The following is a 57671-nucleotide window of genomic DNA, read 5'->3' as shown; positions in this document are numbered from 1 at the left end:
GCAAGGTGAAATGTGGCTGTCCAGGCAACTCTCTCAGGACTATATCCTACATTTTCGCAGCAATATCCCTGTGCTCTCCAGCCGAATGCTAGGCGCCGTGCTGACCAAACGTGAGCATGAGGTCGTTAAATTATTAGTGAAAGGACAAACGAACCCTGAAATCGCTGAGCATTTTGGCGTAAGTCTGAATACCGTAAAATCCCATCTGCATAATCTATTCAAAAAAATCAACGCAAAGAATAGGGTTCAGGCCGTCATTTGGGCAAAAGAGAGTTTAGGGCTGGATGTCCCCTTCGATGACAGGATAACTTGAAACATCGAACGCCCTTTCACAGCGTCAAGAATAGGTTTTAAGTGGCTTGTACACTATAAAAACGCATCGTTAGGCCTTGATATTGTAAAGGAATTCAATGAGGTCTGATTGAGTCACCATGCCTTTAAGTCGGTTTCTATTATCGACAATAGGTATATGGTGATACCCTGATGTTAGAAGAGGAATCATTCGCGCGATATGGGTATCCGTGCGCATAAACACTGGCGCTGCATTCATAAATTGGCTTACCTCTTTCTTGGCTTTTTTCTTTGCGTGCAGGTAAAGCGCGATAAATGAGTCAAACTTTCTATTCTCAACACTTCTTAGAAAGTCAACCAAGGAAAATATCCCCACAAGCTCATGCTCATCATCAACCACAGGTAAAGCCGTAAATTGATTCTGCTGAAGTAGTTCCAATGCTTTATGGATAGTGTCATTCGGCTTCAATGTTATCAACCGGCTCGTCATTACATGCTCACAAGTCAATTTTTGATGCCGATGTTCCAGCGCAAGTAAATGAGTCTGTTTGAAAATATCGTCTAGCGTTCTCTCATCGATATCGAGCCACTCATTTCTCGCTGCAATGGTTTCATGTAACTCACTAAAAAAGATAGAGCTTTTATTGTGAGCGAGTGTTGATGTTGAGCCTGATGACTCTTTTTTAGATGCCCTGTGGTTGAGGTACCAACGGTAAAAATAGCCACAAATGATAAGCGGGATAATATTGAATAATACCGGATCTAGAAGAAATGAGAGTCCCATTGCTGGCTGCGTACTTTGGCTTATTGCTGGCACCAGTGCTGTGGCCACACCAGGCGGATGAACGCACTTAAAAATAACCATCGTAATAATGCTCAGCGTTATCGTCGTTAAGCAAAGTATTGTCGCATCGTCTATCAAAGATGTAAGACATACACCAACTAATGCCGGCAGCAGATGGCCTGCCAAAACAGGCCAAGTTCTCCCCATAGGACTACTTGGCACAACGAATACAATTGTAATGGAAGCGCCTATCGAAGCGATCATCAATGGCGTTGTGGGCAGGTGGTGCATTAGGGTCGCAAGGTATGAAACGATAGATGCCGTTAATAAAACTGGCAGAATCAATGATAGAACTTGTCTGATTTCGTTTTTTATGATCATAAAATACTGATTATCTTAGTAAACTTAGCGCATCATATAATTGTGATTTAAGAAAGTTTACAGATTTGTTGAGCAATAAGGGGTCCGCTTAGAAAACGGAAATTATCCCACGCTAAGACTATATTTTGTACAGCAGTGGAGAAGGATGAGAGACCAGCAGTTCATTAACAGGGACTCCTTTTTGCTTAAGCGGCTCAATGGTTCTTTCTATATAAACCGTATTCCAGAGTGTTATCGCCGCCGTATGTAGTGTCAGCGCCGGTGGCGTGGTAACGCTGATCCTCCCACCCCCAGATCCCTGATTTCATTCAGCCGGTGCATGAAGGATGCTCGCCCAAGGGCCTCACCCTTATTCAGCCCCGCCTGTATGCATCGGCCTAAGCCTTTATCGCAAAATCAGTCCAGCATAAACAGCGTCCGATCTCTGCAGAAAATCGCCCTCTGCGCTACGAGTTTGAACGCATTTACTCTGTTTATAGGTAACATTCGCTCCACGATATAATGATATCGGCAACGTATTCAGCATCCTGAGCATGAGTCAGAAGGTGATCCGCCTTACCCAACGAAATGAAACTCTTGGGATGCTTTGCTGCTTTGAATATTTTTTCGGCCTGCTCAATTAACACAGTATCATCTTCAGTCGCATGAAAAATAAGCAGAGGCTTGTTCATGGCGAACACCTTATGAGCGATTTTGTGTTCCTGAATATTGTCCAGCATCTGTTTCTTTAAGGTAAATACCCGCCCGGCCAGCTCAACGGGATAGGCTCCATGCTGGTTAATGTTTTCAACATCATCCTTAAAAAGACGTTTTACGTGTGTCAGTTCTCCGGGTGATCCTATGGTGACAACGGCCTTTGCCTCAGGAACTTCGCCGGCAATAGACAGAATGGCCGATCCCCCCAGGCTATGGCCGATGAGCAAAGAAGGCGCTTCGTACTGTCGGCGGAGATAATCTACCGCGCAAAGCAGGTCCGAAATATTGGATGAGAAGTTGGTGTTGGAAAAATCCCCTTCGCTGTTTCCCAGACCAGTAAAATCAAACCGGAGAACGGCGATAGCATTCTCTGTCAGTTTCCGCGCAATACGCGCCGCGCCTTTGAGGTCTTTGCCACACGTAAAACAATGAGCTAACAGCGCAAACGCTTTAGGATTTTCAGGAAGTTCAAGCAATCCGGCCAGTTCTTCACCAGCCGCATTTTTGAACGTAAATTTTAGTTTTTTCATAGGATATTCCAGGTCTTAAACTGATTTCATATGTTTGATCGCAGGGAAAAATAATCTTCTGCTCTGCATCTGGCATTACGCGTTTTCCTTCCTCTACTGGGGATGTGAAACAGAATTCATTCCGAATGCCTGTCCTCACCTTCCAGTTTGAAAGCTGATTATTGCTTCCTGTTCGGTGATCACTTATGCTATGCTACCAACTAGATGGTAGTTTACAAGAGTTTTATGAGGTCTCACTGAATGGCCAATTGCGCGCTCATTCTTAAAATATCCCTGGCAATGCTGGCGTTTGCTGCAAACTCTATTCTGTGCCGTCTGGCCCTGCAGGGAGGCCACATTGATACCCTTTCATTCAGCAGCCTCAGGCTGGCCAGTGGTGCACTCGTCCTGTCACCTTTCTTGTTTTATCACGCAAAAACTACATTATCGCTGTGGCGTCCGCTGAGCGGATTTTACCTCATGGTGTACGCAGTGCTCTTCTCTGTCGCCTATATCCATCTCGATACCGGGGCAGGTGCGCTGTTACTTTTTGGTGCCGTACAGTTTGCGATGGTGATCCACGGATTATTTAAAGGGGAATCACTCTCCGTTATGCGGGCTTGCGGTTTAGTTATTGCTCTGGCAGGAATTGCTGCCCTGCTGTTACCCGGGGCGAAGGCACCGCCGCTTTACAGTGCACTTATGATGATCGTTGCCGGATTAGCCTGGGCCGCCTATTCCGTCAGGGGGAGGGCGGGCCAGGCGGCCGGGGCTTCAACGGCGGCAAATTTTGTACTCGCCACGCCGATGGCTCTCGCTCTTTCGTTGCTGTTTATGAAGCAGGGTCACTATGATGCTGCGGGCATTGCTTTGTCATTGCTGTCCGGTGCATATGTATTGTGGTATACCCTTTTACCCTCTCTCGGCTCTATCACCGCCAGTACCCTTCAGCTCAGCGTTCCCTGTCTGGCAATGCTAGGGGGTGTGGTATTCCTGGATGAATCACTGACGGTCAGAACGATATTTTCTGCCCTGGCGGTGCTGACTGGCATTGTGATGGTGACACGCGAGAAATCCCCCCGTCAGTCGATGACAAAGGCGAGATAACCTTAATAACGCAATTAATTCATGCAGTTGTGATGATTCTCTTATGTTAATCACACGAGCCAGTTTTCCCGCTCCGGCATCAGACTGACAGTAATACTGAGGTCGACGTTTCTGACTACACCTAAGGCAGGTTTATGAAATGAAATATGATTTTGATGAGTACGTAAGCAGAGAGAAAACAGACAGTCTCACCGTGGACGGCTGGCGGGAATACCTGTTTTCGGGACAGTCCGAATTTGCAATGCGGTATCCGGCAGAAGGGCTAATCAACCTCTGGGTTGCTGACATGGCTTTTGCCACACCAGAGCCGATTCTTCAGGCCATCAGAGACCGTCTGGATAGAAAATACTCGGCTACACTAAAATCTACGACGAAGAATACTATGAGATCTTTGGCAGCTGGTGTGAGCGACAATATGGTCACCGTTTCAAAACGGAAGACATTGTGCTGTCTCCGGGCATTATTCCCGCGCTGAACCGTCTCGTCCCGCTTCTGACCGACATGGATGACAGTATTCTTATTATGACGCCTTCATATGGCCCGTTTAAAAAGGCGGGTGAATACAGTCAGCGTCGCGTGGTGTACTCGGCGTTAAAAAATCAGCAGGCGGCTGGGAACCTGACTGGGAAGACTTTGCACGCAAAGCCAGTCAGGCCGATTTACGTGTGAAAATTCTTTTCCTGTGTAATCCGCATAACCCGACCGGACGAGTCTGGCGGCCTGATGAACTTAAGCGGATTATTGAAATTTGCCTGGCCAATGACATCTGGGTGATATCTGACGAAATTCACTGCGACCTGTCCCGAAGCGGTATCGGTCATACACCGGCCGCCTCTCTTTTCCCTGATTCTACACGCATTATTACCTGCATGTCCTCGAGTAAAACATTCAATCTGGCCGGGAATTTGTTGGCAAATATCATTATTCCGGATCCCGGTGTCAGAAGCGAGTGGCGTCTCAGACACGACGAGTTCATCTCTCCACTGAGCCTGGCAGCAAACAAAGCGGCGTGGAGTGAATGTGATGACTGGCTTGTCCATCTGAGGGAATATATTGACGGCAATTTCCAGTACCTGCACGACTATCTCAAAAGCTATTTACCCGAAACCAGGTTCTCGATCCCCGAAGGGACATATCTGGCCTGGATAGATATTAGCCGCTACCTGCCCGACACCGCAGGTGAGGATTTATCGCTGTATTTTGCCCGGGAGTCAGGGGTCCTTCTTGAAGGGGGCTTGCTGTTTGTCGACAATGGAGACGGATATATCCGGTTAAATCTGGCCTGCCCACGGAGTATGCTGACAGCAGGGATGAAAAGAATTTCACAGGTACTGCGGATACCGGCTCCTCATCGTGTATAACCCCTTTCTCTCTGGCCGTTTTGTCCTGTCAGGATGTCGTCAGAACCCGGCATAACACCCTGTGCCGGGAACACAAAAGGCACGGATGAACAGGTCGTGAATATTCTTAGTGAAGCCTGCTGATGACATGTCTGGCGACAAAAAAATGCCGCCCTTAAGGGGCGGCTTATGCCAGCGTCACGGGGTTATCGTCTGACCGCCATGATGCCCGCATCGACATCCCAGATAGCGCCCGTCACCCATGAGGTTTTGTCAGACAACAGGAAGAGAATAGTGTTTGCCACATCTTCGGCAGTTCCGACGCGTCCCAGCGGGTGGAAATCGTTCAGCGACTTCATAGCATCTGCGATATCCGCTTTGTCCATGAAGCCTTCGTATATCGGCGTATGAACAATCCCGGGAGACACCGCGTTGACACGAATACCCGCGCTGGCCAGCTCAATCGCCAGATTACGCGTCAGGGCATGCAGACCCGCTTTTGCCATTGAATAGGCCGAGGCCGGCGAGTCACCCAGTGCAGCCTGAGCACCAATCGAACCGACGTTGACGATAGACCCTTCGAGCTTCGCGGCGAGCATGTTCTTCACGACATCCTGTGTAATAAAGAACGTGGCTCGGTTCAGCGAAAGATACATGTCATAATCGGCAAAGCTGTGCTCGGTAAATCCTTTGGGCATGAAGATACCGGCGGCATTCACCATCAGGCTGATATCGCGATGGTGAGCATTAATTTCCTGACGGATAGTTTCCATACCTTCTTCGGTCATCAGGTTCGCCGCGATGACCGCAACCGGTCCCAGAGGGCTCAGTTCTTTTTGCACCGCTTCGGCTTTGTCTTTTTTATTCCCGGTCAGCACGACACTGCCGCCCGCTTCCAGTACCATGCGTGCCACGGCCAGGCCCATGCCGCTGGTACCGCCGACGACGAGCAGTTTTTTACCTTTGAAAAAAGTGTTCATTTTATGACTCCATTACTGGTGGGTAAGACGTTGCCGGCAGCGTGAAACTGCCGGCGGTTGACGGATTAAATACTGCAGCCATCCGTTCCGCAGGTCTGACCCGCAGTGGCTGAAAATTCGGTTTGCTGTTCATCCCAGACCTGACGCAGGGCATTCAAAAAGTTATCTGCTGCCTGAGCCCCGCTGATGGCATATTTTTCGTTCATCACAAAAACCGGAACGCCGCTGAGGCCAATAGACTGTGCGTGGGCTTCATCGTCGGAAACGGTGGCGCGAAAATCGTCATTTTCCAGGGCGGCTTCAGCGTCAGCTTTCGGCATACCGGCTTCTACGGCCATGGCAACGAGCTGCTGACGGTCAAAGAGAGAGCGACCTTCGGTGATACTGCCATGATAAAAACGTTCTTCCACCGCGTCCGCAATTCCGGCCTTACGCGCGGCAACCAGCAGGGTGTGTGCATCTTCTGTATCACCAAACATCATGCCGTCGAAGTTGTAGATCAGACCTTCAGATTTACCGGCGGTGCCCACCTGATTCATCATCAGCTCCGCTGAATGCTGACTGCCCAGCTTTTTAACGATGGCATCCTTAAAAGGCATCGCGGGAGTACCACCGGCCAGACGGTAGCTGTGATGGCGGATCACCACCTGGTCGCGAAATTCAAAGCGATTCAGACCCTGTTCAAATCTTTTTTTAGCAATCCAGCACCACGGGCAGACCAAATCTGACCAGATATCGATGGTAAGGGTGGGTTTCAGCGTTTGCATAATGATTCCTCAAAGACGTTGGGCGGTCGGATCTCACTTATCAGAGAACCGCGACCGTATGGGATTTATTGCGCCTGCCAGACCGGGTAATCGGTATAGCCTTTTTCCGGGGAACCACTGACGCCGTAGTAGGTGGCGCGGTCACTTTCTGCCAGTGGCCAGCCGTTTTGCATTCTTTCAACCAGATCCGGGTTAGCGATGTAGGGCACACCAAATGCCACCAGATCCAGCTCATCATCTTCCAGAGCCTGCTCTGCGATATCACGGGTAAAACCGCCGGCAGCGATGATGGTGCCTTTAAACGTGTTGCGAAAACGGCGGCGGAAGCCTTCCGGAAGTGGCGCTTTGGTGTACACCGGCTGATAGTAAAGGTGTACGTAGGCCAGTTCCCGCTGACCGAGCGCGTCGGTGATGGCTGACCAGGTTTGCTCTTCACCTTCATACGGCGCGAGGTCATAAATGCGGCCGAACGGTGACAGGCGCACGGCAACGTGGCTGTTACCCACGGCTTCCGCCACGGCGTCAATGGTCTCCAGCAGGAAACGCTGACGATTTTCCACCGAGCCGCCGTATTCGTCGGTGCGGGTGTTCAGTTCGCTACTGAGGAACTGGTCAAAGATGAATCCGTTTGCCGCCATGATTTCCACGCCGTCAAAGCCGGCTTCCATCGCCAGGCGTGCGGAGTGCACGAAGTCTGCAGTGATGCGTTTAACTTCATGCGTTTCCAGCGCGCGTGGCTGGCTTGGTACAACCGGGCCCGGTTCTCCGGATTCGGTCAGCGCAAAAACGGTGGTATTGACCGCCTGAACGGTGCCCGCTGAAACCGGCGCTATGTGGCCTGGCTGAAGAGAGACGTGAGACATACGGCCGACGTGCCAGAGCTGCGCGAAAATACGGCCACCTTTGGCGTGAACCGCTTGTGTCACCTTACGCCAGCCCTGGACGTGTTCGTCGTTGTAGATACCAGGGGTATAAAGGTAACCCCGGCCTTCTTCTGAAACCGGCATCCCTTCGGTGATGAGCAGGCCAGCAGAAGCACGCTGTGCATAGTACAAAGCCACGACCTCATCCGGCACGTCATTCATGGTGCGGGTGCGGGTCATCGGTGCCATGACTACACGGTTTTTTAACGCCAGGTCAGACAGATTGTAGGGGGTGAAAAGCTTATTCATCGTATACCTCACAAAAAACAAAAAGGAGTATCCCGGCAGGGATTTGCACAGCCCGGCAGTATCATCGACTGGACGTCGCGCACTGGAGTTGCATAAACATCTGATGGGTGGCAATATACCAACCATCTAGTAGGTAGGTCAATGGGTGTGTCGTATTTTTTTGTCATAACGCAGCCATTTCTGAATTGTCACTCATTTTGCGAGGTCATCACCATGCGTACATTAACAGCTTATAACGAAGATAATTTCCGCCAGATAGAGCAGTACAAAGGAATATCGGTGGTACGTTTCTCTGCACCCTGGTGTCCGCCCTGTCAGGCCAGCGAAGAAATGTTCAGTCAGTTTGCAGACCGGCTCGATAGAGATATTCAGGTGGGGAAAGTCAATGTAGATCAGGCGCCGGTGCTGACAACCAAATACGAGATCTGGGGGCTGCCGTCTGTGCTGATATTTCATGAAGGGCAATTAGTTAAACGCATACCGGGTGTGAAACCTGCATCGGTATATGCTCAGGCTATTGCGGACATAAAAAAAGGGCAGTAATGCCCTTTTAACGTGGAATTTATTAATGCTTAACTGCGTGCCTGACCGACGGCATCCAGAGTGCGGGCTGAATAAATGACCGCCGCGCCAGCGTTGAGGTTAATCGCCACGCCCAGCGCTTCAGCAATTTCAGCGTCGGTTGCACCGGCTTTCACAGCTGCGTCGGCGTGAAAAGCAATACAGCCGTCGCAGCGGGTTGTGACTGCGCACGCCAGGGCAATGAGTTCACGCACTTTTGCGCCCAAAAGGTCAGTTTTGTTACCTGCGTTGCCCAGGGCAACCACGCCTTTCATGGTCTCGGGGGTCAGTTTGCCCAACTCGCCTAAACGTTGCATTAACTCTGAGCGATAGTTGTTCCAGTCTAGCATAGTGTCATTCTCCTGAATGAGGGGTATTAAGAAGCAGTTTTATATACTTAAGGCTGTTGGCGAAGACTTCGGGTCTGGCCGTTGCATGCGCCACTACGCTTGAGCCTTCACAGACATTAATGATCATCAAAGCAATATCTGATGGTTCGGCATGGGATGAAAACTCACCTGACTCCATGCCCGCCCTGACGACTTTTGTGAGCCACTCGATTTGCATATCGAAATAAAGTGATGTCTGTACAGTAATTGCCTGAGGCAGATTGGCGGTCTCTGCTGACAACGCACAACACAGTGGCAGTAGCGAAGCTTTATGGCTTTGCGCGAAGATATCGATGTAAGCCGCAATTCTTCTCTCCGCGCTTTTCTCAGTCGCCTCTATCTGCTCAAATACGCGTTGTGTATCAGAGAACGCCTGTATTACCACCTGCTCACCCAGAATATCTTTGGTCGGGAAATGGTGATGAATACTGGCCTTGGTGATACCCACTATTTTTGATAAATCAGCATAGCTGAATGCTGAATACCCTTTTTCGCGCATCAGGTGTTCTGCTTCGCTGAGCAGCCGTTCCCGTGTCATGGTTGTCATAATTACTCCATATAATCTACTAGTTGATAGATTATATTGTTGCTATTTTTCCATAGCAAGTTGTATCACTGACTCAGTATCGTGCAGAGCTGAACGTCAATGCCATCCTGCATTCTGAATGGCAGCATTACATCTCTGATATCACGCCAGGCGTGTAATCATTTCAACCGGATTAGCCAGAGTATCGTGGATTGGCGAATTCTTTTGCATTTCGCTGACCAGCGCTTCTAACTCCTCGCGACTGGCGGTCTTGCTCGTAAGGTGAACATCGACGCGAATAGATTTCGCACCTTTACGCACGTTGCTGTCCAGCCCAAGGAAGCCGTTGAGGTTGATATCGAAATTAAGATCCAGCTCGATACCGTCCAGGTCGATCCCTTTTTCAGCAGCCATCATGGTAAGGGTGGCGGTATAACAGCCAGCCAGCGCCTGCATGATGTATTCAGTCGGGCTCATGCCGGTATCGGTGCCGAGTAAACCTGCGGGTTCATCACCGATATTAGAAAATTTCCCCACACGGCTGGTATCGATAACGCCGTTCTGGATTGTAGCGCCGGTCTCTGTGCGAACGGTTAATCCGCCGCTGGAACGGGCTTTCATCTGGAAAGTCAGGTTACCCAGGCCAGGCTGGCTGCGAACTGCTTCACGGGTATTGTGGATCGCAGCTGCGTCTGCAGAAGGTTTAACGGTAGTAGACATAATGGCTCCTGTAATTTCTTGATAAAAGGTATAGCTGGTGTAATCAATACCAACCATCTAGTTGGTAGATTAATATCGCGAACCTCTTTTGTCTACTCTTTTATAAAAAATAGGGGGAAAAGAACCCAGCAGGCTGTTTTATTTCATAATAACCATTTGATTTTTTTTATAATCTTCCCAGCCGCTCACTCTTGCAGCAATCCAGCCTTTACCCGAAGGATAGTCTGGCGGGTGGTATTAAATTCCCGGGCAATAGCACTGATACTGATGCCAGCATTTAGGCGCTCTGTCACTGTTTGCTTTTGTTCCTCGCTCAGGATGGGGGGGCGACCGAAGCGTTTTCCAGCCGCTTTTGCCCTCGCAATACCTGAATACGTTCGCTCAAGCAGCAAATCCCGCTCAAACTCCGCTACAGCAGAAATTACCTGCATAGTCATTTTTCCGGCCGGACTGGTCAAATCAACGCCTCCGAGTGCGAGACAATGAACGCGAATATCTAAAGCCGCCAGTTGCTCTACTGTTTTTCGGATATCCATCGCATTACGACCCAGACGGTCAAGTTTGGTGACAATCAGTACATCCCCATTTTCCATGCGATCTAGCAACCGGATAAATCCGGGGCGTTCGCTGGCAGCAACCGAGCCACTGATATGCTCCTCAATAAGTCGTTGGGATCTGATGGCAAAACCCGCCGCTTCAATTTCACGACGCTGGTTTTCTGTGGTCTGTTCCAGAGTTGAGACCCTGCAGTAGGCAAAAACACGTGACATGGGAAACTTTCCGTACGAAATGGATGTCCGAATTATAACGTGTGTCCGAAATTAATTTCACTAAGTTTCGGACATGTGCTGTAAGTGGTGTACGAAACCGACCGGTTTCGGTCACAGCGAACAAATAACAGATGAAAACTATACGCGAGGGAGGCATTTATGCCACGGCGACAGATACTGAGCAGCGAAGAGCAGGAACGCTTACTGGTTATACCAGATGATGAAATTATTCTGACCCGAATGTGTTTTCTGAACGAACCGGATATTGCGCTCATTAATAAGCACCGAAGGCCAGCGAATCGCCTGGGCTTTGCTGTATTACTCTGTTATCTGCGTGGACCTGGATTTATTCCGGACAAAAGCAGTGCTCCTCACAATGGCGTTGTATCCAGGGTCGCTTCCCGACTGAAACTTCAGCCTGATTTATGGCCGGAATATGCATCCAGAGAGCAAACCCGCTGGGAACATCTGACCGAACTTTATCGCTACCTGGAACTATCCCCGTTCAGCCGGTCAATGCAAAAAGACTGTATCCGTCATCTGCACCCCTATGCCATGCGAACTGACAAAGGATTTATGCTGGCGGAAGAAATGCTCAGCTGGCTACATAACAATAATGTTATTTTCCCTTCTGTTGAAGTGATCGAACGGACGCTTGCCGAAGTCGTCACGCTCGCTAACAGATCGGTATTTTCGACACTTACCGCGCAACTGGAAAAGCAGCATAAATCAGCACTCGACAGCATGCTCATATCAGAGGGTGAACAACCTTCCCGTCTGGCATGGCTGCTACAGCCTCCGGGTAAAATAAACGGTAAAAATGTGCTGCAACATATCGACCGGCTTAATTCCATCGCTGCGCTGGGGTTGCCTGATGGTATTGCACTTTCCGTTCACCAGAACAGGTTGCTTAAACTGGCGCGTGAGGGCCGGAAAATGAGCAGCAGGGACCTGGCAAAATTCACCGATGTCAGACGTTACGCTACGCTGGTTTGTATAATAACAGAGGCCAGGGCCACCCTGACTGACGAAGTGATTGATCTGCACGAGCGTATCCTGGGTAGTCTGTTCAGCAGGGCAAAACGCACGCAGGCCGAACGGCTCCAGCAAACGGGAAAGCTTATTCAGAGCAAGCTGAAGCAGTACGTTACCGTCGGGCAGGCGTTACTTAACGCCAGAGAATCCGGGGAAGATCCCTGGACTGCAATAGAAGATGTCCTTCCCTGGCAGGAATTCATCAACAGCGTGGAAGAAACGCGGTTTCTTTCCCGTAAGGGCAATTTCGACGCGCTTCATCTGATCACCGAAAAATACAGTACGTTGCGTAAATATGCCCCGCGTATGCTGTCAGCATTGCAGTTCATGGCGACACCTGCGGCGCAGGCGCTCAGCGATGCGCTGGACACCATAACGGAAATGTACCGTAAACAACTTCGTAAAGTGCCGCCATCAGCGCCAACAGGGTTTATCCCTGAAAGCTGGCGAAAACTGGTGCTCACGCCTTCAGGCATCGACCGCAAGTACTACGAGTTTTGCGTACTGAATGAACTCAAGGGTGCATTACGTTCCGGTGATATCTGGGTAAAAGGATCGCGCCGCTACAAAAATTTTGATGATTATCTCATCCCGATTGCTGAGTTTGAGAAATCCCGACATAATGACCAGTTACAGTTGGCCGTTCAGACCGATAGCCAGGCATACCTTCAGGCCCGTATGACTCTTCTTGCATCTCGGCTGGAAGAAGTTAACGCGATGGCGCTTGCCGGTGATTTGCCCGATGTAGATATCTCAGATAAAGGCGTAAAAATCACTCCACTGGAGAACAGCGTTCCTTCAGGTGTTTCGCCCTTTGCAGATTTGGTCTATGGCATGCTTCCCCATCCGAAAATTACGGAGATACTGGAAGAAGTTGATAGCTGGACGGGATTTACGCGTCACTTCGCGCACCTCAAAAATAATAACGTCAGACCAAAAGACGGAAGACTGTTGCTGACCACCATTCTGGCTGACGGCATCAACCTTGGGCTGACAAAAATGGCGGAATCCTGCCCTGGGGCCACAAGATCGTCACTCGAAGGTATTCAGGCATGGTACATCAGGGATGAAACTTATTCAGCGGCACTGGCCGAGCTGGTCAACGCACAGAAAGAGCGGCCTCTGGCCGCATTCTGGGGCGACGGGACAACATCGTCGTCAGACGGGCAGAACTTTCGGGTAGGCAGTCACGGACGTTATGCCGGTCAGGTCAATCTTAAATATGGTCAGGAGCCGGGCGTGCAGATTTATACGCATATCTCAGACCAATACAGCCCGTTCTACGCCAAAGTGATCAGCCGGGTGCGCGACTCAACCCACGTGCTTGATGGCCTGCTGTACCATGAAAGCGATCTGGAAATTAGCGAGCATTACACCGATACCGCAGGCTTCACTGAACATGTTTTCGCCCTGATGCACCTGCTGGGATTCGCTTTTTCGCCAAGGATCCGTGATCTTCATGACAAGCGGCTGTTTATTCATGGAAAGGCCGAGCGCTATCCGGGGCTTCAGTCTGTCATATCAACAATCTGCCTGAATATCAAAGACATTGAGTCGCACTGGGATGAGGTATTGCGCCTGGCAACCTCGATTAAGCAGGGGACAGTCACCGCATCACTGATGATGAAAAAGTTAGCCAGTTACCCAAAACAGAATGGACTTGCCAAAGCGCTGAGAGAGATTGGCCGCATCGAACGGACACTATTTATGCTGGACTGGTTCCGTGATCCCGGTCTGCGCCGACGCGTGCAGGCGGGGCTGAATAAGGGTGAGGCCCGTAATGCCCTTGCGCGAGCGGTCTTTTTGCACCGTCTGGGTGAAATAAGGGATCGTGGGCTGGAGAATCAGAGTTATCGCGCCAGCGGGCTGACATTACTGACAGCGGCGATCACGTTGTGGAACACGGTATATATAGAAAGAGCTATTGAGTCACTAAAACGAAAGGGTATCCCGATAAATGAGCAACTGGTCTCTCATCTTTCTCCCCTGGGCTGGGAACATATCAATCTGAGTGGAGATTACGTCTGGCGTAATAATCTTAAGCTGGGATCCGGAAAATACCGCTCATTACGTACAGTCGATACCGCTTTGTACAAAAAACAGTCTTAGCGTGGGATAATTTCCGTTTTCCAAGCGGACCCCAATAAGTTGGGCATTCTATGAGATGTGTAAATAGAAGTGAAGTTAACCCGGAGGCACGCAAGCTGCCACGTATCGAGCAGGTTGCTTTTGGAGATCTCTGAATTACATGCATATCAAATTTAGTATTTAATGGATTACAGGGCGTATTGAAAATAGCTCTAACCTAGTGAGCATGTTCACTATGCTACAACATGTAGTGGTCAACTAAAATTGGCCACGGTTTTAGAGTTTTCCCAATACAGTCGTTCAGACTCATTGGGTGTTAGACCACCATTATATTGATGTGGCCTGAGTTGGCTGTAGTAGCTCGTGATGTATCGAGTTATATGTTCTCTCGCTTCGCTAAAACTCCGATAACCCGACACGGGTATCCATTCTGTCTTTAAGCTTCTGAAGAACCGTTCCATCGGACTGTTGTCCCAGCAATTACCTCGCCTCGATAAGCTTTGCTTGATTTGATAACGCCACAGCAGTTGCCGATAAGAACGACTGGTGTAATGACTTCCTTGGTCGCTGTGGAACATCACGCCTTTGGGCTTACCTCGTGATTCAAACGCCATAGAGAGTGCCTTTCCTGTCAACTTGCTATCAGGCGATACTGACATCGCCCAACCAATTGGCTTTCTCGCGAACAGATCGATGACAACAGCAAGATACATCCAGCGCTGTCCCGTCCAGACATACGTCACATCACCTACCCAGATTTGGTTTGGAGAGGTAACAGCAAATTGTCGAGATAGATGGTTGGGGATCTCTACGTGTTCTTGTGATGCCTTTCGATAACGATGATTCTGTGTTTGACCGCTTACCAGCCCTAATAATTTCATTATCTTAGAAGCTCGATAACGTGTCAGTTTTATACCTTGAGCTGTCACCATGTCGGCAATGCTTCTCGCACCAGCAGAGCCGTTGCTTGCCGTATGAACTTCTTTAATAAGACTTTTTAGCTTCACCAACTCTGGAGAAACACGCTTAGGGCGACAACGCCAGTATTTGTAACTGCTGCGGTGGACACTGAACACATGACACAGGGTTGTTACGTTAAAGCTCTGCCTGAGTTTCTCGATTATCGAGAGTTGTTCAGTGAGTCCGACATCAAGAGAGCTGTTGCCTTTTTTAATATTTCATTGTGCTCTTCAAGGCGTGCAAGTTTCTTCTTCAGCTCTCGTATCTCAATTCGCTCTGGTGTCATTGGTGAGGCTTGAGGTGCTACTCCCATTCTTTCTTGCTTGAGCTGCCTTACCCACTTATCCATTGTCGATTTACCCACACCCATGGCTTTTGCGGCTTCAACAACGGTGTAGTTTTGGTCGAGAATAAGTTGCGCTGCTTCGAGTTTGAATTCCGCACTGAAAGTGCGTCTGGTACGCTTGGTCATAGTTTCACCTGTCATGCTATGAGGTGTATCTTAACACCTCTAATCAGGTGGCCAAATTCACCGTACCACTACAAAATGCAACTTTCTCCAGACTCTACGCTTCCCGTCAGTACCATGCTTCTTGACCTTCCATTCACCTTCGCCATAAACCTTGAGACCTGTTGCATCAATGGCTAGATGCTGTATTGCACCTCCAGTCTTTGGTTTAAATGAAACCTCGACTTGCTTAGCTCTTCGACTGATACAACTGTAATGTGGGCAGACTATAGGGACGTTAGCCAATGAAAAAACAGAATCGATAAACCCTTGCAATGCTCTCAACGGCATTGAGAAAACTCGTTTCACCATAAGCGCAGTAGTAATGGCTAAGTCGCTGAACTGGCGAGGCCTACCTCGTTTATCTTGTTTGCTCTGCTTCCACTGGCGAATGGCTTCTTCATCAATCCAGAAAGTGAGTGAACCACGGTTGATTAAGGCTTTGTTGTACTGTTTCCAGTTCGTTGTTTTGTAGCGAGGTTTCGGCATGAGACTAGGATAATTAACTTACTTAGCCGATCAGATCGCAACCTTCTGATTTAGTTCCCTCGAATTACGCAACAAAGCCCTGTTGAAGTTGGAGTTGAATAGCGGATAGTTCCAATTTTAATTGCTGCTTAATTTTAACCTTGCGCCGCCACTCTTTCATGATCGTGTAAACATGCGTTGCAATAACACCAATAAAGGCGCTAGAAATCGCGAGAGAAATTTTATCCATTTTACTCCAAACCATTGTGCTTATAACATTTTATAGTTCGCATGCGCGTTTCCCAAACCTATTATCTAACCCATAGGCTTTATAATCACATGATTTTAATCATATTTATTTGTATTGGAATGTAAAGACGCGCACGAAGTTGAGATAAAAATCGCCATGATTTCAATATGACTGTATGCCCGTCCAGCTTTTAGGTATTTCAAAGAAGGACAACATTTGAGTGAAATGGATGAAAATTTGTAGGCGAAAAAGTCTGCGTTTGACTGCGCCACAGACAACGAGTTAACTCGTTTTGGGGCATTTCTTGTTTAGGGGACTAAAGCCCATAAGGAACAGAAACGTTAAGCTTCTTATCCCAATGAACGCTCACTTGCTAACTTCTTAGCCACCCGGATTACCGTTCTAGTGGACACATTCGTCAATTTAGCGGTATCACTGATACTTAACCCATTGATAACTCTTAACTGATAGATTTTTTCATGAAGCTGGAGATCTGCTTGTCTTCCTCGATATTTTCCCTCTTCTCGAGCCTTCATGATCCCTTCAGCTTGCCGCCGCCGTCGATCTTGGTAATCTTTTCGTGCAATTGCAGCGAGCATATCCATCATCATCCCATTAATAGCCCTGATCATCGAACGAGTGAACTCGTCGGGAATGTGTGGCGCAAAAGCGATATGGCTAGTTGGTAAATCGATACTGATTACCTTAAGTTCCTTTTGGTTCAGCATTTCTTTTAATTTGAACCAACTTTCTTCATCAAGTCGAGAAAGACGATCAATTTGCTCTATTATGATCGCATCACCAATTGCAGCATCATCAAGTAATCGGAGTAATTCAGGTCTTTGTAATGAGGCTCCCGATTCATTCTCAATATACCAACCTGCTATTCGAAAGCCCTTTTGCTGTGCAAACTCCTGTAAAGCACCTTGAGCACGTTTTGCATTCTGATCAGAGGTTGATGCTCTTAAGTATCCAAAGATGTACATAAGCCCCTCAAAGTGACATTTAGATTATGATCTAAACAAGTGTGACAAATAGGTTATGACAAATCTACTTTTCGTGTCAATTTTTACGTGTGACTTATAAGTATACTTCATTATCATACGAAGATCGTGATTTGATTTTGAATTTTAGTTGACCTATTATTGGTGTGTTAATTATTCACACATGTAGGTGGAAATATGTCACGCACAACTAGTGTTACGATTGGGTCTCAGCTAGATGAGTTTGTCGGCCAACTCATAGCGACTGGTCGCTATGGCTCAACAAGCGAAGTAGTTCGTTCTGCATTGCGGCTACTCGAAAGGCAAGAGAAACAAACCACGGCTCTAAAAATGGCGATTGAAGCCGGAGAGCAGAGTGGTCAATGCTCATTATCACTTCATGACATTGCGACTAAAGTAAAGCAGAGACACAATGTATAAACTTTCCAACCTCGCCGCAGAAGACTTTGAGCATATCTTTGAATACACCCTATTGAACTTTGGCATAGAGCAAGCGGATGCTTATACAGACAGTATGCATGACGTTTTGCTAACGCTTGCAGAACAACCTTTGATGGGTTACGAGTGCCCCGAAATTGCCGAAGGGCTTCGCCGCCACGATCACCATAAACATGCTATTTTTTATCGCCCACAACCTCATAGTATTTACATAATCCGTATTCTTCATCAGCAAATGGAACCATTGCGGCATTTCCATCCAGATATTTATTAAAATTCCTCATGGCTTACATGCCGGAAATGGGAAAACAATACGTCACTGATTTGAGTTTGTGTAACCAATAAGAGGTTTTGGCTATGCCCGTAGATTTTTTTAACCACTGAATAAAAAAATAGTTACGGGCAATTTAATGGGGAGCCGAATGATGTTCAATTGGCGCGGTACTTCCATTTGGACGAGGCTGACTTAGCTTTTATTACACAAAGACGTGGTGAACACAATCGATTTGGAGTTGCGCTGCAATTAGGTTGTGTTCGCTTTCTTGGTACTTTCTTGATCGATTTAAATCAAATCCCAACGAATACCCAATGGTTTGTCGCAAGGCAACTGAATATAACCAATATTGGTATTTTGTCTGACTATTCTCAGCGCGAAACCACACGCCGCGAGCATACCGCTCTGATCCGCAATCAGTATGGTTATCGTGAGTTTGTTTGGCCGTGGTCATTCCTGTTATCCCGCCTTCTCTATAGCCGGAGTTGGATCAGTAATGAACGCCCGAGTTTACTGTTTGATTTAGCGACCGGATGGCTGATCCAACATAAAATCCTTTTACCAGGCGCATCAACTTTAACCCGTTTAATTTCACAAATCAGAGACCGAGCAGAAAACCGATTGTGGCAGCAACTATCCAGTCTCCCAAATTCGGATCAGCAAGCTAGGTTGGATTCCTTACTACAAATTCCTGAAGCAGCCAGAACAACACACTTCGACCGTTTTCGTAAGGGGCCGGTCAATGTCAGTGGCCCTGCATTTAATGAGGCTATTGAACGTTACAAAGCACTTCAAACCTATGGAATAACTGAACTGGATTTTACTGGTATTCCTCCCGTCCGGTTTAAACATATTGCCCGTCATGCTGGAATGATCTCGGCATACAAAATAGGCCGTATGCCGGAGACTAAGCGTACTGCGATACTCGTGGCTTTTGTGAAAGCCTATGAAATTATTGCATTAGATGAAGCGTTGGATGTACTGGATCTTTTGATTACAAATATCGCTGGCGAAGCGAAGAAATTAGGACAGAAAAAGCGTCTTCGTACTCTAAAAGATTTGGATAAATCTGCACTGGCTTTAGCTAAAGTTTGTACTCTGCTGCTAGACGACAACTTAGATGATGAGTCGCTACGTCCGTCAATCTTTGCTAAATTTTCACGGGAAAAGCTAGCGCAATCTATTTCTACCGTACACGAGTTAGCCCGACCTTATGATGACAATTTTCATGAAGAGATGGTTGAACAGTACGAGCGAGTTCGGCGTTTTCTACCAAAACTGCTCCGTGATATCGAATTTTCCGCCGCTCCTGCGGGAGACAAAACGCTTGAAGTTCACCAGTACTTAGCGCAACTACTCGACTCAAAAAAACAAATTCTTGATGATGCGCCAGTGGATATCGTATCTAATCCATGGAAGCGATTGGTATTAGATAAAGGTGGTCGGGTGACTAAACGAGGCTACACACTGTGTTTTTTGGATAAATTACAGGATAGCTTGCGCCGACGAGATATCTATGTCGAAAACAGCGATCGCTGGGGCGATCCGAGAGCCAAACTTTTGCAGGGGCAAGAGTGGCAGTCCAACCGAATTCAGGTCTGTCGATCACTGGGACATCCGCTAAACGCAAAAGAAGCCATCGATGCGTTAGTCAGGCAACTGGATACAACCTATCATCAGGTTGCCGCAAATTTTGACGATAATGGTTCGGTGGATATTGATATCTCGGGGAAACGACCAGCTCTGACCATCACAAATATTGATAGACTAGATAACCCTCCGAGCTTACAGGGATTATCCAAACAAGTTGAGGCGTTACTTCCTGCCGTAGACCTCACAGAACTACTACTTGAAGTCAATGCTCATACTGGCTTTGCCGATGAATTCACTCATATTAGCGAATCTAACGCACGTGCCAATGATTTAACGGTAAGTATCTGCGCCGTGTTACTGTCCGAAGCTTGCAATATCGGCCTTGAGCCACTGATAAAGTCTCATATCCCTGCTTTAACCAGACACCGACTCAGTTGGGTTAAACAAAATTATTTACGTGCTGAAACGTTAGTAAAAGCCAACGCGAAACTGGTCGATTTTCAGTCTACTCTTGCACTAGCTAAGCATTGGGGCGGAGGTGAAGTTGCCTCTGCTGATGGGATGCGATTTATCACACCAATAAGAACCGTCAATTCAGGTGCAAACCGAAAATACTTTGGCTCCAGCCGTGGTATCACATGGTATAACTTCGTCTCCGATCAGTTTTCTGGATTTCACGGAATAGTTATACCAGGAACACTACGAGATTCCATATTCGTACTCGAAGGGTTATTGGAACAGCAAACCGGATTAAACCCTACTGAAATCATGACAGATACAGCAGGAGCCAGTGACATGGTCTTCGGCTTATTCTGGTTATTGGGATATCAGTTCTCGCCAAGGTTAGCCGATGCAGGCGAATCGGTATTTTGGCGCGTAGATAAAGAAGCGGATTACGGTGTACTCGATGAGCTAGCACGAAACTGCGTAAATCCACAAAAAATAGAGCTTCACTGGGATGACATGATGCGTATAGCAGGCTCTCTTAAACTGGGAAAAGTGCAGGCATCAGAACTGATTCGGTCGTTGCTCAAAAGTGACCGACCATCGAGTCTTGCTCAGGCCATTATCGAAGCTGGTCGTATCAATAAGACATTATATTTACTGAATTACATCGATGATGAAGACTATCGACGCAGAATACTAACCCAATTAAACCGAGGCGAAAGTCGTCATGCCGTTGCCAGAGCCATTTGTCACGGTCAACGCGGTGAAATCCGCAAACGTTACCGAGAAGGGCAAGAAGATCAATTGGGTTCGCTTGGCTTAGTCACTAATGCCGTTGTGCTGTGGAATACCATCTATATGCAAGCTGCATTAGAGCACGTAGAACGACAAGGTGAAACACTAAACGATGAAGACATTGCAAGACTATCACCACTCAGCCATAAACATGTGAATATGTTGGGGCATTACTCATTTACATTGACCGAACAGGTTTTAAATGGTGAGTTAAGACCGCTTAAACAGCCGTCAGAACAGGAAGATTTTGCTTAGCGTACGTTTTCGTCCCATTGGGCTTCAGACCCCATAAATGATTTCAAGAGAACAAATCGGGGGTTTGGTCATTACCCCCATATTTGCTTGGATTGGCTCGAAGATGAGTGTATTGAGCCCAATGAGGAACTTGGACGCCCCCCTAAAATCGAGGCTCGCAAGAAATAGCGCATACATCCCCGGTGCGACTTACATTAATTAGTATTAAATTTGTGCAAAAACTAATAGCAGTTCACACCACTCCCTTATTTTTTGATACACACATCAAAAAATAAGGGATATACTGTTTCTAATTCCTATAAGGAGGCAGAAATGGATTCCCAGCAGACCACCACAATATTTCAGTCACTTAAGCAAGGTGCAGATGCCTACATCAAACGACGTAACTTACGTTTGCTTGCTAATCACCGTAAAGAACTGCGTAATTTCACTCGCGCAGAGGCTTCAGCCTATCTGGGCATTGATGCCAAAACCTTAGATAAGTACGTAACAGCTGCAGAGATTGACCCTCGTCGTCATGAAGACTCGCAATGGTCTATTGATATCGAAGAAATGTATCGCGTACGTGATTTATTACCTGAGACTTTACGTAAAGAGCCAAAATTCAGTCGTAGTGAAAAGCAGTCAGCTCAAGTCATAGTGATCCAGAACCAGAAAGGTGGTGTTGGTAAGACCGTATCTGCCGCAACTGTTGCATCAGGTTTGGCAACCGAGTTCCATCAGGAATATCGTGTTGGTTTAATTGATATGGATGGTCAGGCAACATTATCCATGTACTACGCACCAGAAGCCGATCAGGAAGGAAGCCTTTCTGTTGGTGACCTTATTATGCGTAATTTTGATTTGGATGAAGGCGAGACATTTGAACAGGCGGTATCCGAGGCATTCCTTGAAACCACTATTCCAAATTTGCGTATCCTGCCTGCGGCACAGAGTGACCGGGCGATCGAAGGGTGGTTTCATGAACAAGTGTTCAGCCACAAACTGCCCTCCCCTTACTCTATTCTGGACGATATCATTGATGCCGTGAAAGAGGAGTTCGACATCATCATCATCGATACGCCACCTTCTTTAGGTTACGCAACGTACAACGCGTACTTTGCAGCAACCAGTGTGGTGTTCCCGTTATCAATTACTGAAAACGATATCGATGCAACATGCTCATATTTTAGTTACATTCCTCAGGTCTGGGCGTTGCTGGCCAATGCGAATCACGAAGGTTATGACTTCATGAAAATATTGCTGACTAACCATCGTGATAGCTCAACAACTACCGAGCTGATGAACAGCCTTTATGATCACTTTGGTCCGTATCTGTATTCGAAAGAATTCAAACACAGCGAAGCGATTAGACAAGCCTCCTCCCTGCTCTCGACCGTTTTCGATATGTCAAAGAGTGAATACCCTAAGAGCAAATCAACTTTCCAGACCGCGCAGCAAAATGGTTATGAAGTCATAAGCCAAATTCAGCGTGACATCCTTAATATCTGGCGTGAACAGGAGCAAGCATAATGGCCAAAAAACGTGGTGGCAGCCCTTTGGGTAATGCTCCTGGATCTGCAGAAGCACAACAATCGGCAGCAAAAGCAAACCTGACTAATTTAACTCAGCAACTGACTACTGAAATAGAGAAAGCCGGTGAAAACGCGGCGGCATTCCTTAAAGAGCAATTTGGTATCGATTCAGTTGGCCAGAGCATGGTCTGGCAGCTTTCATCTGGCAATACGGCAACCTTTAATGAAGTGACATTGTCACATGAACAGGTTCGTGATGAAACCGTCGTTACTTTTGATGTAAACGGCCGGGACCAGTCATTATTGACGCCAGAGTCACTTTCAGATTTAAATTCACTCGAGTTTCAACAGTTCTACCCGGCAGTTGGCCGCGAAGTCGATGGTAAAATTGATGTGCTGGATGGCTCTCGTCGTCGCGCCTGGTTCCTGCTGCAGGAAGGTCGCGTAGAGTCGTTCCGTATTCTGGTTACTCAGGATGATATTTCGGTTGCCGATGCAAAAGCATTAGCCAAACAATTGCAGACAGCCAAAGAGCACAACCTTCGGGAAATAGGCAAACAATGTTTAGCAATCAAAGCTTCGAATGAAGAACTCACTCAGGCTGAAATTGCAAAACAAGTTGGTCTTAGCCAGGCCGGTGTAAGTAAAGCAATCAAGGCGGCCAGCGTTGATGAAAAGCTCGTCCAGTTATTCCCAGTTGCAAACGCCCTTTCCCATCCTGACTATACCTTACTTGATAAGGTGATGAAGGTTTGCCAGGACAACAGGCAGCTTTCAGGCTTCGTAAATAAAATCGAAAAGCATATTGTCAATATTCAGGCTGAATACGACCTTCAGGATCAGAAAGACGCTATTGTTTCTGCCATCAAAGCTGAGCTCAAGATAGAAGAAGAAAAGCAAGATAAGGACAAAGCCGAAGTGACTCCCCTGGCCCATTTCGACAGCAAAGGTATGTTTGCCCGTAAGCGGGTAAAAGGCCGTAACTTTTCTTACGAGTTCGGACGATTGTCGAAAGAGGTTCAGGATGAGTTGGATAAAGCTATTCATTCGGTACTGAATAAGCAATAAGCAATAAGCAGCAGAAGTTAAGCCGGGGTTCCCGGCTTATTCACAAAATTTAACCAGCATCAATGGAGCTTGATTTCTGAGCTAATTTAAGAGGCGTTAACACGGAAAGTAAATTTTCCAAGTTATCTTTCAAGTCATGGTTTTCCTCGGCCCAAGTTAATGGCAATGTCAGAAACAATCCTTTATCGACAACTTCAAACCGTGACGATTCAGGTAAATATTTCTGAATAGACAACATATTATGAGCCAGCTGTCCTTTGAATTTATCCATGCCCTTAGGGCCATTAGCATCAATAATCGGCTTTGTTGCGTAATTCAGACGAGAAACCAAACCTCCTAAAGTTGAGCGACTTTTATACAATATACTGAGTTTCAGGCATACCAAGCCCTGTAAGTTTGTTCAGTGCTTTGATCATGGCGTAAGTCTCGCCAATCTGAGCGTTGTAGTTCCTCAGGCTTAATTTCCCACCTAGCAGCTGTTTTACTCGGTACATTGCGGTCTCTGATAGAGAGCGCTTATGATAGCCATACCGCTTTTTCCACTTCTTGTTGGAGCCATAGAGCTTCTGGCAACCTACCGCTAAGTTACGAGGATGCCCTTGTTCCCAGAAGGCTGCTCCTTCTCTTGGCGGGATGAGCGGAACAGCTCGCTTGATCCGTATGGCATCATGGCAATTCCTTGTGTCATAAGCGCCATCGCCTGATATCTCAATGATTTTACGACGTGTTTGCTTGAGTAAGTTGGGGAGCACTTCGGCATCAGTTACGTTAGATAAGCTCAGCTCTGCTGCGACTATTTCGTGGGTGCTTGTATCTACCGCGATATGCAGCTTACGCCAGACTCTTCGCTTCCCATCAGTTCCATGCTTCTTGACCTTCCATTCACCTTCGCCATAAACCTTGAGGCCAGTGGCATCAATGGCCAGATGTTGTATTGCTCCTCTGGTTTTGGTTTTAAATGAAACTTCAACTTCCTTAGCTCAGCGGCTTATACAGGTGTAGTGCGGGCAAACAAGCGGGATGTTAGCCAGCTTAAATACGGAGTCTAGAAAACCTTGCAGCGCTCTCAAGGGCATAGAGAAAACGCGTTTCACCATCAGTGCGGTAGTAATGGCTAAGTCGCTGAATCGGCGAGGTCTACCACGCTTGCCTTGTTTGTTTTGCTTCCACTCAGCTATCGCTTCCTCATCAATCCAAAAGGCCAGAGAACCACGGTTGATTAAGGATTTATTGTACTGCTTCCAGTTAGTTGTTTTGTAACGAGGTTTAGGCATGAGGCTACGACGATTGATGGGCGTAGCCGCTCAGATCATAGTTTCTTGATTTAGTTCCATCGAATTACGCAACAAAGCCGTACAAACTTTATTATTCCAAAATTGATTTAGTGTACAAACTTTATTGTTCCTAAACATCAGCGCAACCACAAACAAAAAAAGCCTGAAGAACCAAGTAATAACACGGCTTCAGACGTTTTTCATTCGTGAAAATTTTACTCAGTAAGACAGGCCTGATACCCGCTTATCGTGATTTTCTTTGACAGGCTCATCGCGTTGCTGCTTTTTCGATATGCCGCTTCATTGATGAACAACGGATAAGCAGTATAATCGCCTTCCCAGTAAATTAGTTGGCCATCGAAGGTCTCCATGATCGCCTGCCCCGGTTCAACCGGAGAGAAGTCACGCTGATCAATCGATTTCAGCACCATTCCGTTTCGTTCACCGTTTTCGGTCATCGGCAGCTTCAGGTCTCCGCAGTACTGGAAGGCCTCATAACCGTCCGGCAGGTCCAGTTCAGAGCCCTGATTATACTGCTCACAAAAGTTCAGGATGTGCGCGGTCATGGTTTCCATCAGCTCCAGCGTTTTATGCTGCAACACTGAATTTGGCTGTGCGCCGACTTCGACCGTCACCCCCTGCTCTGCGATGGTGATCAGAAAGCTGCGTTTGTTCTCCGGGATATTGTCCTGGAAGTAGATGTTCGATTCCGGCATGCGGCTTTTAACATACGCGCCCAGCTTTAAGTTGAAATCATCTTTTTTCAACAGCATCAGACACGCTCCCATGTTAGAGGTGGTGTTGTGCAGATCGATAATGAAATCAAACGGTGACGCACCTTTTGGCCCCAGTTCAGCGTTAAGCTTTTTTGCCAGCAACTGCTCGTAACCGACCTTACTGTTATCGTCCAGATCAGCCTGACAGAATTCCCGGTTCAGATCCGATTCCATATAACGCACACTGTTCTCACAGGCTCTCGGATTTGAAATTTTGGTAGTGATGCTGAGCTCAGGCCACTGCGTCAGTGTCCGGTTCTGCTGCCACTTTTTCACCAGATAAATCCCGGATAACTCATTACCGTGGGTGCCGCCGATCAACGCGATATTTTTCACTGTATTCACTTACATCTCCATACAGCAGCGCGGTGCCAGCCACGCTGCGGTCTCTTGTTTATGACCAGTTGGTGTACTGGGCTATTACCAGACATACCCAGCTTAAGACATATGCCATGACAATGACCGGGAAGATGGTTTTCACCCAATTGGAAAAACTCACCTTGGCCAGAGCCAGCATGGCCAGCGTACCGCCTGAGGTCGGGATGATCAGGTTAGTGATGCCGTCACCGACCTGAAACGCCAAAATCATCACCTGATGGCTGATACCAATCAGGTCTGCCAGCGGGATCAGAATAGGCATGGTCACCAGAGCCTGTCCTGAACCACTCGGAATAAACAGGTTAATGAACCCCTGAATCACACTAATAGTGACCGCTGTCAGCGCGTCCGGTACGTAGCCAATCAGCAGGTTAAAGGTGTGCACTATGGTATAAATGATTTGGCCGTCTTCCAGCACCACTTTAATCGAAGCTGCCAGACCGATAACCAGAGCTCCTCCAGTCACGCCGGATGCCCCTTCAATCATGTATTTCACGTATTGATTGGCACCGATACGGCAGGTAGCGGCAATCGCAATAGAGATCAGCAGGAATACCGCCGTGATTTCTTTAATGTACCAGCTGCGGCCCAGCGCGCCAGTACCCGCCAGATAGGAACATCCGGCAATAACCACAATACCGGCCAGAAAAATCAGAATGACGGCTTTGTCCTGCATGCTCATGCTGTAGCTGCTGAGTTCAGAAGATAACCCGTCCTGTCCGGTATCTTCGCTGCGCGCTTTGGGAGCGACAACCGCAGTGATGTACCAGGCAAGCATCGACAGACAGACAAAGGTTAAAATACAACGGACCAGAGCGCCTGAGAAAATCGGCAGCCCGGCAATATTCTGCGCCACACCGACGGTGTAAGGGTTAATCGGTGACAGAGCGAAACCAATTCCAATCCCCCCGATCGCAATGCAGGCCCCAACCAGGTTCTTATAACCCAGGGCACTCGAAACCAGCAGCGCGACCGGTACCAGCGCAATGTTGTTTTCAAAACCCACTGCAATCCCGAATACACCATAAAGGTAAGTGGATAACCAGATCAGCAGATTACCGCGTTCCAGACCGATACGCTTAACAGAAGAACCGACGAAGTTTTCCAGTGCGTGGGTGCGGTAAAGAATGTTAAACAGTCCTCCGGCAATGAACACAATAAACAGGTATTGCGCCGACTGAACCAGCCCCTGCGGGATGGCGACAAAAATATCGAACAGCTTATTGATGACGCTAAACACACCGGCCGGTGCGTCACTCTCAGTTAAGTAATGAAAGGAACCGGCGATAACCCGCTGGCGTCCGTCGACGCTTTCGGTATCGTAGGCACCTTTAGGTACCAGCCAGGTCAGCGCACTGGCAACCAGCAGAATATAAAAAATCAGTACCATAGGATCAGGGAAGCGCTGATACCAACGGCTCGGCATCTCAGTTTCCCGGGAGCGGCTCTGCTCCTGGCTCATCGTACTCATGACAGTTCTCCGTTTCTGTATGTCCAAGTAAATCCGTTTTGCTTTCCGGGAAATAATTCATCCGGTGTACGGGCAATGTTCCACACATACCTTATTTATTCAATGGCCATTTTTGTATAGTATTATTTGAAAATGCTATAGGTATTACTCATGCAATATAAACAGCTTCAGGCTTTTCTCTCGGTCATTCAGACCGGGTCATTTTCCCGGGCAGCCGAAGAGCTGCGTATTTCCCAGCCTTCTGTCAGCCGGCTCATCAAGGATTTGCAGGAAGGCGTCGAGTTTGAATTATTCCGTAAGGAAAAGGGCCGGATGCACCCGACTGCGGAAGCGATGGCGTTTTACGATGAGGTGAAAAACATCTTTCACGGCATTAAGCACCTGGAAAGTGTGGCGGAAAATCTTCGTCATTCCTCACGCGGCCGTTTATCGATCGGGGCTACGCCCGCTCTGGCTACCTGGGTGGTACCGCGCATCATCAAAGACTTTGTAACTTCGTATCCGGATGTTCAGGTAAGCCTGCTCTCTGACAGCGTCAACCAGCTAATGCAGGGATTGCGTCACGCCAAATACGATCTGATTATTACCAACCATGTCAGCTACGATTTTGGCTTTATTGATGAGCCGCTGATCACTGTGAACTGGGTATGTGTGATGCCGGCAGGCCATCGGCTTGCGGAGAAAGAGGTGATTAACCCTCAGGATCTGAACGGAGAAAACCTGCTAAAACTGGTCGATGAAGACGGCATAGAATGGAACCGGCATAAAGCCATGCTCGAGGAACACAACATCGATGTCCGCTTCCAGTTCGCGACTCAGCGATCGCTGTCCGGATACGGTCTGGTTGCCAACGGGCTTTGTCTTGCTTTGCTGGATCCTTTCAACGCCCATCTGTGGCCAAAAGATAACGTAGTGACCCGTCCTTTCAGCCCGGGGCTGGAGTATCGATACACTATGTATTACGCCTCAGACCGTATCCGCAGTGATCTTTCCCGTCACTTCTCCGCCTGCTCAAAAGAAACGGTTAAGACCTTGAAATATGAATGAATATCAGAGCGGAGTTTGTCAATATTCAGGCTGAATATTGACAAAATTCCGGAGAATAAAACGAGTGGTAAACTGCAGATACAACAGCGCCCGGATAAACCGGGCGCTGTTGTCATTAATAAATTAATGGTGTTAGCCGATGCCTAACTAAACGATACTCAACCCTTATGGTCTGACCTCGTTTCAGGGTGCAGCTCGGGCTCATAAGCTTTCGCTCATATCTTCTTTAAAGACCATAGAGCACATGTACGGTCTGTATGTTCAATTATACGTCCCTGCGTTACCGAGTCAAGTCACCGGACCAAGCAACGACAAGCATTCTATATCCACTTCCGGATGTTTGTTTTTCACCGACCGATAGCCGGATTTAAACGTTGCACCTGAGGAAACCAAATCATCCACCAAAAGCACTCTGCCTTCGGGCGTAAAAAACGGGTTCAGACGGACAGGCTCAACAAACTGACGCTGAAACTGCGACAAGTCTTTCATACTAAAAACCGCATTCGGTTTGCGCGCTTCCAGTAACTTCCTCAGTTCAATAATTTCTTTGTGGCTCTCCACCTGCTGCAGCTGGGCCAGCACATTGGCATTGGTCGCTTTGACAAACGCATTACGCTCAACCGGCACGCCCTGGGCTTCCTGACAAGCCTGAGCCACCCAGAACACCACCGGTTTTGAAGAGGGCAAAGGCAGAATACGATCAAATACTTCCCCCTGATAATGGCGTGCAATAATGGACTTCATCAATCCAAACAGAGACGCTCTGTCTTCATCCGAAATACGGAACCTGTGCATGTTCTTCAGTGCGTAAATGAGCGGATTACCGTCTCCGGTCCTGTTCCGGGCTTTCTTACGCTGAAAAACCGCCGTCAGGTATTTCTCTAAGCCGAGGTTATACTCCACCGGATTTTTATCCGGGTGGGTGACAACCAGTCGCTCATGGGCATCGGTCAGTGACACCAGTTTTGATTTGGAAACATTAATGCCCATCTCACTCTTCTAACTGCAAACAACTTATCAACCAAGGGGTTAGGATAATGGAACCGGGAGCGAAAACCAAAAGATATTCAGCCTGAATATTGACAACTTTCAGCCCATTTAAATCAGCCTGAACCGGTTTGTTTTCCACTCCAGAGCATCAATTAATCCGCGCTCATACATACCGGCCCAGTCATAAAAAAATGGAGCAAACCTTGCCCTCCGGAGATATGAGACAAAGCGATACAGACAATCACAACGCCAGCAGAGATGGCATATTCCACCGGGTCACCGGTCCGGAACCGTCCACCAAACAGATGGAAACGTCTGTCACTGTAGGGAGAAAAAGGAACACCGGAAACGGTCATGGCATCGGTCAGGATATGGCTGACACCACCCCATGCGAACGCCATTCCTACCCCCTGATAGTCCCAGACAAATGTGAAGACGAGGGCAACGATAAGCCAGTGGGTAAAAATATGGGTAGTGCCACGATGCTTGATATTGTGACCAAACACTTTAACAACGTATTCAATCCAGTCTGGAGCGGTGGCTCCTGCAATGCATATGGGTACATGAGGTGGCGAGACAACGGCACAAACAGCGCCAGCGATGAGACCATGATTGAGCCACTTCATTTGCTTTGATGTTCCGCCTGATGAGGAGGAAGAAACGCTAAGTCCAGCAAGTACTGATTAACCCTCTTACTGTAGCTGTCTTCACAGAGTGCAACCAGTGCTAACCGGTGCTCTACTATTTTGGCTTCATGCGCCAGAACATTGCAATGAGAGCCCGCGACCTTTTCAAGTAATGCGACTTGCTCATTAACGCTTGCCACCCCCTGAGCCACACGCTGCTGTGAGCGAGCCTCGAGAGATAAATACAGTCCCATCAGACGATACGCATAATTACGGTCAGCAAGGGCCTGAGCAAACGCCGCCACCGAAGTTGCGGTTGAGGTACGACGCTGATACTCCCACTGGCGTTCCCGTGACTGTTCTGTCGTGGAATAGAGCGGCATCTTGCCGACAATCCCAACATAGTGCTCGAAGATTTCCGGCCAGTCATCACTGTTGTACTCGTCAAGATTGGTTTTCATTCCCGCGACCAGACTTAAGTCCAGCTTAAATTTACTCTTCTCCGGGTAGCAATTCAGAACGGTTTGAAAAATAACATCAGGGTCGATTTTAGGGGCAGGTTTTAAAGCCGGAGCAGGGGTGTTGTAATGTGGGGCTTCTCCTGTGAGAGTAGGTAACACGAATGGTTTTATTTCCGGAGGAGGTGCGACAGGTTCCTTCCAGGGAGAATCGATCCCCCAGTCATTCGCATAGCTTTGGCTAACAGCCAGTATCCCAAGTAACATCCAGGGTGCTCTAATCTGCACGGGTAGACCTCCGTCCATTGCCCAACATCTGAAGCCCCCCAATCACAGCCCCCGCTTCCCAGGCGCCGGCAACGACACATAAGGCAACCATGAACCAGATCAGGGCTTTCGTTGTGTCGTAACTCACGTCACTTTCCAGATTGATACGTTGAGGCTCACGCCTTTCAACAATAGGGCGAATAGAAGGAGGCAAGCGTCCTTCTTCACTGCAGGCCATCAGCCAGGTTTTTGCTGACAGCAGACATTTACGCGCTATCTGTGCTTTACGTCCTGTCAGCTTGTGAGCATCGTCGATGAACAGCAGCGATTGAGTCTCAACCAGGTAATCAGCCAGTAAATCCGCTTTGAGTTGCAGGTTGAGCTTGCTCCAGGGAGTAAAACAGGCGTCTTCTTCGTGACAATTTTCGTACCATTGTTCAATCCCTTTCACTTCCACCCAGCTGGAAAGCGGCATCAGGCCTTCCAGCAAAACCGGTTGTGGTTTACTGCCCCAGATCTCGTGCCGGCTGTCACGCAGGCGGGTGAGCCACCGGCTTTTACCCGAATCATGCGCACCGGTTATCAGCTGACACTGGGTTCGGCGTAAGCTGGTTTCTTTTCGATCCCGGCTTGGCGCAAAGCGACGAGGGGTATCTACGATTAAAGGTGTCACATAACGAGACCCGTCTTTTCGCTGGCGTTTATGATCGGTTCTAAGTTTTAAAAATCGCATACTCTTCTTCCTGACCGCTACAACATACAAGGTAAGAGAAATAAAAAAAGCGTGAGCAAATTCCCTGCGACTCACCCGAAATAAAAATGTAATGGTGTTGTATATTGAACAAAGTGGAGCCAGCTCTCGTCTCAATCCGGGAGGGCAGGGGACACAGGTTAATCTCGCACAGCGTCGCGGGTTTTTAATCGAAAGAAAGGGGTAAACAATAGGATGATAAGTGACAGTGATGATGATTAGGGTAGATGATTAAAATTAACGACCGTATTTTTCGCACATAGGAAGTCTATGACGGGGCTGGGTGATGCCACATAAAAGCGTTAGCATCAACCCTGTCTTCTCCCATCCAGGAATATTTAAGATGTTGGTTTTTCTTCGTGATGTTTTATCAGGTGCGTAAATTTGTGACAGATTAGTTAGGGCTGGGCTTAGTCACATGGTTCGCCACTCCATCGCAGGTCGAGGCGTTACTCTCTTCCGTTTCCTTTACTGGTTTGTGTTAAAAATTAATCAACCTAACAGCAAGGCAGGGTCATCATCACCCGTAGAACCTGTTTATCCTGAGTAAGTTAAAACCAAAACTCAGGCGTCACCCGTCAAGACGACATCACGTTGTCACTTACATTTTCTTTGATTGTACAAGCACAATGGCCGCCCATTTATTTACTGTCGCTGGCGTCTTTTCCCGTAACGACCGGCATGTAAGAACCGGACATAATTGAGGGGGAAAAACTTTCATTTATGCATCTCTTTTAGATCCATGCTGAGATCGAAGATCTGATCTTTAAACAGCGAGGATCAAAACAATTACACGCCTGTTTTTGCGCCGCCTCAAAAGAGAAATATATCTGTCAAATTTTATGTGACACAATCCAGGTATTAATTTGTTCAGCTCACCTATATTATGTAATAATTAACCTAAGTTATGTCTTGGATGGAAACCATGAGCGAAGAACAATATTACTATCCTGTCGTCAGTGACAACCTGCCAAAGCACATCAAGAAAGGTCATCAGCTGGTATTCAGCCGTCAGGATCTTTCAGCCAGGGAAGCGGATATGTTTGCGCTGATGGTGGCTCATATGAAAGCGGCTGACTGGGATACCAACACTCCACATTACGAATTCACTTCACACCAGTTATCAGAATGGTTAGGCGTTGAATCCAAACACATTGGCAGTAACTTAAGCCCGGTAGCTAATCGTCTGGCCAGCCGTAAAATCGGTATCAAAATCGAATCCAGAAAAGGAGATACAGAGTTCGACTATCGTCCTCTGTTTAAGCATATTGCCTATAAAAATGGTGTATTAACCATGGTTCCTAACGACATGCTTAAATCTGAATACATCGAGTACAATCAGGGATTTGCCTTGATCAACACCCGTAATTTCTTTGATGTAAAAAAAGAATACTCCAAGCGCCTTTATGAGCTGCTGAGCCGCTTCAAAGACAAAGGCTTTGAAATGCACCAGCAAAAGCTCGACGAGCTGAAAGGCGTCTTTGGCCTCCTTAATGAAGCAGGGAAGCTTAAAAAGGATAAGACTTCTTTTAAGAACAACAGCGTATTCATGAAGCGCTGTATTCGTGAAAGCATTAAGGAACTCTCTGAGCATCCACAGATCCGAAAAGAACTTCTATTTCTCGAAAGCGATAGCGGAGAAAAAGGATTTGAAGTGATCAAGAAAGGCCGGACCATCACTGGGATCAAGTTCCTGTTCCGCTGGATAAAGCTCGGCACTGTAGACGAACTCAATCAGCATGACGCACTGAAAACAATTCGGGAACTTGAGCTTAAAAGGCTGCAAAACAACATTCGCCTTTCTAAAGCAGAGCTCGAGTCCCTGGCGATTGCTTATCGTTACATAGGGAAAGAAGAACACGCCATCAAAGTGGAAGAGAGCTTATCGAAACGTCACCTTAAGCAACAAGCAGAACAAGAAGAAAACACTCAGAATGAAGTTGATTCGCTGCTGGATAAGATAGAAACCCTGTCAGAAATCAGTAACAACCCAGAGTACTAGCAGACATAATTTAGGTGCTTATCTCCCACAACGGACATAAATAAGGTATATCCACGTGATGTATGACACATTTTAGGTGTAAAGAACGAGATCCACCTAAAATGTGATACTTAAGCGGTATCAAAGACAGAAATCAGGTGTAGTAATCGCTGTAATACATCCGCCATGCTCAGTAAGTGCCTGATCTGACTTCCGGACACCTAAAAACTGTCATCTAAACACCTGACATACGATCATTAACACCTGAAATGTGTCATCTATTCACCTGATAAGTGATCAACCACACCTGAAATAAGATCATTTCAACCTGAATAGTGTTATCTAAATACCTAAAATAGGATCATAAATGCTATTTTTATTATTAATAATCAGTACGTTACATAAACTATAGATCTTATAGATTTATAGTCTGTATAGTTTTAATAGTTATCTATAGATCTTTATAGCTGATGTGGATAACTGGAAAATCAAAGATTTACACAGTTAACCACAACAATAACAATTACATTTCTTTCTTCTTTTTATTTTTTAAAGGTCACAATCCAGGTAATCGCACACCTTTTTTATGTCTGGGATTGTTATAACACTCCTGAACAAAAGGAGATTGCCATGACCCACTACGCCTACCTTAGAGTATCTTCCGACAGCCAGGATGTTGCTAACCAAAAGCACGGTATCTATGAATACGCCAACAAAGTTGGTTTATCCGGTCTTTGCTTTGTTGAAGACATCGTCACAGGCAAGAAAAAATGGCACGAGCGCAAACTCGGAGCTCTGATAGAGGGCATGACATCCGGAGATAAACTCATTTTTGCCGAAGTGAGCCGTATCGCCCGTTCTACCTTACAGGTACTTGAAGTGTTGGAAGTATGCATGGAGAAAAAAATCGATGTGTACATAGCCAAACAGAACATGCAGCTGGACGGCTCTATGCAGGCCAGAATTACCGCAACAGTGCTTGGGCTCGCCGCTGAGATTGAACGCGAGTTTATCTCGATGCGGACCAAAGAAGCACTGGCGGCACGCAAAAAGGATGGGGTAATTCTTGGCAGACCTAAAGGGCCGGCAAATAAATTAAAGCTGGACGCTAAACGTGATCAAATCGAAAAATACCTCAAAATGGGGCTAGGTATCCGGCCTACGGCAAAGTTGATAGATGAAGCACCGAGCACATTGCGTGATTATATTATTCGCCGGAAATTAAAAAATTAAGAAATAGACGCAAAATGTTTTGCAGGAGACATATGCTTACCCAGCACAGCGACGATAACGATATGGTCTTCCTGAGTGATGTAATAAATCACATGGTGCTTCAGAGGAAAACGGTAGTATCGCTCTCCCATTTCCGGGATCTGAATTCCGATCAGTTCGTTACTTGCCAGCAATGACATCGATTCCTGTAATTCATTAAAATAGACGGACCATTGAGTACTGCCCCAATGTTCTATGGTGTAACGACGAATATCAGTGAGATCAGACTGGGCTAAAGGTGAAAGCTTATAACTGCTCATGAAAACATTAACCCTTAAGCCAGAGATTTCATAAATTCATCACCATCGACCAGATCGCCATTCCTGATATCAATTTCTGCCTGTTCAAAACGAGATTTAACCAGCATCATCTTGAGTGCTTCTAATTGCTCATATTCTTCACAGGACATCATCACCGCAACCGGTGAGCCATTTTTACTGATTTGCACGGGTTCACGCTGAACCTTCATCAGTAAATCGCCAAATTTGGTTTTTGCTGTATTTGCTGTTAATGATTGCATAGTTACTCTCCTTTGGGTTAATTATAAACGAATCGAACGATTTAAACTATTCGAATGTTATGACTAAATGTCCATAAAGGTGTACCTTTATGGACATAATGAAGCACCCATCACAAAACTGTTCAGTTAGTCTTAATTATTATTAGTGAACATGTACACTAATTACTGCTTATCTTATTGTTCACTTTAAGGCCTCTATCATGAAAATCGGCTATGCCCGTGTTAGTTCTGACGACCAAACTCTGAATGTTCAGCTTGAGCAACTTCAATCGATAGGATGTGAGAAAGTATTCCAGGAAAAAGCCAGCGGAAAGTCGGCTGATCGTGAAGAGCTTTCTCGCTTGATCGAGTTTGCCCGTGAAGGTGATGTTATCCATGTAACTAAAGTGGACCGCATTGCACGTAATACGATAGATGCTCTTAAGATTGCCGATGAGCTTTCAGATAAGGGGGCTGGACTGGTGTTTCATGACCTCGGGGATTTAGACATCAATAGTGATGTGGGACGGGTCATTTACACAACGATTTCCGCTTTCGCAGAAATGGAAAGAAAACGTATCTTACAGCGCTGTAACGAGGGCAGGGAGAGAGCTAAAGCTGAAGGCAGGCACATCGGACGATTTCCTGATAAGCAACTACATGAACGCATAGAAGCGTTTGCTGAGCAGGGAATGAACAAGCATGCTATTAGTAAAGAGTTAGGATGCAGTCGTACAACCGTTTATAAGGTTTTAGAAATGAACAATTTTGTGTGGAATGACTTTGGAACACTGGTATCAGCATCGAAAGTAGGTTCAATTATTATCATCAAAAATAGTACAGGCGATACCAGAAAAATGAGTATTACTAAATACAAAGAGTCTGCATTAGAAGTTTTGAACAAAGCTCAAACGATGATTGGTCAAACGGTGATGATTCGAACTAGTCAAAATACGAGCGATTGGAGCACACAGGAATGGTTCAGCGAAATTGATATTATTAAAGGCTTTGTTGCTTAATTCATAGATAAGCCATGCCTGCCCCATTGTGCTTAATTCTTAACCGATATACTGTGTTTCAGGCTTACCAAGCCCTGTAAGCTTATTCAGGGCTTTAATCATAGCGTAAGTCTCGCCAACTTGAGCGTTGTAGTTCCTCAGGCTTAATTTCCCACCTAGCAGCTGTTTTACTCGGTACATTGCGGTCTCTGATAGAGAGCGCTTATGATAGCCATACCGCTTTTTCCACTTCTTGTTGGAGCCATAGAGCTTCTGGCAACCTACCGCTAAGTTACGAGGATGCCCTTGTTCCCAGAAGGCTGCTCCTTCTCTTGGCGGGATGAGCGGAACAGCTCGCTTGATCCGTATGGCATCATGGCAATTCCTTGTGTCATAAGCGCCATCGCCTGATATCTCAATGATTTTACGACGTGTTTGCTTGAGTAAGTTGGGGAGCACTTCGGCATCAGTTACGTTAGATAAGCTCAGCTCTGCTGCGACTATTTCGTGGGTGCTTGTATCTACCGCGATATGCAGCTTACGCCAGACTCTTCGCTTCCCATCAGTTCCATGCTTCTTGACCTTCCATTCACCTTCGCCATAAACCTTGAGGCCAGTGGCATCAATGGCCAGATGTTGTATTGCTCCTCTGGTTTTGGTTTTAAATGAAACTTCAACTTCCTTAGCTCGGCGGCTTATACAGGTGTAGTGCGGGCAAACAAGCGGGATGTTAGCCAGCTTAAATACGGAGTCTAGAAAACCTTGCAGCGCTCTCAAGGGCATAGAGAAAACGCGTTTCACCATCAGTGCGGTAGTAATGGCTAAGTCGCTGAATCGGCGAGGTCTACCACGCTTGCCTTGTTTGTTTTGCTTCCACTCAGCTATCGCTTCCTCATCAATCCAAAAGGTCAGAGAGCCACGGTTGATTAAGGCTTGATTATAATACTGCTTCCAGTTAGTTGTTTTGTAACGAGGTTTAGGCATGAGACTACGACGATTGATGGGTGTAGCCGATCAGATCGTAGCTTCCTGATTTAGTTCCATTGATTTAAGCAACAAGGCCTTTTCAATTGACCAATAACGGTCACTCTTTACCATCCGATAAGTTTTTACTTTGACGATGTGTTCAGCCCAACGGGGATAAACTATCCCTTACGGGCCATACGTTTATCTCTGTTATTAAATATTCAAAATAACAAATGAGGTAATGCGTATGAATATTATAAAAAAAGCATTTCTTCGAGCGTTTGCCAATGTGTTCCTAGCAATAGGCGCAGGTATAATGGTCACAGGAGGAATCAACTTAGTTAGCACAGCAGACAATATCCCAATGAACGTCATCACAATTGCAGTCGGTATAGCATTTATGCTCGCCTATGTGATTATTGATGTGGGCTTGGTGATAGGTGATATGGTTCAAAACAGCGATGGAGAGGAATAATTTGGTTTAAAAAACGCCACTTTGTTATACTTATCGAAAAGGAGAATCATATGACTACTGGCGCACTAATCTATCTTGGTATGTGTATTGGCTTTGTGACAATACTTGGTATTGTCGGATGGCAAGTCGTCAAGCACTACAGCAAAAAGTATCATCTAGATAAATAGGTCGATATTAATTCAAACCCCAAACGGGACACAAAGCCCGTAGGGGTAATGTGTCCCATTTTTTTGTCTAATGGAGACACATTATGAACACTTCAACTCAAACCCTATCAACACTTCTACCAAAAACATCATTCAAAAACTTCACGGTTTTTGCTTTGTGTTTTATTGGTGCCTTTGTTGCTTACCAAGCAGAGAATCCAGCTCGGATGGTGGCAGCATTTATCCTACTGGCAACGGTTTCGTTGGTTGCCTATCTTGCGTTCTGCTTGATTCGCTTCACCTTTAAGGTTTTGGCGAAACAACCCAATGCAAACGTGCAAAAAACACAGGTTAAACAACCTGTCAAAAACGCACACTCTAACTCACCACTGAACGCTCGCATCACAAACGCTCGTAGAGCGAATGTCGTTCGTCGTATGCCTGGTGAAGAGCTCATGGATATCCCTGCTTATGCGCGTAAAGCGATGGCCCGTGATTATCCAATGTCTGTGGACAAGCTGAAAACAGCGAACTTCACTGTCAGCTCTAGCCAACCAACGTTCAGCTTCTAGTAAGCGAACCTTGTCACTGCCCTCGCGGGGTCATCCCCGTGTGGGGTGACTCCGTTTTTAATTCAAAAATGGAGATAGAATTATGTCTGAAACATCAAACTCTGAGGCTGCAACTCAACCGCTAAGCAACGTCACTCCACTACCTAAGAGTGATAAGCCATCGTTGATAGTAGCAATGGCTGCTAAATATGGCGTAGATCCCAAAAAGTTTTGGGATACGTTGAAAGCAACAGCATTCAGACAGCGTAATGGTGACGCACCCACTGATGAGCAAATGATGGCATTATTGGTTGTGGCTAACGAGTACAACTTGAACCCGTTCACCAAAGAAATTTACGCGTTTCCTGATGCGCAATCCAAGGGGATTATTCCTGTGGTTGGCGTGGATGGATGGTCACGTATCATTAACTCTCACCCTCAATTTGATGGTATGGAATTTAAGTTTTCCGAAACCACCATTAAAGTAAAAGGGTTAGCCAATCCGGTATTCGAATGGATCGAGTGTGTCATGTTCCGAAAGGACCGTAACCGCCCGACGATTATTCGTGAATACATGGACGAAATTTATCGTGAACCATTTGAAAAAAATGGGTATGTCACTAAAGGACCGTGGCAGTCTCATCCTCGCCGCATGGGTCGTCACAAAGTGATCATCCAAACAGCTCGTGTAGCCCTCGGTTACATCGGCATTTACGATGAAGATGAAGCGGAACGCATCATAGATGTGCAAGCACGACACACTTCATCACAACCGCCAATCGAGTTTAGCGCTGAAGAGCCGCAAGCGACATTGGCACCACCTTCAGAAAAGCCGAAAATCATGCAAGATCTCGAACAAGCGAGTATTGCTGACGCGGAATATATGGAAGTGGAGCAAGGCGTTCAAGACGAACCAGCACACTGCTCGGTTCAACAAGAACAGCCAAAGAAACAGATGTCGAATGCTAATGAGTATTACGACACTCAGTTTGGTCAAGTCTCTGTGAAAGATGCCAAGATGATTGCCAATATGGTGAAATTCGCGGTGGAATCACAAGCGTGGGATACGACCAAAGAATCATTCAAAGAACGTTATGATGGCCCAACATTGGCATTTGCGTTGAGTGAAATCAACGCAGCATTCAATGAGGCCATGAAGAACTTTGAATAACGAATTAGCCTAAACCGCTAATTATCCATCTACCCTAACGGGCGACACTGCCCGTAGGGGATAGTGCGCCCTTTTTATTGAACACAATATGAAGGAGGCACTTATGCCTATTGTTGACTTAGTACAACGTAGTGAAAAATGGTTTGCGTGGCGGAAAACGGGCATTACAGCCTCCATGATCCCTGTGATTATGGGCCTGTCACCTTATCAAACCCCATACGGACTGTGGGCAGAGTTAGTCGGTTATAAACAACCAGATGACCTGTCTAAAAACTTTCACGTTCAACGTGGTGTCGAGCAAGAGCCGGAAGCGCGAAGCGCCGTGGAAGATCAATACGGCATTGTGTATATGCCAGTGTGCGTAGAAGCAGACCATAATCCACTGTTCAAAGCGTCTTTGGATGGCCTACAAGCCATCTCTAAAGGCATTCGGGAAGTGCTCGAAATCAAATGTCCTTGTGAAAAGATCTACAACGAACTTGTTGAACTTCAACCCAAAGCGCCAACGTTCAAGATGTACGCTGCCCAAGTGCAGTGGCAACTTAACTGCGCCGGAAGCCCTCAAGGTCGTTTGTTTTTTTACTTGCGCGGTAAACGTTCAATTGCGGTAAACATTAAACGTGACGATGCGTTTATCCAAAAAGCGGAACAAAAAGCATTGTGGTTCTGGAACTTGGTGCAAACTAAGACGCCACCGCCAATGATGGAAGGCCGCGATACCGTTGTGTACGACACGCCACTTTCTCAAGTTGATCCAACCTGGCTAAGCCGAGTGGAGCAACTGAAAGAGAAAAAAGCGTATCTAGGTGAGATTGAACGCAAAATGAATGCGGTCAAGGCCGATGTGAAGCAGCTTGAAAGTTACTTCACTGAGCAAATCCCTAGTGATGTCAAAACATTCGATAAAGGTGGTATTCGGGCTACGCGAGTGGAACGAAATGGCAGTGTGGACTACCAAGCGGTTCTTAATGAGCTGGCGAAGGATCTCAATGTGGCGATACCACCAGAGTTACTAGCTAAGCACACGAAGAAAGGGTCGTCTTACTACTTAGTCAATGTAACTGATGAGCCAGAAACCATCACACCGACTGTTCAAACCAGCGACAATGCGAACGTTCAACCTGAACACTCAACGGAACCGGTGCAAGCCGAATCGTTAAACGTGATGACGGTGAAACCGCCAAGGTCATTCCAATGATCGCTACCCCAACGTCACCAAGTAATTTCTTCGAAAAATCTGTACGAAACATGCATTTTTAAGAAGAGGGAATTAGTCGAGCGATTGACTAATTCAATGAATATCAACCCTATCGGGCAACTGAAAGCTGCCCACTAGGGGAGTCGTAAGTTGCCTTTTTTATTGATTAATTAAGGACAACATTATGACTATTCTAACTCTAACTCCGCAAAGCTACCCAATGGATGTGTTCGGTTTTCCTGGCACAAACGTTACGGTTGAAGGTTTTGCACCAAGTGGACATCCAAATATTCCGGCCAAGAAAGACTACATCTTTCGTCGGGAAACGTTACGCGACATCGTGGCGTTTTTGGATTGCTCATTTGGCGATGGCTTGATGATCACCGGTCCAACCGGCTGCGGTAAAACGTCAGCGGTTGAGCAGGTACTAGCCAGATTAAATTATCCAGCCCAAAGCTATACATGTGGCGGTTCGACTGAGTACATGGACTTAGTGGGCCAATACACATTAGTGAACGGCAATACTGTCTGGATGGATGGCGTACTGACGACTGCGATGCGCGAAGGGCATGTACTGATTCTGAACGAGATCGACTTGGTTGATCCGGCGGAATTGGCAAACCTGAATGCCATTTTGGAAGGTGCGCCACTCGTGATCACTCAGCTTAACGGCGAAATTGTACGACCTCACCCCGCATTTCGTTTGATTGCAACATCGAACTCAAACGGATCTGGTGGTGACGGCAACTACATAGGAGTGAACCGCCTAAACATGGCGTTCATGGACCGCTTTGTGGTGATCAAAGAAGATTACGCCAGCGAAGATACGGAAATGGCGGTACTGGAAAAACTGGCACCGAACATTCCTAAAGTGCTGCGTAAGAAGATGATTGAGCTGGCTAATAAGGTTCGCGCTATCTTCAAAGGGGAGCAAGGTGACTCAGAATTATCGATCACCTTTTCAACTCGCACGTTAATTCGTTGGGCGATACTCACTCAACGATTCCAAGGAGCAAACAATGCATTAAGCTACGCGCTTGATCGTGCATTGTTAAACCGCTGCTCGGAAGAAGAAGAACGTGAAACTATTCAAACATTAGCTGTAGCGTTGTTTGGTGCTGATTTTAACAACAACTAAGCAGCTTTAACCCACGCGGGGTATCTATCCCGTGTGGGTAGGTACTCCATAATAATTTATGGAGTTATACATGTTCGATTATGTGATTGCCTATCTTTGGTTTGTTGCACAAATCAAGAAATGTTCAGGTTGGATAATTTGCCATCGGAAGGAAATTGGTACTCATGTGGGGAATTTAGGCATAGCTGGTTACACTGGCTCCTACGTCTATGCGATCCAAACGGGTATCGATGTGAAGATGGCCGCTCTAATCGTGTCAGGTATTGTATTCACTGTTTTTGCTAAAAAGTTAAAACAAGAGTAATATTTGGCATAGAACATAAACAAGGAGATCATCATGAATGGTTTATTTGTGATTATCGCTGGTGGATTAATAGTCAGTTTAGTGGCTCTTTATTCCCCTCAAATCAACGCTTGGTGCGACAGACAACTCGCAAAAAAGCACTGAAAAAGAAAGATAAGTCCTAGCGTTTAGCGCGACTTATCTACATTTCTACACCGCCATAGGGCATATCATTTGCCCTAGCGGGTAATGGTATGTCCTTTTTTTTATATCAAAAATTGGAGATACCATTATGAGCAATTCAAACATCAACGTTCTAAACGATGTCGTCGCCGTTCACTTACGTTTTTCAACCTGGACAGGTCGGAAAAAGTTGGCAGAAAGCGACTTATCTCTTCGTGGGGAAACCCCGCCGAAAGAGATCATCTCTTTAGGTTCGAAATACACAACTGACCCCAAAGACCTCAAGGTATTTAATACCCTGAAACGTCAAGCGGAGCGTTTGTGTCTGAGTGTAGGCATCCGATTTATGGGTGGCTATGCGATACCGTCCTCCAAGGCCGATGCTTTGGCGTTAGGATTGAGCAAAATTGTTCATGACTACGAAAAAGAAGCTGACGCGTATTGTTCTCGACACGATTTAATCCAAGATGAATGGGTTAAAAAGTATCCTGAGTATGAGCAAAAACTTCGCGCTGCATTAACACCGGCACAAGAAGTCAAAAGCAAAATCTCAGCAAGCTACTCAATGTTCAAAGTGCAATCGGCTCAAGCTGCGGTTCAGTCTGTGGACATCAGCATGGGCAAAGAGATCGATGGTTTAAGCAATTCTCTTGATGACGACATTTTGAAAACTGCGAATAAGCTTTTATCCAGCTTAACAGACGCGATTGCACCCAACCGCACCAACGTAAACGGCCTAGTCGGATTGCGAGAAAAGGTGGAAGGGTTAGCGTTTCTCAATGGCCGATTTTCTCGACTTGTTCAGGAAATCAAAAAGGTCGAAGAGCAAATGCCGATTGCGGGTAAGCTGTCCACTGACGAAACCAACATCCTGTCTGGATTACTGTTTCGTATGGCAAATAAGGAAAAATTGCTCACTCTCATGAAGAGTCTGCAAGAAGCATCAACCAATCAACCTGCAATGGCGAGCGTTCAATCCGAACCTCAGAATGCGGGACCGTTGGAACCAATGAAAGAGCCAGAATCAGACTTCGCGTTCAACGATGATGATTTCAGCTTCGATCTTGGGGATTCAACCATTGATGACCAAACCACTGTGACCAGTGATGCGGTTCTCTCGGCTGAACAGACGGCGATTGAAACCAGTGAAGAGCCAGAATCAGACTTCGCGTTCAGCGATGACGATTTCAGCTTCGATCTTGGTGAAACAGAAAACCAAGCGGTAGAAGAAGCAGTGTACGAACCGGTAGTGCTAGAAAAGCAACCGGAACCTGTTTCAAACAACGAATGGTTTTTCTAACCACTTTTTAAACCACCTCCACGGGGAACAACTTCCCCGTCAGGGCATAGTCGTTCCCCGTTCATAGAAATTAAGGAAACGATTATGAACACTTATCTAAAAATCACTCTGTGCGCAGTTTTAATTCTGATCGCTTGTCTGTCCATCGTTACACCGATTATCGAATTTCGGTCCTTGGATATAGGCAGCGTAATCACCAATCCTCACGGATGGGGAACAGCAATTAAACACTACGTCAGTCAACAACTGCTCGGTGTTATGGTCTTTGCGATGTGTGCGTTTGGCGTACAACTCATCTACAAAGCGAACTGATCAGCCTCAATCGACAACCCCTGCGGGACACTATCCCGCTTGGGGTAGTGCTCCGTCCAATTCAGACATTTGGAGCACTGTATGTACCAACACCTTACCGAAAGAACGCAACCTAACGTTCTACCCCAACTCGAAATCCACAAACTCACACTGCAGACAACTGAGAAATCCGGCCACATAGCCTACAACGCTCAGTTTTGGAGTGAACAGGGTAAGTGTTACGAGCTCAAGCTTCTACCGATTTATCGGAAAGGAACGACAAGCTTGATGGACTTCGCTGGCAGCGTCCGAATCGAAATTTGCGAAATACGCAAGGACGATTGGATGTTGTACCGACTGGCCTACACAAACCTAGTGGAGTGCAAGCACGATTTAGCGAAAAACGTAGCGCAAGAGATCCGCAATGCATTGGAACAAATCAATGTGATTGCGGCTCTGGCACCGTTGCAAATTGAGTTTCGTGAAAACGGAATTCAACGCTCATTTCACGCTTTCTAAAAAGGAATATGACATGTACCAACTAAATCTAAATTCAGGTTCACCGTACCGTTACTACGCGCATTTTCACACACCAAGCTCGCAAGCTCGGCCAATGGGTTCTTACTTCTCCGTTGAAATCCATATAGCCGAAAAAGAGTGGGACACAATGCTCGCGCCCAACAAGCGCTTTCGCATTGAAGTGTGTGAAATTATGCAGCCAGAAACGAGCACGTTCTACGAGTTGCGAGAACGACTCTATGTTGTGTCTCAAGACAGGCTTTGTTTCCTAAATCAGGGAACTAAATCATCAGCCTACGATCTGATCAGCTAAGCTCATTCAAATAATTAGACCAATGGCCAAACCTCGCTACAAAACAACCAACTGGAAACACTATAACCAAGCTTTAATCAATCGCGGTTCACTGACATTTTGGATTGATGAAGACGCTATCCAGTCATGGAAACAAATCAAGCAAGGCAATCGTGGAAGGCCTCGTTTGTTTAGTGACTTAGCGATTACAACAGCTCTTATGGTTAAACGAGTATTTTCAATGCCGTTGAGAGGTTTGCAAGGATTCATCAACTCTATTTTCAAGCTCGCACAACTGCCGTTGTCATGCCCTCATTACTCATGTATTAGTAAGCGAGCCAAAACGGTTAACGTCGCATTCAAAACAAAGACTAAAGGAACAATCCAGCATCTAGCCATTGATGCTACAGGACTAAAGGTCTACGGTGAAGGCGAGTGGAAAGTTAAAAAGCATGGTACTGACGGGAAGCGCCGAGTCTGGCGAAAGCTACATTTAGCGGTCGATACAGACACGCATGAAATCATTGCTGCTGAGTTAAGTTTATCGAATGTGAGCGACGTTGAAGCGCTTCCCAATTTGCTGAGACAGACTCGCCGAAGAATCATTGAGATATCTGGCGATGGAGCTTATGACACAAGGTTGTGCTACGAAGCGATTCACCTCAAGCAAGCTATTCCGCTCATTCCACCGAGAGAAGGCGCAGCCTTCTGGGAGTGCGTATTTCGGTGATTGCGATCGCTCGTTTCCCCCCCCCGTTTTTCTCTCTTCCTATTTTTACTCTAAGTGATCGGATTGCGCCAGTTTTCTCATTGACTCACCGCCCAGTTCTATTCGATGACTATTGTGTACCAGCCTATCCATGAGAGCGTCTGCGACGGTGGCGTTGCCGATCATGTTGTACCACTCCTTTACAGGTAACTGACTGATGACGATTGTGCTGCTGTTTTGGTAACGGTCTTCAAGCACTTCTAACAAGTGACCCGCATGCTCTTGAGTCAGTTTTTCCATTCCCCAGTCGTCGAGGATAAGCAGCGCTTTTTTAGCGAGGGATTGAAGTTGCTTTTGATAGCTACCATCCAGACGACCTGCGGTCAGGTCATCGAGCAAGCGAGTTAATCGGTAGTATCTGACAGTTTGCTGTTGGTCGCAGGCGCTGGTTGCCAGAGCGCAGCCAAGATAGGTTTTGCCTGCACCTGTTGGGCCTGTGATCAAGATGTTCTGGTGCTTGTGCAGATAACTCCCCGTCAGAAGTTCGCTCATCTGTTTGCGGTTGAGGTTTCGCCCCTCCTTGTAGATGAGTTGGCTCGGCTGAGCATCCACTCTCAGCTTGGCTTGTTGTTTTAAGCGTTGGATTTTGCTCTGATTACGATTCAAAATTTCACTTTCCAGAAGCAGGCTTAACCTTTCCTCGAAGTCCAGCTCTGCGTAGGTGGTCAGTTGCTCTTGTTGCTGCTCTAACGCTTTCGCCGCATGACTTAAGCGCAGGGTTTTGAGTTGGTCATTGAGTGCGTTCATATCCTTTCTCCTAGTGATAACAGTTCGGGCCACGAACATTGCTGTGAACAAGGTTCGGTGTATTCGCTTTATCTTTACTCAGTTGCCCCTCGCGATTGTTTTTCAGCAGATTATTGATGAAGGTGTAGTTCGGTTTTGTCAGCATCAGCGCATCTTTACAGGCCTGCTCTAAGCGCGATTCTCCATGGGTTTTACTCAGGTTGAGTAACCCCAGACAGGAACGATAGGCCTGCTCTGGATGAGGTTTGGCGTTCAGCATCTTATTGACGACTTCTCGGGTGGCAGGGCCGATATTGGCGCCCCAGTTGAGCAAGCGTCCAGGCGACCACTTTTGATGTTGATGATGACTCGGCATATGCTCTGGTTGTGTGCTGTTTCCGCGCTCTCTTTGGCTGCGTGGATGCTGGGCGATCAAGTTACCTTGATGGTAGATCTGCACCAGACGGTTGGAGGCTTCCAGCTCGACGTGGTGACCCACCAGTTGATGGGGAACCGAGTAGTAGTGACGGCGATATTCGATGTGATAATCAGGCCCAACCTTGGCTTGTCTCGTTTCGGTATAGAGGTATCGCTGCTTGGGCAGCGGCTTTAATGCAGGTTTATCGAGTTTCTCGAACAAGGCTTTGCGACTCGCTCCATACTGTTTCATCTCACGTTGGTTTAATTCATCCATCAGCGCTCGGATAGCGAGATTCAGCTCTTTGAAGGTATAGAAGGTTTGGTGGCGAAGCCGCATCATGATCCAGCGTTCGACGAGGAGCACCGCATTCTCCGCCTTGGCTTTGTCTTTCGGTTTGTAAGGGCGAGCAGGCATCACGGCGGTTTGATAGTGTCTCACGATTCGTTGTCTTGTGGCGGTGCTTAATCCAGTAATAAAACCCACTTCGTGAAACATCGAACACTTTAACCATACTGGTTATACGAAAGTTTAATAAGTGTTCGAGCATAAATTCATAGCAATCTATTTTAGATGCTTCGCGAAATAGGTGGCGGCCTTTTTTACGATTTCTAGCTCCTCTGCTTGCTCAGCAAGTAACCTTTTGAGCTTAGCGTTTTCAGCAGCCAGTTCTTTTTCTCGATTACTGGTGTTGGTATCTTTCTTCGAAGCCTTTCGCCATGCATAGATTTGAGATTCATGCAGCGATAACTGTTTTGCAGTGGCAGCCACACCAATCTTTTCAGCTAATTTAAGGGTTTCAGCTTTAAATTCAGGAGTGTGTTTGATTCTTGTATTCTTGGTTGTCATTGTTCACCTCGTTAGTGATTGTACTCACTTAACTCGGTGTCCAAAACTGCTGGTGCGGATCAATATTACTAATCCATTACTGAAATTATTTCAACCGATAAATTTTGACGGGAGGACAATACCAAACGAGGCACATTTTTGATGATCAATGGTTTTCTTAATTGACCATAATTAAAAATTCTTTCATCAGAGAAACCACCTTTAAACTGAACTGAAAATGTATCATCTAAATGATTTCTAACTTTTCCTGCAACCATCAGAACACCGTAATAATCACCAGCAGACACTCTAATGAAAACTTTTTTCTTTTTCAAAAAATCACGCATGTCAGAAGATAATTTCGCTCCATTCCCATTATCAAGTAAAACAGAATAAGCATTAGGTAGATAATTCATGGTAGGCTTGATGTACAGGCCAATTTTGTCACGTAGGTACGTCAACCCCGCATTGTTCTTAACATGCCACTTGACCGGAACTTGAATATCATACGTATCATCATCATTTTTGGTAAATGATAACATTCCAAGTTCAACCACCATTCCATTCATAATTTTGTGAACAAAATTGACATTGAAATCAAGAAAATTTCGATTCGTTTGGTTATCACCAAATTCAGCCGCTTCCAACAGTGAACCATGATTAAATAGTTCTCTAACCTTGGAATCGTTGCTTTCCAAATCAGCCACCACACGAGAAATCTCTTTAAACGCATCTTTATCAGATAAATTAACACCAGACGATAGACGTTCAATAATCAACATAAGTTCATCATTTTTTGATTGTAAACTTTGAATTCTATCAAGTAAATCTTCCTCATTTTTAAGTCTTTTAATCTGATTCATGACATCAGATTTTCTTAACTCAAACGTAGCAATTGAGGTCAGAATAAAATTACCCAAATCATCTACCGCTTTGCGTTCATCCAATGAGATGAGTCGCACATAACTGGAAGAAATGACTCTAACCTGTTGCTTAGAAATACGTCCGTTCACAACCTTAGTGCGGGAGTCGACATATTCACTTCACCTGTAAATTCTGCCGCTTTTATTTTTGCGTTATGAATATTGTAGTCACTGATAGATGATAGGTTATCCGAGTTACCAAAAGTTGATGACACAATTGATTCGACCAACAACTTATCACCATCATCACTCAAAAGATTTGTGCTTGCAAAAGCCGTTGTAAAATTCACAACCACTGCAAAAATACAAATAAAAATATGAATTATTTTACTCATGTTCCACCTCAATTTTAAAAAATCCCTAGCATACAATACCAAATAAACTTCCTAAAAGAATTACAGCGAGGAATGATAAGTTTAAAAACAAATCGTATCCAAAAATACATAATAACCAACACAACTATACCTTCCATAAACATATCCATCCATTAATAAATTAGAATTAAATTAATCCTACCACATCAAAAATAATTCCAAAATCGCAAAGATATAAGTAATTATGTTAAATTGCCAGTACGCATCACCTCTGTAGCCAACCAGAAAAACGCCTCATCTTGGACAGCTATCACTACCAGCACCAAGCCAGATTTGGCGATCATTTCATCCCATCTGGCGATCCGACCAAGCGAGTCGAAGGTCGCCTATGGCTTATAGTACAAAAAATCATGCTATTTTGTTCTTAACTTGTTAGTACAAAATGTAACTACATTTTGTTACTATATTTGTTATGGTAAAATTTGTTGAAAACAACTTTAAGCATAATGGAGATCGTTTAAAGATGTCATTTGCAGCAATACAAGCGGCAATATACGCACAGATAGACAGAGAATACGAGGGAGCTAAGATTGTGCATTCAATCTGGATGCGCAAGGTGGCGGAGCGAGAGCTTAGCCGTCGAGGTGATGCCAGCAGACGGACTGAATCAACGAATTACGAGTTTCGTTTGGAATTTACTGGCATTGCATTCACATGCCGATGGATTAGGGTTCAATTTGTTAAGCGTGGGAGTAAAACAATTCGCGTAGTCAAAGCTATTGCAACACCGAGGGAGGGTAAATACAAACGCGCACAGTTCAAACATGCTCGTGAATGGGAATTGGAGATGATAGAAGAGATGGAAGATGTTCTTTATTCTCATCGAAGCGTGGTTAAGAATTTGATGAAATCACACTTTCATCTGCTTGCTGCTTCAAAACATTCTCATGAGCCATTAAAATCGATTCCAATCAAAGAGAGGGTAATACCAATAACCGCATCGATAAAAGGCTATAAAGAAAAACTAAGTTAAAAGGCAGGTGATATATGGAAATAAAAAGTTCAGAACGAACAATTGGAGAACACAACCTTACGCCGGAAATGAATGACATCATTGATGCGGTTCAGGCGGGTGATAATGTTAAGGGATTCGCTTATGCCGGAGCGGGGAAAAGTACACTGCTTCGCGCCATTGAAAAATATCATTCTCGAAAACGAGGTTTGTATATCTGTTACAACAAATCGTTGGAGCGTGAGGCAAGAAAGCTATTCAAGGGTCATAAGGTTGACATTGCTACCGGACACAGTTTTGCATTGAATAGTTTTGAACCGGAGGTTCGAGAAGGGTATTTGAGAAAAGTTGGATTAAAACTGAATGCTCAGTTAATTCACGAGTACGCCAACATCAACCCTGAAGATGAAGAATACAAATTGTTGGATTTGAACACCAAAACCCATATTATCACTTCCACTGTAGACCAATACATTTCTTCGGCTTCAGAATCCATCAGCGAAATTCACCTGTCTGACTCTGCGAAAGATTATATTGCACTGCTCATCAAGAATAAAAAGATACGTGCTGGCAAAAAACCAGAAATGATCATCTACCTCATCAACCAAGCGAAGAAACTGGTGAGGTCGATGCTGGATTATCGAAATAACTGTCCGTGTTCCCATGATGCGTATTTAAAAGCTTGGCAACTGTCGAAACCAAAAATCAATTACGGTCTTGCTCACCCGTTACCAGGAAGCACAGATCTCGGTAGAGAAACGGGAAGATTGGCTCTCATATTCCTTTGAAGAATACAGCGTCGATAATGCTACTGTGAGAGAAATCGATGAGGTAATAAATGTTCCGAACATTGGACCTGTCGTGGTGACTCGTCATGCACTAGAAAGATTCGTGGAAAGGCTTTCAGACGGTGTACCTAAGCATCCTTGGAAGGCTTTGTGTACAAAGCTGTTATGTTCTGCGCTAACTAAAGCCGAGTTACCAGAAAGCGTCGCTACTAAAAAAGCAAAAAAATATGCACAAGAGGCCGAATTCTGGCAGCACGTGGAGAGCAAGATGTACTTTGTTATGATTACGGGTTACTCAATGAAGACATTGGTTACGGTTTTTGCAGTAAAGTAAGCTAATGTAGTATTCGCAATTTATGAATATTACTTATGTGCCAGTTGCTGACATTTCAGTCTTTCACAACGAACGTCAGCTTTCGGTTGCAGAGCGGAATTCACTGATTAAGCCTTCCTCAATTCGTGTATTTTTTTGAACTTTATTTTAGAGAGCTTTGTATCAATACCAAGTGGCCAGACGTCATGGTTTCTCAAAATGTCGGGAAGCCACTATAAAAATTTATTTCATAAAATTGAGAGTACGGTGCGCTATTTGGGGATTGATGGGCAAGGTGCGTTGGCGTCTGCAGAGAATCTTGAGCTTTAACTATCTATTTTTAAGTAACTCGCCATATTACAATTTAGGTTAGTTTTTCAATACTTTGCGATAAGGAACATTCATGCGTAAAAACCTTCCTGTTACTGATAGAGAAAAAACGTTCGGAAGCAATACTAAGTTAATTTCAGTCACGGATACTCAAGGGACTATTCTTGAGTGCAATGATGCCTTTGTTGAAGTCAGTGGTTTTGAAAAACATGAGCTAATAGGGCAGCCTCACAATGTGGTGAGGCACCCTGATATGCCTCCAGAGGCATATGAAAAAATGTGGCATTACCTCAAAGCTGGAAAACCTTGGATGGGCTTGGTGAAAAATCGTTGTAAAAATGGCGATTTTTACTGGGTAAACGCTTATGTTACGCCAGTAACACAGAACGGTAAGGTGATCGGTTATGAGTCTGTGCGCTCTTGTCCATCAAGACAAGACGTTGAACGAGCAGCTAAGCTGTATCGTGATATCAATGCCGGCAAAACGAAACGCGCCGCTTTACCCATATCACTTGAAAATGCTTTTTTAATCTTATCTATCGCCATTTGTGCTGGTTTATTTGGCTTCGGTTTCAAAGAGCTTTCTGAGTTAGCTTTGCTTGTCTCTGTCATCATCTTTGCCTTTTGGGTCTCATTAAATAGAAAGAAAACCCTGAATGCATTAAACGAGATGCTCAATCTTGCATTTTCAGATGAACTTGCAGTACAAAGTTACACTGATGAAACAGGTGATTTAGGTAAGCTAAAAGTGGCTATTCTGAGTCAGTTAGCGCATTTAGGCACGGTGATTACCCGCATAGAAAGTGCAGCGCTTGTCGTTGCCAAAGAGTCTGAAAAAGGCGCGGAGCTCACAGCAAAAACGCGAAAAGATATAGAGAGTCAGCAGTCTGAAACGATGCAAGTCGCCACCGCGATGAACGAAATGTCGACGACTATTGCTGAAGTATCTAAGCATGTCAGTGATACTGCAATACAGGCTGACACCGCTAATCATCTTGCCTCGAAGGGTAATGAGGTGGCTAATGTAACCAGGGGCTCTATTCAAAAGTTAAAACTCACGGTAGAGCAAATTGGTAGCTCTGTTCGCGGTGTATCAGAACAAACCGCTCGTATTGCCAATGCGGCACAAATGATTGAGCAGATTGCCGACCAAACCAATCTTCTTGCGCTTAATGCCGCTATTGAAGCTGCTCGTGCTGGTGAGCAGGGGCGAGGTTTTGCGGTAGTTGCAGATGAGGTTAGAAATCTCGCAAGGCGTACTCAGGAGTCGACAAAAGAGATTTACGGTATCGTCACCGAGTTAACTCATCGAGCAGGTGATGCCGTAAAAATCGCTGATGCAGGCGCTATTGATGCCGAAGAGGGACTCTCTAATGTTATTGAAAGCGGCAAAATGTTAAGCGGTATTTCAGAATCCATAGGTCAAATCGCTTCTATGTCGACCCAAATGGCTGCAGCAGTGGAAGAGCAAGCCCATGTTGCTGAAGACATTAACCGGCAAATAGTAAATATTTCAACGCTTGCCGATTTAAGTAATGACAGCTCGATGCAGCTTTCAGAGACGATTATTTATTTGAACAAGATTGCTGATGAGCTTCATGAACTGGTAGTACGGTTTAAGCGGTAATCTTTCAAGTGAAAGCCTAAAACATTTAACAGTGTATTCTTGCAGTACAATTGATAATAATCGATTAAGCAGCAAATTATTGGAGTAACGTTTTGAACGCACCTGAATTCCCTGTTGATGAAGCTGCTCGTTTACTTGCATTACAGCGAACTAATTTGCTGGATACGCCAGCAGAGAAGCGCTTTGACCGCATTACAAGATTAGCCGCGTCTGTATTTAAAGTGCCAATATGCCTTATCTCTTTGGTGGATAGTGACCGGCAATGGTTTAAATCTAAAGTGGGTCTTGACGCTTGTGAAACAGGCCGTGATATCTCATTTTGTGGCCATGCGATATTGCATGAGGATATTTTAATTGTTTCAGATGCAACAAAAGATGAGCGCTTTTCGTCAAATCCTTTAGTAACCCACGCGCCGCATATTCGTTTTTATGCGGGTGCACCGCTGCGAGAGACAAGTGGGCAACCCATCGGCACTCTATGTCTAATTGACTCCGTGGCCAGAGACTTTTCAGCAAAAGAGCAGCAAGAACTGCGCGAATTTGCAGACATGGTTGAGTATGAAATTGCCAAAGAAGATCAAGCTCGACTTCAAGAGCAGTTTTTAAAAGGCATGGCAAGAACAACCTCAATACTGGCAACACTGCCTGATATGGTATTTGTTATTGACCGAAACTTTCGTTTTTTGGTTTGCAAAGAGCATCCTGACTTACTTAAACCTCAACAAGCGATTTTGGGGCGTACCGTTCATGAGATACTACCCAATGAGCTAGGTCATCAACTCGTAGAGTGCCTCAAGCAAGCCTTTTGTAACAACGATGTGATTCATCATAACTACACGTTTGAAAAGTCAAATCAATCGTTCGAAGCCCGATACAAAAAGATTGATGATAATGAAGTATTAGTGGTCATTCGTAATACCTCTGCACAAGTTGAAGCGCAGTCAGAAATAAGACGCCTTTCTGAAGTTGCAAGGCAGACAACCAATGGTGTGGTAATAACTGATGTCAAAGGTCGAGTTATATGGATTAATGAAGCCTTCTCCTTTCTTACAGGGTATAGCATTGAAGAAATGCAGGGTAAAAAGCCTGGGGAGTTATTACAAGGGGAAGACACTGATCCGGCAACTGTTGCAATAATGAGAGATGCGCTTGCTCAACAGAACGGCTTTAATGTTGATGTTGTAAATTATTCAAAAGCGCAAAATTCCTACTGGGTGAGAATAGCTTGTAACCCGCTGTTTAGTGAAAGTGGTAGTTTGAGCGGCTATATTGCAATTGAAACAGATATTACAAAAGAGAAACAGGATGAAGAGCTCATAAGGAACAGTCAGAATTTACTTAAGGCCGTAATAGACGCTAACAATATAGGCACATGGCATTTTAATATTCAAACAGGCGAGTTGATTATCAATGATAAATGGGCCGCATTACTGGGTTACACACTTTCTGAGCTATTACCTGCAAACAGATACACGTGGGAAAGGCTAACGCATCCTGATGACCTGGCTTATTGTACAACTATTCTTGAAAAGCACGTGTCAGGCCTAATACCCATATATGAAGCCAATCTTCGTATGAAACACAAAAATGGTGAATGGATATGGATAAACACCAGAGGGCGTATTTCTTCAAGGACATATGATGGCAAAGCTCTATGGTTATTGGGTACACACTTTGATATCAATGACCAAATAATTGCAGAAAAAGCGCTTAGTGATAAGTCAAGGCAGATGGAAGCTGTTGTTGAAGGGTTGCTTGATGGCATTATTACTATTGATGGTCGTGGTAAAATTCTGACATTTAACCAAGCCGCACAGGAAATCTTCGGCTATACGGAAGATGAAACGCTTGGCAAAAATATTAGCATGTTGATGGGGTCACCTCATCGAGAGCATCACGATAGCTACTTATCAAATTATATAGAACGTGGTGTCAGTGAGATTACTGGGCGTATTCGTGAGCTTGAGGCCTTGCGCAAAGATGGTTCTATGTTTCCAATCGAGCTTGGTATAGTTGAAGTTCAAATGGCTGGTGAAGTTAACTTTATCGGTGTTGTCAGGGATATCACTGAGCGTAAACAACGTGAAAATGAAATTCACCAGTTAGCATTTTATGACCCATTAACATTGCTACCTAATCGACGTCTGTTGTTGGACAGATTGACGGAAGCTATAAATCATAGCGTTCGTACAAGGAACTTCTCAGCATTATTTTTTCTTGATTTAGATAACTTTAAAAACCTTAATGATAGTGCTGGTCATAATAAAGGTGATTTGCTGTTGGGTCAGGTCGCTGAGCGTCTTGTTAACTCAGTGAGACAAGGTGATACCGTAGCGCGTTTAGGCGGCGATGAGTTTGTTATTATTGCATCAGATTTAAGTCATGAACCAACATTAGCAGCGAACCAGGCTGAGAGGCTTGCACAAAAAATCGTGAGTAATTTAACAAGGGAATATAATCTTGACGGTCTAACTTACAATAGTTCGGCAAGCATTGGTGTAACACTTTTTAACAGTGAAAATCTACCCAAAGAAGATTTGTTAAAGCAAGCTGATATGGCTATGTACAAGGCTAAATATGCTGGCCGAAATGGTGTGCAGTTTTTTGACCCGCAAATGCAAGTCTCAGTAAGCTCAAGAGCGTCAATTGTGAGTGATTTATACTCCGCAATACAAAGCCAACAATTTGTACTTTTCTATCAAAAACAGGTCAATCACCTGAAGCAGTGTATTGGTGTTGAGGTATTGTTACGCTGGATACACCCAGAAAAAGGCATGGTGTCGCCACTGCAATTTATCCCATTAGCGGAGGAAACAGGTCTTATTGTGCCCATTGGCGAGTGGGTGCTAGAGGAAGCTTGCGCCACTCTGGCAAAATGGTCTTTAGAATCCGAAAAACAACACCTAAGCATTGCGGTTAACATAAGCGTAGTTCAATTTAGCAAAGATAATTTTGTTCAGACTGTTTTAAATGCATTGAAAACCTCAGGTGCAAATCCACAGTTGCTAAAGCTGGAAATTACGGAAACGTTGCTCGCAAATAACATTCCTGATGTTAAAGCTAAGATGAAAGAGTTGCAGCAGCACGGCGTGACTTTTTCAATCGATGATTTTGGTACAGGCTATTCATCCTTATCCTACTTAAAACAATTGCCTATAAATCAGTTGAAAATTGACCAAGGGTTTGTTCGAGATATTATCAATAGCAGTAATGATAGGGCCATCGCTCAGGCAGTTATAACATTAGCCGACTCAATTGAACTGCAAGTCATAGCTGAGGGTGTTGAAACAGAAGCTCAGCGCGCGTTATTGCAGAGTATGGGGTGTCACACCTATCAAGGCTATTTATACGGAAAACCGTGTCGGATAGAAGAGCTGCATTTTTAAAAGATAATTAGTAAGGTACATTAAGCGGGTTTTAATTTAGTAGTTTATGGGCAATAAAATCCGAAAAGGTAATGTCCGCTATATCAAACAAAGCATACTTTTGAATGAGCACTATGATACGAAGAGAAATTTCCGCAATTCGCTCAAAGCGGTCCAATCATAAATTTGGCTCGTTAAAATTAGCTGTTGTTACTGGTCACAACAGCTAGTCAGAAAAACACACGATTCATTCATCTATCTGGCCAATCGCTCTTACCGGGATCATTAGCATGTTAGCTCTATGAAATTTTCTGGAGCTGACAATGAGAACCCCCTTGTTCCCTTGGTTCATCCCATGGGTGACCATCCCAATCATTATTTTCTTGCTATTCATCTTGCCCGCCCATGCCAGTGATGGACCATTCTATCCGTTATTCCGCAGCTAATTCCAGAATTTAAATAGTGTGATCTGGCGATCAGCTTTTCATAAAAACTACGACACCATCTTGACCGCGATCGACAGTTTTGATCTATTACTGCTATTTGACGGTCTCAAAATATGTCTACCCATCCTGTTATTAAACGCTTAGATCACCTTGGTCTCATTGCCGCCTTTTGTCACGAAATTGGCCTGCCACGGATGATAGATGCCGTTATCCCAAAATATTCTGACCACAATGTTTCTCATGGTGACGCGGTATTGGCCATGCTCCTAAATGGACTTGGCTTTCATAGCAGAACACTGCACATGTTCTCGGACTTTTTTAAGACCAAGCCTGTATCTAAGCTACTCGCCAAAGACATTGAAGCACACCACCTGACTGATGATGTACTAGGCCGAACATTAGATGCTCTATACGAAGCCGATGTCTCAGCGCTCTATCAGGTTATTGCTGAGCGTGTTGTTGATAAACTGGGCTTGACGACCGATTCTGTTCATCTTGATATCACTAGCTTCCACGTTGATGGTGAGTATGCACAAGATGAAAACACCAACGTGATTAAGCTTGTAAGAGGTTATAGTCGGGATCATAGGCCAGAGCTTAACCAAGTCGTGCTTGAACTCATCTGTGAAAACCAAGCAGGTATTCCTGTTTACATGCAAGCACTGAGTGGTAACACCAATGATGCCAAGGCATTCGCTGAAGTCACTAAAAGACACATACATTGCCTAAAAGCCGCGCAAAATAGTCGTTACTTTATCGCTGATGCCGCTTTGTACACCGAAGAAAGCATCTCCTCGCTAGATGAGCAAAATCAAAAATTC

General features: G+C 45.7%; 50 protein-coding genes and 13 pseudogenes (1 of these 63 running past the window's edge). 33 read left to right on the top strand and 30 right to left on the bottom strand.

Annotated elements, in window-relative coordinates; translation table 11 throughout:
* Positions 1-313, top strand: partial view of a LuxR C-terminal-related transcriptional regulator gene (locus VFA_RS22870; RefSeq protein WP_038152753.1) — the 3' end only. It extends 365 nt beyond the left edge of the window; only the last 313 of its 678 coding nucleotides appear in the window; its start codon lies off the left edge, out of view; the stop codon is at positions 311-313.
* Positions 314-382: 69 nt separating this feature from the next.
* Here the strand turns inward: VFA_RS22870 and VFA_RS22865 are convergent, their stop codons facing one another.
* The 3 genes and pseudogenes from VFA_RS22865 to VFA_RS22860 form a co-directional block, all read right to left on the bottom strand.
* Positions 383-1456 (bottom strand): HPP family protein, encoded by a 1074-nt coding sequence (locus tag VFA_RS22865; RefSeq protein WP_004729623.1) that lies wholly within the window; start codon positions 1454-1456, stop codon positions 383-385.
* A gap of 133 nt (positions 1457-1589) precedes the next feature.
* Positions 1590-1903: pseudogene (locus VFA_RS23720) on the bottom strand (Tn3 family transposase); the annotation flags it as partial.
* A gap of 26 nt (positions 1904-1929) precedes the next feature.
* On the bottom strand, positions 1930-2682 hold the full coding sequence (locus VFA_RS22860; RefSeq protein WP_004729622.1) for an alpha/beta hydrolase family protein: 753 nt from the start codon (positions 2680-2682) through the stop codon (positions 1930-1932).
* 240 nt (positions 2683-2922) lie between these two features.
* Between VFA_RS22860 and VFA_RS22855 the strand changes: the two genes are divergently transcribed.
* The 3 genes from VFA_RS22855 (at position 2923) to VFA_RS22850 (ending at position 5129) form a co-directional block, all read left to right on the top strand.
* Positions 2923-3768 (top strand): DMT family transporter, encoded by an 846-nt coding sequence (locus tag VFA_RS22855; protein WP_004729621.1) that lies wholly within the window; start codon positions 2923-2925, stop codon positions 3766-3768.
* A gap of 139 nt (positions 3769-3907) precedes the next feature.
* Positions 3908-4243: a hypothetical protein gene (locus tag VFA_RS23955; RefSeq protein WP_198136110.1), complete on the top strand. Its 336-nt coding sequence runs from the start codon at positions 3908-3910 to the stop codon at positions 4241-4243.
* An 85-nt stretch (positions 4244-4328) separates the two neighbouring features.
* The gene (locus VFA_RS22850; RefSeq protein ID WP_198136111.1) at positions 4329-5129 is read left to right on the top strand and encodes an aminotransferase class I/II-fold pyridoxal phosphate-dependent enzyme; all 801 of its coding nucleotides are present in this window, start codon (positions 4329-4331) and stop codon (positions 5127-5129) included.
* Positions 5130-5314: 185 nt separating this feature from the next.
* Here the strand turns inward: VFA_RS22850 and VFA_RS22845 are convergent, their stop codons facing one another.
* The 3 genes from VFA_RS22845 to VFA_RS22835 all read right to left on the bottom strand — a co-directional run bounded on the left by VFA_RS22845 (position 5315) and on the right by VFA_RS22835 (position 8027).
* Positions 5315-6088, bottom strand: coding sequence for an SDR family NAD(P)-dependent oxidoreductase (locus VFA_RS22845; protein ID WP_004729618.1), 774 nt, complete (start codon positions 6086-6088; stop codon positions 5315-5317).
* 65 nt (positions 6089-6153) lie between these two features.
* Positions 6154-6855, bottom strand: a complete 702-nt coding sequence (locus tag VFA_RS22840; protein ID WP_001194072.1) for a DsbA family oxidoreductase — start codon at positions 6853-6855, stop codon at positions 6154-6156.
* Positions 6856-6920: 65 nt separating this feature from the next.
* Positions 6921-8027 (bottom strand): alkene reductase, encoded by a 1107-nt coding sequence (locus tag VFA_RS22835; RefSeq protein ID WP_038152869.1) that lies wholly within the window; start codon positions 8025-8027, stop codon positions 6921-6923.
* A gap of 213 nt (positions 8028-8240) precedes the next feature.
* Between VFA_RS22835 and VFA_RS22830 the strand changes: the two genes are divergently transcribed.
* The gene (locus VFA_RS22830; RefSeq protein WP_002431133.1) at positions 8241-8570 is read left to right on the top strand and encodes a thioredoxin family protein; all 330 of its coding nucleotides are present in this window, start codon (positions 8241-8243) and stop codon (positions 8568-8570) included.
* A 29-nt stretch (positions 8571-8599) separates the two neighbouring features.
* Here the strand turns inward: VFA_RS22830 and VFA_RS22825 are convergent, their stop codons facing one another.
* The 4 genes from VFA_RS22825 to VFA_RS22810 all read right to left on the bottom strand — a co-directional run bounded on the left by VFA_RS22825 (position 8600) and on the right by VFA_RS22810 (position 10993).
* Positions 8600-8938: a carboxymuconolactone decarboxylase family protein gene (locus VFA_RS22825; RefSeq protein WP_004729616.1), complete on the bottom strand. Its 339-nt coding sequence runs from the start codon at positions 8936-8938 to the stop codon at positions 8600-8602.
* A gap of 4 nt (positions 8939-8942) precedes the next feature.
* Positions 8943-9524 carry a TetR/AcrR family transcriptional regulator gene (locus VFA_RS22820; protein WP_000210409.1) on the bottom strand — a complete coding sequence of 194 codons (582 nt, stop codon included), beginning with the start codon at positions 9522-9524 and terminating at the stop codon, positions 8943-8945.
* A gap of 141 nt (positions 9525-9665) precedes the next feature.
* Complete coding sequence (locus VFA_RS22815) at positions 9666-10223, bottom strand: OsmC family protein (protein ID WP_000108589.1); 558 nt, start codon at positions 10221-10223, stop codon at positions 9666-9668.
* A gap of 185 nt (positions 10224-10408) precedes the next feature.
* Entirely contained in the window at positions 10409-10993 is a 585-nt protein-coding gene (locus tag VFA_RS22810) for a recombinase family protein (protein WP_012695450.1), read from the bottom strand.
* Positions 10994-11152: 159 nt separating this feature from the next.
* Here VFA_RS22810 and VFA_RS22805 point away from each other — a divergent pair, with 159 nt between their 5' ends.
* Entirely contained in the window at positions 11153-14137 is a 2985-nt protein-coding gene (locus VFA_RS22805; protein ID WP_004729615.1) for a Tn3 family transposase, read from the top strand.
* A gap of 233 nt (positions 14138-14370) precedes the next feature.
* Here the strand turns inward: VFA_RS22805 and VFA_RS23590 are convergent.
* From VFA_RS23590 to VFA_RS22790, 4 genes and pseudogenes are all read right to left on the bottom strand, one after another.
* A protein-coding gene (locus VFA_RS23590) for an IS3 family transposase (protein ID WP_086027329.1) occupies positions 14371-15548 on the bottom strand; the annotation gives its coding sequence in 2 pieces (ribosomal slippage) (positions 14371-15281 and positions 15281-15548; 1179 coding nt in all).
* A 66-nt stretch (positions 15549-15614) separates the two neighbouring features.
* A pseudogene (locus VFA_RS22795) lies at positions 15615-16073 on the bottom strand (IS5-like element ISVpa3 family transposase); the annotation flags it as partial.
* Positions 16074-16137: 64 nt separating this feature from the next.
* Complete coding sequence (locus VFA_RS23850) at positions 16138-16302, bottom strand: hypothetical protein (RefSeq protein WP_153811101.1); 165 nt, start codon at positions 16300-16302, stop codon at positions 16138-16140.
* 350 nt (positions 16303-16652) lie between these two features.
* On the bottom strand, positions 16653-17288 hold the full coding sequence (locus VFA_RS22790; protein WP_031847521.1) for a recombinase family protein: 636 nt from the start codon (positions 17286-17288) through the stop codon (positions 16653-16655).
* Positions 17289-17483: 195 nt separating this feature from the next.
* Here VFA_RS22790 and VFA_RS22785 point away from each other — a divergent pair, with 195 nt between their 5' ends.
* From VFA_RS22785 to VFA_RS22765, 5 genes and pseudogenes are all read left to right on the top strand, one after another.
* Positions 17484-17726 carry a type II toxin-antitoxin system ParD family antitoxin gene (locus VFA_RS22785; protein WP_016151373.1) on the top strand — a complete coding sequence of 81 codons (243 nt, stop codon included), beginning with the start codon at positions 17484-17486 and terminating at the stop codon, positions 17724-17726.
* A complete protein-coding gene (locus VFA_RS22780; protein WP_016151372.1) occupies positions 17719-18018 on the top strand; it encodes a type II toxin-antitoxin system RelE/ParE family toxin in 300 nt (99 codons plus the stop codon). Before VFA_RS22785 ends, VFA_RS22780 begins: the two co-directional genes overlap by 8 nt.
* Positions 18019-18101: 83 nt before the next feature.
* Positions 18102-21108, top strand: a pseudogene (locus VFA_RS22775) (Tn3 family transposase).
* Between the two features lie 312 nt (positions 21109-21420).
* Positions 21421-22620: a ParA family protein gene (locus tag VFA_RS22770; RefSeq protein WP_004729612.1), complete on the top strand. Its 1200-nt coding sequence runs from the start codon at positions 21421-21423 to the stop codon at positions 22618-22620.
* Positions 22620-23690 (top strand): ParB family protein, encoded by a 1071-nt coding sequence (locus tag VFA_RS22765; protein WP_004729611.1) that lies wholly within the window; start codon positions 22620-22622, stop codon positions 23688-23690. Before VFA_RS22770 ends, VFA_RS22765 begins: the two co-directional genes overlap by 1 nt.
* 49 nt (positions 23691-23739) lie before the next feature.
* On the opposite strand, the gene VFA_RS22760 is transcribed toward VFA_RS22765, so the two are convergent.
* The 4 genes and pseudogenes from VFA_RS22760 to VFA_RS22745 all read right to left on the bottom strand — a co-directional run bounded on the left by VFA_RS22760 (position 23740) and on the right by VFA_RS22745 (position 27544).
* Positions 23740-24021 (bottom strand): hypothetical protein, encoded by a 282-nt coding sequence (locus tag VFA_RS22760; protein ID WP_038152863.1) that lies wholly within the window; start codon positions 24019-24021, stop codon positions 23740-23742.
* A gap of 22 nt (positions 24022-24043) precedes the next feature.
* Positions 24044-24964, bottom strand: a pseudogene (locus VFA_RS22755) (IS5 family transposase).
* 215 nt (positions 24965-25179) lie between these two features.
* On the bottom strand, positions 25180-26085 hold the full coding sequence (locus VFA_RS22750; protein ID WP_004729609.1) for an aspartoacylase: 906 nt from the start codon (positions 26083-26085) through the stop codon (positions 25180-25182).
* Positions 26086-26134: 49 nt separating this feature from the next.
* The gene (locus VFA_RS22745; protein ID WP_004729608.1) at positions 26135-27544 is read right to left on the bottom strand and encodes a YfcC family protein; all 1410 of its coding nucleotides are present in this window, start codon (positions 27542-27544) and stop codon (positions 26135-26137) included.
* Between the two features lie 195 nt (positions 27545-27739).
* On the opposite strand from VFA_RS22745, the gene VFA_RS22740 reads away from it, so the two are divergent.
* The gene (locus tag VFA_RS22740) at positions 27740-28636 is read left to right on the top strand and encodes a LysR family transcriptional regulator (RefSeq protein ID WP_004729607.1); all 897 of its coding nucleotides are present in this window, start codon (positions 27740-27742) and stop codon (positions 28634-28636) included.
* A 288-nt stretch (positions 28637-28924) separates the two neighbouring features.
* Here VFA_RS22740 and VFA_RS22735 read toward each other — a convergent pair whose 3' ends face one another.
* From VFA_RS22735 to VFA_RS22720, 4 genes and pseudogenes are all read right to left on the bottom strand, one after another.
* Positions 28925-29626 carry a phosphoribosyltransferase gene (locus VFA_RS22735; RefSeq protein ID WP_004729606.1) on the bottom strand — a complete coding sequence of 234 codons (702 nt, stop codon included), beginning with the start codon at positions 29624-29626 and terminating at the stop codon, positions 28925-28927.
* A 108-nt stretch (positions 29627-29734) separates the two neighbouring features.
* Positions 29735-30252 (bottom strand): annotated as a pseudogene (locus VFA_RS23585) (metal-dependent hydrolase).
* Positions 30249-30977, bottom strand: coding sequence for a hypothetical protein (locus tag VFA_RS22725; RefSeq protein WP_370447184.1), 729 nt, complete (start codon positions 30975-30977; stop codon positions 30249-30251). The pseudogene VFA_RS23585 and the gene VFA_RS22725 overlap by 4 nt, the downstream one beginning before the upstream one ends.
* A gap of 10 nt (positions 30978-30987) precedes the next feature.
* Positions 30988-31710, bottom strand: a complete 723-nt coding sequence (locus VFA_RS22720) for a hypothetical protein (protein ID WP_004729604.1) — start codon at positions 31708-31710, stop codon at positions 30988-30990.
* A gap of 943 nt (positions 31711-32653) precedes the next feature.
* On the opposite strand from VFA_RS22720, the gene VFA_RS22715 reads away from it, so the two are divergent.
* Together VFA_RS22715 and VFA_RS22710 are read left to right on the top strand one after the other, a co-directional pair.
* Complete coding sequence (locus tag VFA_RS22715; RefSeq protein ID WP_038152856.1) at positions 32654-33730, top strand: replication initiation protein; 1077 nt, start codon at positions 32654-32656, stop codon at positions 33728-33730.
* Positions 33731-34339: 609 nt separating this feature from the next.
* Positions 34340-34942: a recombinase family protein gene (locus VFA_RS22710; RefSeq protein ID WP_004729602.1), complete on the top strand. Its 603-nt coding sequence runs from the start codon at positions 34340-34342 to the stop codon at positions 34940-34942.
* Here the strand turns inward: VFA_RS22710 and VFA_RS22705 are convergent.
* Both VFA_RS22705 and VFA_RS22700 read right to left on the bottom strand, forming a co-directional pair.
* A complete protein-coding gene (locus VFA_RS22705) occupies positions 34939-35241 on the bottom strand; it encodes a type II toxin-antitoxin system RelE/ParE family toxin (RefSeq protein ID WP_038152854.1) in 303 nt (100 codons plus the stop codon). The two genes, VFA_RS22710 and VFA_RS22705, sit on opposite strands and share 4 nt — an antisense overlap.
* Positions 35242-35255: 14 nt before the next feature.
* On the bottom strand, positions 35256-35501 hold the full coding sequence (locus VFA_RS22700; protein ID WP_004729600.1) for a type II toxin-antitoxin system Phd/YefM family antitoxin: 246 nt from the start codon (positions 35499-35501) through the stop codon (positions 35256-35258).
* Between the two features lie 200 nt (positions 35502-35701).
* Here VFA_RS22700 and VFA_RS22695 point away from each other — a divergent pair.
* Positions 35702-36238 (top strand): annotated as a pseudogene (locus tag VFA_RS22695) (recombinase family protein); the annotation flags it as partial.
* A 300-nt stretch (positions 36239-36538) separates the two neighbouring features.
* Here the strand turns inward: VFA_RS22695 and VFA_RS22690 are convergent.
* Positions 36539-37462, bottom strand: a complete 924-nt coding sequence (locus VFA_RS22690; protein ID WP_004729598.1) for an IS5 family transposase — start codon at positions 37460-37462, stop codon at positions 36539-36541.
* A gap of 229 nt (positions 37463-37691) precedes the next feature.
* On the opposite strand from VFA_RS22690, the gene VFA_RS22685 reads away from it, so the two are divergent.
* The 11 genes and pseudogenes from VFA_RS22685 to VFA_RS22635 form a co-directional block, all read left to right on the top strand.
* Positions 37692-37919, top strand: a complete 228-nt coding sequence (locus VFA_RS22685) for a hypothetical protein (RefSeq protein ID WP_038152853.1) — start codon at positions 37692-37694, stop codon at positions 37917-37919.
* 250 nt (positions 37920-38169) lie between these two features.
* Positions 38170-38637 carry a hypothetical protein gene (locus tag VFA_RS22680; protein WP_004729597.1) on the top strand — a complete coding sequence of 156 codons (468 nt, stop codon included), beginning with the start codon at positions 38170-38172 and terminating at the stop codon, positions 38635-38637.
* Positions 38638-38812: 175 nt separating this feature from the next.
* A pseudogene (bet, locus tag VFA_RS24315) lies at positions 38813-39376 on the top strand (phage recombination protein Bet); the annotation flags it as partial.
* 514 nt (positions 39377-39890) lie between these two features.
* Positions 39891-40985: a YqaJ viral recombinase family protein gene (locus VFA_RS23040; protein WP_004729595.1), complete on the top strand. Its 1095-nt coding sequence runs from the start codon at positions 39891-39893 to the stop codon at positions 40983-40985.
* Positions 40986-41169: 184 nt separating this feature from the next.
* Positions 41170-42123 carry an AAA family ATPase gene (locus tag VFA_RS22665; protein ID WP_198136109.1) on the top strand — a complete coding sequence of 318 codons (954 nt, stop codon included), beginning with the start codon at positions 41170-41172 and terminating at the stop codon, positions 42121-42123.
* A 70-nt stretch (positions 42124-42193) separates the two neighbouring features.
* Complete coding sequence (locus tag VFA_RS22660; RefSeq protein WP_038152852.1) at positions 42194-42427, top strand: hypothetical protein; 234 nt, start codon at positions 42194-42196, stop codon at positions 42425-42427.
* 271 nt (positions 42428-42698) lie between these two features.
* Entirely contained in the window at positions 42699-43889 is a 1191-nt protein-coding gene (locus VFA_RS22655) for a DUF3150 domain-containing protein (RefSeq protein ID WP_038152851.1), read from the top strand.
* Positions 43890-43973: 84 nt separating this feature from the next.
* The gene (locus tag VFA_RS22650; protein WP_038152843.1) at positions 43974-44201 is read left to right on the top strand and encodes a hypothetical protein; all 228 of its coding nucleotides are present in this window, start codon (positions 43974-43976) and stop codon (positions 44199-44201) included.
* A gap of 81 nt (positions 44202-44282) precedes the next feature.
* Positions 44283-44699: a hypothetical protein gene (locus VFA_RS22645; RefSeq protein ID WP_038152842.1), complete on the top strand. Its 417-nt coding sequence runs from the start codon at positions 44283-44285 to the stop codon at positions 44697-44699.
* A 13-nt stretch (positions 44700-44712) separates the two neighbouring features.
* Entirely contained in the window at positions 44713-45012 is a 300-nt protein-coding gene (locus VFA_RS22640; protein ID WP_038152841.1) for a hypothetical protein, read from the top strand.
* Between the two features lie 22 nt (positions 45013-45034).
* A pseudogene (locus VFA_RS22635) lies at positions 45035-45706 on the top strand (IS5 family transposase); the annotation flags it as partial.
* Between the two features lie 60 nt (positions 45707-45766).
* Here VFA_RS22635 and istB read toward each other — a convergent pair.
* The 5 genes and pseudogenes from istB to VFA_RS22610 form a co-directional block, all read right to left on the bottom strand.
* Positions 45767-46507, bottom strand: coding sequence for an IS21-like element ISVch3 family helper ATPase IstB (gene istB / locus VFA_RS22630; protein ID WP_004729591.1), 741 nt, complete (start codon positions 46505-46507; stop codon positions 45767-45769).
* Positions 46508-46517: 10 nt separating this feature from the next.
* Positions 46518-47354: pseudogene (locus tag VFA_RS22625) on the bottom strand (Mu transposase domain-containing protein); the annotation flags it as partial.
* Positions 47320-47753, bottom strand: a pseudogene (locus tag VFA_RS22620) (transposase); the annotation flags it as partial. The pseudogenes VFA_RS22620 and VFA_RS22625, both read right to left, overlap by 35 nt.
* 68 nt (positions 47754-47821) lie before the next feature.
* Positions 47822-48745 carry a hypothetical protein gene (locus tag VFA_RS22615; RefSeq protein ID WP_004729589.1) on the bottom strand — a complete coding sequence of 308 codons (924 nt, stop codon included), beginning with the start codon at positions 48743-48745 and terminating at the stop codon, positions 47822-47824.
* A complete protein-coding gene (locus VFA_RS22610) occupies positions 48742-48990 on the bottom strand; it encodes a hypothetical protein (RefSeq protein ID WP_038152840.1) in 249 nt (82 codons plus the stop codon). Before VFA_RS22610 ends, VFA_RS22615 begins: the two co-directional genes overlap by 4 nt.
* Positions 48991-49492: 502 nt before the next feature.
* Between VFA_RS22610 and mobI the strand changes: the two genes are divergently transcribed.
* The 7 genes and pseudogenes from mobI to VFA_RS22585 all read left to right on the top strand — a co-directional run.
* Complete coding sequence (mobI, locus tag VFA_RS22605; protein ID WP_038152839.1) at positions 49493-50002, top strand: conjugative transfer protein MobI(A/C); 510 nt, start codon at positions 49493-49495, stop codon at positions 50000-50002.
* A 14-nt stretch (positions 50003-50016) separates the two neighbouring features.
* The gene (locus tag VFA_RS23035; RefSeq protein WP_004729588.1) at positions 50017-50769 is read left to right on the top strand and encodes a hypothetical protein; all 753 of its coding nucleotides are present in this window, start codon (positions 50017-50019) and stop codon (positions 50767-50769) included.
* Positions 50699-51103 (top strand): annotated as a pseudogene (locus VFA_RS23030) (hypothetical protein); the annotation flags it as partial. The gene VFA_RS23035 and the pseudogene VFA_RS23030, both read left to right, overlap by 71 nt.
* Positions 51104-51485: 382 nt before the next feature.
* Positions 51486-53039 (top strand): methyl-accepting chemotaxis protein, encoded by a 1554-nt coding sequence (locus tag VFA_RS22595; protein WP_004729586.1) that lies wholly within the window; start codon positions 51486-51488, stop codon positions 53037-53039.
* Positions 53040-53131: 92 nt separating this feature from the next.
* Positions 53132-56425: a bifunctional diguanylate cyclase/phosphodiesterase gene (locus VFA_RS22590; protein WP_004729585.1), complete on the top strand. Its 3294-nt coding sequence runs from the start codon at positions 53132-53134 to the stop codon at positions 56423-56425.
* Positions 56426-56727: 302 nt separating this feature from the next.
* Positions 56728-56832: pseudogene (locus VFA_RS23845) on the top strand (thioredoxin family protein); the annotation flags it as partial.
* 131 nt (positions 56833-56963) lie between these two features.
* A pseudogene (locus VFA_RS22585) lies at positions 56964-57671 on the top strand (IS1634-like element ISSpu7 family transposase); the annotation flags it as partial.

The sequence above is a fragment of the Vibrio furnissii CIP 102972 genome (genome assembly GCF_000176175.1).
GTDB classification, from domain to species: Bacteria; Pseudomonadota; Gammaproteobacteria; order Enterobacterales; family Vibrionaceae; genus Vibrio; species Vibrio furnissii.
The sequence above is the reverse complement of the archived record's forward strand: the minus strand, read 5'-3'. Positions and strand labels throughout refer to the sequence as shown.

Excerpts from the sequence above, each read along its gene's own strand:
- VFA_RS22865 (WP_004729623.1), bottom strand. The coding sequence starts at position 1,456 with ATGATCATAAAAAACGAAATCAGACAAGTTCTATCATTGATTCTGCCA.
- VFA_RS22860 (WP_004729622.1), bottom strand. The coding sequence starts at position 2,682 with ATGAAAAAACTAAAATTTACGTTCAAAAATGCGGCTGGTGAAGAACTG.
- VFA_RS22855 (WP_004729621.1), top strand. The coding sequence starts at position 2,923 with ATGGCCAATTGCGCGCTCATTCTTAAAATATCCCTGGCAATGCTGGCG.
- VFA_RS23955 (WP_198136110.1), top strand. The coding sequence starts at position 3,908 with ATGAAATATGATTTTGATGAGTACGTAAGCAGAGAGAAAACAGACAGT.
- VFA_RS22845 (WP_004729618.1), bottom strand. The coding sequence starts at position 6,088 with ATGAACACTTTTTTCAAAGGTAAAAAACTGCTCGTCGTCGGCGGTACC.
- VFA_RS22840 (WP_001194072.1), bottom strand. The coding sequence starts at position 6,855 with ATGCAAACGCTGAAACCCACCCTTACCATCGATATCTGGTCAGATTTG.
- VFA_RS22835 (WP_038152869.1), bottom strand. The coding sequence starts at position 8,027 with ATGAATAAGCTTTTCACCCCCTACAATCTGTCTGACCTGGCGTTAAAA.
- VFA_RS22830 (WP_002431133.1), top strand. The coding sequence starts at position 8,241 with ATGCGTACATTAACAGCTTATAACGAAGATAATTTCCGCCAGATAGAG.
- VFA_RS22825 (WP_004729616.1), bottom strand. The coding sequence starts at position 8,938 with ATGCTAGACTGGAACAACTATCGCTCAGAGTTAATGCAACGTTTAGGC.
- VFA_RS22820 (WP_000210409.1), bottom strand. The coding sequence starts at position 9,524 with ATGACAACCATGACACGGGAACGGCTGCTCAGCGAAGCAGAACACCTG.
- VFA_RS22815 (WP_000108589.1), bottom strand. The coding sequence starts at position 10,223 with ATGTCTACTACCGTTAAACCTTCTGCAGACGCAGCTGCGATCCACAAT.
- VFA_RS22810 (WP_012695450.1), bottom strand. The coding sequence starts at position 10,993 with ATGTCACGTGTTTTTGCCTACTGCAGGGTCTCAACTCTGGAACAGACC.
- VFA_RS22805 (WP_004729615.1), top strand. The coding sequence starts at position 11,153 with ATGCCACGGCGACAGATACTGAGCAGCGAAGAGCAGGAACGCTTACTG.
- VFA_RS23850 (WP_153811101.1), bottom strand. The coding sequence starts at position 16,302 with ATGGATAAAATTTCTCTCGCGATTTCTAGCGCCTTTATTGGTGTTATT.
- VFA_RS22790 (WP_031847521.1), bottom strand. The coding sequence starts at position 17,288 with ATGTACATCTTTGGATACTTAAGAGCATCAACCTCTGATCAGAATGCA.
- VFA_RS22785 (WP_016151373.1), top strand. The coding sequence starts at position 17,484 with ATGTCACGCACAACTAGTGTTACGATTGGGTCTCAGCTAGATGAGTTT.
- VFA_RS22780 (WP_016151372.1), top strand. The coding sequence starts at position 17,719 with ATGTATAAACTTTCCAACCTCGCCGCAGAAGACTTTGAGCATATCTTT.
- VFA_RS22770 (WP_004729612.1), top strand. The coding sequence starts at position 21,421 with ATGGATTCCCAGCAGACCACCACAATATTTCAGTCACTTAAGCAAGGT.
- VFA_RS22765 (WP_004729611.1), top strand. The coding sequence starts at position 22,620 with ATGGCCAAAAAACGTGGTGGCAGCCCTTTGGGTAATGCTCCTGGATCT.
- VFA_RS22745 (WP_004729608.1), bottom strand. The coding sequence starts at position 27,544 with ATGCCGAGCCGTTGGTATCAGCGCTTCCCTGATCCTATGGTACTGATT.
- VFA_RS22740 (WP_004729607.1), top strand. The coding sequence starts at position 27,740 with ATGCAATATAAACAGCTTCAGGCTTTTCTCTCGGTCATTCAGACCGGG.
- VFA_RS22735 (WP_004729606.1), bottom strand. The coding sequence starts at position 29,626 with ATGGGCATTAATGTTTCCAAATCAAAACTGGTGTCACTGACCGATGCC.
- VFA_RS22725 (WP_370447184.1), bottom strand. The coding sequence starts at position 30,977 with ATGTTACTTGGGATACTGGCTGTTAGCCAAAGCTATGCGAATGACTGG.
- VFA_RS22720 (WP_004729604.1), bottom strand. The coding sequence starts at position 31,710 with ATGCGATTTTTAAAACTTAGAACCGATCATAAACGCCAGCGAAAAGAC.
- VFA_RS22715 (WP_038152856.1), top strand. The coding sequence starts at position 32,654 with ATGAGCGAAGAACAATATTACTATCCTGTCGTCAGTGACAACCTGCCA.
- VFA_RS22710 (WP_004729602.1), top strand. The coding sequence starts at position 34,340 with ATGACCCACTACGCCTACCTTAGAGTATCTTCCGACAGCCAGGATGTT.
- VFA_RS22705 (WP_038152854.1), bottom strand. The coding sequence starts at position 35,241 with ATGAGCAGTTATAAGCTTTCACCTTTAGCCCAGTCTGATCTCACTGAT.
- VFA_RS22700 (WP_004729600.1), bottom strand. The coding sequence starts at position 35,501 with ATGCAATCATTAACAGCAAATACAGCAAAAACCAAATTTGGCGATTTA.
- VFA_RS22690 (WP_004729598.1), bottom strand. The coding sequence starts at position 37,462 with ATGCCTAAACCTCGTTACAAAACAACTAACTGGAAGCAGTATTATAAT.
- VFA_RS22685 (WP_038152853.1), top strand. The coding sequence starts at position 37,692 with ATGAATATTATAAAAAAAGCATTTCTTCGAGCGTTTGCCAATGTGTTC.
- VFA_RS22680 (WP_004729597.1), top strand. The coding sequence starts at position 38,170 with ATGAACACTTCAACTCAAACCCTATCAACACTTCTACCAAAAACATCA.
- VFA_RS23040 (WP_004729595.1), top strand. The coding sequence starts at position 39,891 with ATGCCTATTGTTGACTTAGTACAACGTAGTGAAAAATGGTTTGCGTGG.
- VFA_RS22665 (WP_198136109.1), top strand. The coding sequence starts at position 41,170 with ATGACTATTCTAACTCTAACTCCGCAAAGCTACCCAATGGATGTGTTC.
- VFA_RS22660 (WP_038152852.1), top strand. The coding sequence starts at position 42,194 with ATGTTCGATTATGTGATTGCCTATCTTTGGTTTGTTGCACAAATCAAG.
- VFA_RS22655 (WP_038152851.1), top strand. The coding sequence starts at position 42,699 with ATGAGCAATTCAAACATCAACGTTCTAAACGATGTCGTCGCCGTTCAC.
- VFA_RS22650 (WP_038152843.1), top strand. The coding sequence starts at position 43,974 with ATGAACACTTATCTAAAAATCACTCTGTGCGCAGTTTTAATTCTGATC.
- VFA_RS22645 (WP_038152842.1), top strand. The coding sequence starts at position 44,283 with ATGTACCAACACCTTACCGAAAGAACGCAACCTAACGTTCTACCCCAA.
- VFA_RS22640 (WP_038152841.1), top strand. The coding sequence starts at position 44,713 with ATGTACCAACTAAATCTAAATTCAGGTTCACCGTACCGTTACTACGCG.
- istB (WP_004729591.1), bottom strand. The coding sequence starts at position 46,507 with ATGAACGCACTCAATGACCAACTCAAAACCCTGCGCTTAAGTCATGCG.
- VFA_RS22610 (WP_038152840.1), bottom strand. The coding sequence starts at position 48,990 with ATGAGTAAAATAATTCATATTTTTATTTGTATTTTTGCAGTGGTTGTG.
- mobI (WP_038152839.1), top strand. The coding sequence starts at position 49,493 with ATGTCATTTGCAGCAATACAAGCGGCAATATACGCACAGATAGACAGA.
- VFA_RS23035 (WP_004729588.1), top strand. The coding sequence starts at position 50,017 with ATGGAAATAAAAAGTTCAGAACGAACAATTGGAGAACACAACCTTACG.
- VFA_RS22595 (WP_004729586.1), top strand. The coding sequence starts at position 51,486 with ATGCGTAAAAACCTTCCTGTTACTGATAGAGAAAAAACGTTCGGAAGC.